General features: G+C 72.0%; 40 protein-coding genes and 4 pseudogenes (1 of these 44 only partly in view). 19 read left to right on the top strand and 25 right to left on the bottom strand.

The genetic code is table 11. The annotated features are described in order from the left end of the window. Nucleotides 1-399: integrase core domain-containing protein (locus tag B9S58_RS30560; protein ID WP_219818932.1), on the top strand; the 399-nt coding region annotated here is incomplete at its 5' end. A 774-nt stretch (nucleotides 400-1,173) separates the two neighbouring features. Here the strand turns inward: B9S58_RS30560 and B9S58_RS30555 are convergent. Continuing rightward, nucleotides 1,174-1,908, bottom strand: coding sequence for a 3-oxoacyl-ACP reductase family protein (locus B9S58_RS30555; protein ID WP_103535179.1), 735 nt, complete (start codon nucleotides 1,906-1,908; stop codon nucleotides 1,174-1,176). An 884-nt stretch (nucleotides 1,909-2,792) separates the two neighbouring features. Here B9S58_RS30555 and B9S58_RS38290 point away from each other — a divergent pair. Further along, a complete protein-coding gene (locus B9S58_RS38290; protein ID WP_103535178.1) occupies nucleotides 2,793-3,239 on the top strand; it encodes a carbamoyltransferase N-terminal domain-containing protein in 447 nt (148 codons plus the stop codon). A gap of 325 nt (nucleotides 3,240-3,564) precedes the next feature. Here the strand turns inward: B9S58_RS38290 and B9S58_RS30540 are convergent, their stop codons facing one another. Together B9S58_RS30540 and B9S58_RS30535 are read right to left on the bottom strand one after the other, a co-directional pair. Next, nucleotides 3,565-4,437, bottom strand: coding sequence for an undecaprenyl-diphosphate phosphatase (locus tag B9S58_RS30540; protein ID WP_103535176.1), 873 nt, complete (start codon nucleotides 4,435-4,437; stop codon nucleotides 3,565-3,567). 162 nt (nucleotides 4,438-4,599) lie between these two features. Then, nucleotides 4,600-5,322: a TVP38/TMEM64 family protein gene (locus B9S58_RS30535; protein ID WP_103535175.1), complete on the bottom strand. Its 723-nt coding sequence runs from the start codon at nucleotides 5,320-5,322 to the stop codon at nucleotides 4,600-4,602. Nucleotides 5,323-5,371: 49 nt separating this feature from the next. Here B9S58_RS30535 and B9S58_RS30530 point away from each other — a divergent pair. The 3 genes and pseudogenes from B9S58_RS30530 to B9S58_RS30520 all read left to right on the top strand — a co-directional run bounded on the left by B9S58_RS30530 (nucleotide 5,372) and on the right by B9S58_RS30520 (nucleotide 8,399). Beyond that, a pseudogene (locus B9S58_RS30530) lies at nucleotides 5,372-5,990 on the top strand (DNA alkylation repair protein). Nucleotides 5,991-6,297: 307 nt separating this feature from the next. After that, nucleotides 6,298-7,473, top strand: a complete 1,176-nt coding sequence (gene tuf, locus B9S58_RS30525) for an elongation factor Tu (RefSeq protein WP_103535174.1) — start codon at nucleotides 6,298-6,300, stop codon at nucleotides 7,471-7,473. Nucleotides 7,474-7,553: 80 nt separating this feature from the next. Then, nucleotides 7,554-8,399 (top strand): spermidine synthase, encoded by an 846-nt coding sequence (locus B9S58_RS30520; protein WP_103535173.1) that lies wholly within the window; start codon nucleotides 7,554-7,556, stop codon nucleotides 8,397-8,399. 56 nt (nucleotides 8,400-8,455) lie between these two features. On the opposite strand, the gene B9S58_RS30515 is transcribed toward B9S58_RS30520, so the two are convergent. Then, on the bottom strand, nucleotides 8,456-9,547 hold the full coding sequence (locus B9S58_RS30515; protein WP_103535172.1) for a hypothetical protein: 1,092 nt from the start codon (nucleotides 9,545-9,547) through the stop codon (nucleotides 8,456-8,458). A 121-nt stretch (nucleotides 9,548-9,668) separates the two neighbouring features. Here B9S58_RS30515 and B9S58_RS30510 point away from each other — a divergent pair, with 121 nt between their 5' ends. Next, nucleotides 9,669-10,106, top strand: coding sequence for a DUF4442 domain-containing protein (locus B9S58_RS30510; RefSeq protein WP_103535171.1), 438 nt, complete (start codon nucleotides 9,669-9,671; stop codon nucleotides 10,104-10,106). A gap of 73 nt (nucleotides 10,107-10,179) precedes the next feature. On the opposite strand, the gene B9S58_RS30505 is transcribed toward B9S58_RS30510, so the two are convergent. Beyond that, nucleotides 10,180-10,710: a gamma carbonic anhydrase family protein gene (locus B9S58_RS30505; protein ID WP_103535170.1), complete on the bottom strand. Its 531-nt coding sequence runs from the start codon at nucleotides 10,708-10,710 to the stop codon at nucleotides 10,180-10,182. Nucleotides 10,711-10,888: 178 nt separating this feature from the next. Between B9S58_RS30505 and B9S58_RS30500 the strand changes: the two genes are divergently transcribed. The 3 genes from B9S58_RS30500 (at nucleotide 10,889) to B9S58_RS30490 (ending at nucleotide 12,987) form a co-directional block, all read left to right on the top strand. Continuing rightward, nucleotides 10,889-11,638 (top strand): DapH/DapD/GlmU-related protein, encoded by a 750-nt coding sequence (locus B9S58_RS30500; RefSeq protein WP_103535186.1) that lies wholly within the window; start codon nucleotides 10,889-10,891, stop codon nucleotides 11,636-11,638. Nucleotides 11,639-11,815: 177 nt separating this feature from the next. Continuing rightward, on the top strand, nucleotides 11,816-12,388 hold the full coding sequence (locus B9S58_RS30495; protein ID WP_103535169.1) for a helix-turn-helix domain-containing protein: 573 nt from the start codon (nucleotides 11,816-11,818) through the stop codon (nucleotides 12,386-12,388). A gap of 44 nt (nucleotides 12,389-12,432) precedes the next feature. Next, on the top strand, nucleotides 12,433-12,987 hold the full coding sequence (locus B9S58_RS30490) for a YbaK/EbsC family protein (RefSeq protein WP_103535185.1): 555 nt from the start codon (nucleotides 12,433-12,435) through the stop codon (nucleotides 12,985-12,987). 18 nt (nucleotides 12,988-13,005) lie between these two features. Here the strand turns inward: B9S58_RS30490 and B9S58_RS39630 are convergent, their stop codons facing one another. The 4 genes from B9S58_RS39630 to B9S58_RS30475 all read right to left on the bottom strand — a co-directional run bounded on the left by B9S58_RS39630 (nucleotide 13,006) and on the right by B9S58_RS30475 (nucleotide 14,853). Beyond that, on the bottom strand, nucleotides 13,006-13,170 hold the full coding sequence (locus B9S58_RS39630) for a hypothetical protein (RefSeq protein ID WP_258045139.1): 165 nt from the start codon (nucleotides 13,168-13,170) through the stop codon (nucleotides 13,006-13,008). Continuing rightward, the gene (locus tag B9S58_RS39625; RefSeq protein ID WP_258045138.1) at nucleotides 13,167-13,421 is read right to left on the bottom strand and encodes a hypothetical protein; all 255 of its coding nucleotides are present in this window, start codon (nucleotides 13,419-13,421) and stop codon (nucleotides 13,167-13,169) included. Before B9S58_RS39625 ends, B9S58_RS39630 begins: the two co-directional genes overlap by 4 nt. 64 nt (nucleotides 13,422-13,485) lie before the next feature. After that, a complete protein-coding gene (locus tag B9S58_RS30480; protein WP_258045140.1) occupies nucleotides 13,486-14,292 on the bottom strand; it encodes an aminoglycoside N(3)-acetyltransferase in 807 nt (268 codons plus the stop codon). A gap of 99 nt (nucleotides 14,293-14,391) precedes the next feature. Then, nucleotides 14,392-14,853: a CoA-binding protein gene (locus B9S58_RS30475; RefSeq protein WP_103535167.1), complete on the bottom strand. Its 462-nt coding sequence runs from the start codon at nucleotides 14,851-14,853 to the stop codon at nucleotides 14,392-14,394. 75 nt (nucleotides 14,854-14,928) lie between these two features. Here B9S58_RS30475 and B9S58_RS30470 point away from each other — a divergent pair, with 75 nt between their 5' ends. The 3 genes from B9S58_RS30470 (at nucleotide 14,929) to B9S58_RS30460 (ending at nucleotide 19,985) form a co-directional block, all read left to right on the top strand. Continuing rightward, nucleotides 14,929-15,555, top strand: coding sequence for a YigZ family protein (locus B9S58_RS30470; RefSeq protein ID WP_103535166.1), 627 nt, complete (start codon nucleotides 14,929-14,931; stop codon nucleotides 15,553-15,555). A 177-nt stretch (nucleotides 15,556-15,732) separates the two neighbouring features. Beyond that, complete coding sequence (locus B9S58_RS30465) at nucleotides 15,733-16,902, top strand: exonuclease SbcCD subunit D (RefSeq protein WP_103535165.1); 1,170 nt, start codon at nucleotides 15,733-15,735, stop codon at nucleotides 16,900-16,902. Further along, the gene (locus tag B9S58_RS30460; protein WP_103535164.1) at nucleotides 16,899-19,985 is read left to right on the top strand and encodes an AAA family ATPase; all 3,087 of its coding nucleotides are present in this window, start codon (nucleotides 16,899-16,901) and stop codon (nucleotides 19,983-19,985) included. Before B9S58_RS30465 ends, B9S58_RS30460 begins: the two co-directional genes overlap by 4 nt. Nucleotides 19,986-20,007: 22 nt before the next feature. On the opposite strand, the gene B9S58_RS30455 is transcribed toward B9S58_RS30460, so the two are convergent. Next, on the bottom strand, nucleotides 20,008-20,454 hold the full coding sequence (locus B9S58_RS30455) for an Lrp/AsnC family transcriptional regulator (protein WP_103535184.1): 447 nt from the start codon (nucleotides 20,452-20,454) through the stop codon (nucleotides 20,008-20,010). Between the two features lie 88 nt (nucleotides 20,455-20,542). On the opposite strand from B9S58_RS30455, the gene B9S58_RS30450 reads away from it, so the two are divergent. Beyond that, nucleotides 20,543-21,037 (top strand): rhodanese-like domain-containing protein, encoded by a 495-nt coding sequence (locus B9S58_RS30450; RefSeq protein WP_103535163.1) that lies wholly within the window; start codon nucleotides 20,543-20,545, stop codon nucleotides 21,035-21,037. A gap of 18 nt (nucleotides 21,038-21,055) precedes the next feature. Here B9S58_RS30450 and B9S58_RS30445 read toward each other — a convergent pair whose 3' ends face one another. From B9S58_RS30445 to B9S58_RS30435, 3 genes are all read right to left on the bottom strand, one after another. Then, a complete protein-coding gene (locus B9S58_RS30445) occupies nucleotides 21,056-21,937 on the bottom strand; it encodes an ATP-grasp domain-containing protein (RefSeq protein ID WP_103535162.1) in 882 nt (293 codons plus the stop codon). A gap of 66 nt (nucleotides 21,938-22,003) precedes the next feature. After that, on the bottom strand, nucleotides 22,004-23,692 hold the full coding sequence (locus tag B9S58_RS30440; RefSeq protein WP_103535183.1) for a DUF885 domain-containing protein: 1,689 nt from the start codon (nucleotides 23,690-23,692) through the stop codon (nucleotides 22,004-22,006). A gap of 114 nt (nucleotides 23,693-23,806) precedes the next feature. Further along, entirely contained in the window at nucleotides 23,807-24,286 is a 480-nt protein-coding gene (locus tag B9S58_RS30435) for an Lrp/AsnC family transcriptional regulator (protein ID WP_103535161.1), read from the bottom strand. A gap of 59 nt (nucleotides 24,287-24,345) precedes the next feature. On the opposite strand from B9S58_RS30435, the gene B9S58_RS30430 reads away from it, so the two are divergent. After that, entirely contained in the window at nucleotides 24,346-25,572 is a 1,227-nt protein-coding gene (locus B9S58_RS30430) for a PLP-dependent aspartate aminotransferase family protein (RefSeq protein ID WP_103535160.1), read from the top strand. Here B9S58_RS30430 and B9S58_RS30425 read toward each other — a convergent pair. The 4 genes from B9S58_RS30425 to B9S58_RS30410 form a co-directional block, all read right to left on the bottom strand. Then, nucleotides 25,493-26,902, bottom strand: a complete 1,410-nt coding sequence (locus B9S58_RS30425; protein WP_103535159.1) for a GNAT family N-acetyltransferase — start codon at nucleotides 26,900-26,902, stop codon at nucleotides 25,493-25,495. The genes B9S58_RS30430 and B9S58_RS30425 overlap by 80 nt on opposite strands. Before the next feature lie 101 nt (nucleotides 26,903-27,003). Then, on the bottom strand, nucleotides 27,004-27,273 hold the full coding sequence (locus tag B9S58_RS37625) for a hypothetical protein (RefSeq protein WP_146063584.1): 270 nt from the start codon (nucleotides 27,271-27,273) through the stop codon (nucleotides 27,004-27,006). 87 nt (nucleotides 27,274-27,360) lie between these two features. Beyond that, nucleotides 27,361-28,953 carry an alkaline phosphatase gene (locus tag B9S58_RS30420; RefSeq protein ID WP_103535158.1) on the bottom strand — a complete coding sequence of 531 codons (1,593 nt, stop codon included), beginning with the start codon at nucleotides 28,951-28,953 and terminating at the stop codon, nucleotides 27,361-27,363. Nucleotides 28,954-29,232: 279 nt separating this feature from the next. Further along, nucleotides 29,233-30,063 carry an alpha/beta fold hydrolase gene (locus B9S58_RS30410; RefSeq protein WP_103535157.1) on the bottom strand — a complete coding sequence of 277 codons (831 nt, stop codon included), beginning with the start codon at nucleotides 30,061-30,063 and terminating at the stop codon, nucleotides 29,233-29,235. Nucleotides 30,064-30,186: 123 nt separating this feature from the next. On the opposite strand from B9S58_RS30410, the pseudogene B9S58_RS30405 reads away from it, so the two are divergent. Together B9S58_RS30405 and B9S58_RS30400 are read left to right on the top strand one after the other, a co-directional pair. Beyond that, nucleotides 30,187-30,782 (top strand): annotated as a pseudogene (locus B9S58_RS30405) (sigma factor). A 286-nt stretch (nucleotides 30,783-31,068) separates the two neighbouring features. Then, a complete protein-coding gene (locus B9S58_RS30400; protein WP_103535156.1) occupies nucleotides 31,069-31,839 on the top strand; it encodes a GntR family transcriptional regulator in 771 nt (256 codons plus the stop codon). A 126-nt stretch (nucleotides 31,840-31,965) separates the two neighbouring features. Here the strand turns inward: B9S58_RS30400 and B9S58_RS30395 are convergent, their stop codons facing one another. Further along, complete coding sequence (locus tag B9S58_RS30395) at nucleotides 31,966-33,123, bottom strand: ROK family transcriptional regulator (protein ID WP_103535155.1); 1,158 nt, start codon at nucleotides 33,121-33,123, stop codon at nucleotides 31,966-31,968. Between the two features lie 100 nt (nucleotides 33,124-33,223). Then, a pseudogene (locus B9S58_RS30390) lies at nucleotides 33,224-33,875 on the bottom strand (response regulator). A gap of 88 nt (nucleotides 33,876-33,963) precedes the next feature. Between B9S58_RS30390 and B9S58_RS30380 the strand changes: the two are divergent. Then, nucleotides 33,964-34,263: pseudogene (locus tag B9S58_RS30380) on the top strand (ABC transporter permease); the annotation flags it as partial. Between the two features lie 18 nt (nucleotides 34,264-34,281). Here the strand turns inward: B9S58_RS30380 and mug are convergent. The 6 genes from mug to B9S58_RS30350 all read right to left on the bottom strand — a co-directional run bounded on the left by mug (nucleotide 34,282) and on the right by B9S58_RS30350 (nucleotide 40,409). After that, nucleotides 34,282-34,863, bottom strand: a complete 582-nt coding sequence (mug, locus tag B9S58_RS30375) for a G/U mismatch-specific DNA glycosylase (protein WP_103535154.1) — start codon at nucleotides 34,861-34,863, stop codon at nucleotides 34,282-34,284. 19 nt (nucleotides 34,864-34,882) lie between these two features. Further along, nucleotides 34,883-36,325, bottom strand: a complete 1,443-nt coding sequence (purB, locus tag B9S58_RS30370; protein WP_181009512.1) for an adenylosuccinate lyase — start codon at nucleotides 36,323-36,325, stop codon at nucleotides 34,883-34,885. A 129-nt stretch (nucleotides 36,326-36,454) separates the two neighbouring features. Further along, nucleotides 36,455-37,324, bottom strand: coding sequence for an SGNH/GDSL hydrolase family protein (locus B9S58_RS30365; protein ID WP_103535152.1), 870 nt, complete (start codon nucleotides 37,322-37,324; stop codon nucleotides 36,455-36,457). Nucleotides 37,325-37,405: 81 nt separating this feature from the next. Next, on the bottom strand, nucleotides 37,406-38,425 hold the full coding sequence (locus B9S58_RS30360; RefSeq protein WP_103535151.1) for a hemolysin family protein: 1,020 nt from the start codon (nucleotides 38,423-38,425) through the stop codon (nucleotides 37,406-37,408). Further along, nucleotides 38,422-39,762, bottom strand: a complete 1,341-nt coding sequence (locus B9S58_RS30355) for a hemolysin family protein (RefSeq protein WP_103535150.1) — start codon at nucleotides 39,760-39,762, stop codon at nucleotides 38,422-38,424. The genes B9S58_RS30360 and B9S58_RS30355 overlap by 4 nt, the downstream gene beginning before the upstream one ends. Nucleotides 39,763-39,974: 212 nt before the next feature. Next, nucleotides 39,975-40,409, bottom strand: coding sequence for a GNAT family N-acetyltransferase (locus tag B9S58_RS30350; protein WP_103535149.1), 435 nt, complete (start codon nucleotides 40,407-40,409; stop codon nucleotides 39,975-39,977). A gap of 94 nt (nucleotides 40,410-40,503) precedes the next feature. Between B9S58_RS30350 and B9S58_RS30345 the strand changes: the two genes are divergently transcribed. Then, nucleotides 40,504-40,731 (top strand): hypothetical protein, encoded by a 228-nt coding sequence (locus B9S58_RS30345; protein ID WP_030582192.1) that lies wholly within the window; start codon nucleotides 40,504-40,506, stop codon nucleotides 40,729-40,731. Next, nucleotides 40,728-40,898, top strand: the 5' end (the start) of a protein-coding gene (locus tag B9S58_RS30340) for a hypothetical protein (RefSeq protein ID WP_018957883.1). 201 nt of this gene lie beyond the right edge of the window; the window shows 171 of its 372 coding nt (coding positions 1-171); it begins with the start codon at nucleotides 40,728-40,730; the stop codon falls past the right edge of the window. Before B9S58_RS30345 ends, B9S58_RS30340 begins: the two co-directional genes overlap by 4 nt.

The raw sequence follows: 40,898 nt of genomic DNA, 5'->3' as shown, positions 1-40,898 counted from the left end.
CTGGACGCACTGGAGATGGCACTGTGGCAGCGCGACCGCGATGAACACCCGTACATTCCAGGCGAGTTGATACATCACAGCGATGCGGGCAGCCAGTACACCAGCTTCAAGCTGGCCGAGCACCTGGACGCAGCCGGCATCGCGGCCTCGATCGGCTCCATCGGCGACGCATACGACAACGCCCTCATGGAATCGACGATCGGCCTGTTCAAGACCGAGCTGATCAAGCCACAGCGGCCCTGGAAGACCCTCTCCCAGGTCGAACTGGCCACGGCCGAGTGGGTCGACTGGTACTGCCACCGGCGCCTGCACGGTGAGATAGGCCACGTCCCACCCACCGAATACGAGACCAACTACTACCTGACAACCACGAAACCCCAGGTCACAACCCCAAACTGAGATCTCTACCGAACCCGGGGCGGTTCAGTGCGGTGCCCTGCGGACGGTGATCGACCGTCTTAGCCCACCAGCCCGGAAGGATGGGCCTCGGCCTGTCCTTGCTCGGTCTGATGGCGGGACAGGAGGTGACCGAGAGCCGGCCGCGCAACCTCTTCGGTGAGCGGGGTCGGCGCAAGGGCGAGTCCTCGAAGAAGAAGCGTGGAAGGCCGGTGCCCTCGGGTGGCGGGTGACGGTCACCGGTGTCGACTTCGTCTTCCGGCCGCAGCCGACGATCTCCCTGCTGCGGGCGTTGCGGGATGAGGAGACCCGCCGGGGTGATCGAGGCCGCGCACGAGCACGCGATCGAGCGGGTGCTGGAGTGGATCGGGGGTGACCCCGGCCCGTCGAACTCCATCGGATGACCGGCAGGGTCAGCGAGTTCCCGGTCGGCGGCCCGGCCGCGCGGTGCCAAGGACGCCCAGCTGCGGAGCCCGCCGAGCAAACCGGGAGTCGGGACGCTGTTCACTGGCTGGGGCGGCGAGCGGGCCCTCGCCGCAAGTTCACCTGATGGTCCGGATGTCCCAAGTCGGCCCACGGTCAGCGAGATGTGCGGGCTCGACCTGAACGACATCGAGTGGGGCCTGGGCGGCTTCGGCGAACTCACGGCAAGGCTGTCCTTGGATCAGGGCCATGTGAGTGGATGGTGCCACTGGTCGACGGCGCTGACCGGACGCCGCGGTGTTGGATCGGGGACGTCTGGGGCCAGCTCGACGACGATCATGCCCGGCCGGAGGGCTACGCGGCGTGCCCGCCGTCCACGGCGAACTCGGCGCCTGTGACGTACGCTGCCTCCGGTCCTGCAAGGAAGGCCACCATGGACGCCACCTCCTGAGGTGCGCCGAACCGCCCGAGGGCCGTCATCGCGGCCTGCGGCCCGGCGTACGGCCCGTCGGCGGGGTTCATGTCGGTGTCCACGGGACCCGGGTGGACAATGTTCGCGGTGATTCTCCGCCCGCCCAGCTCCCGGGCCAACGCCTTGTTCAGCCCGATCAGCGCCGACTTGCTCATTGCGTAGAGCGTCCCGCCCGGGGTCGACGCCCGCTGGGTCACGCAACTGCCGATGGTGATGATTCGCCCGCCGGGGCCCAGGTGCGGGGCCGCTGCCTGTGTCGCGAGGAACACTCCGCGCGCGTTGACCGCGAGTACGTGCTCCACATCGGCTGCGGTCAGTGCCTCCAGCGACCCCAGTACCCCCACACCGGCGTTGTTGACCAGTACGTCGAGCCGCCCGAGCTCCCGCACGGTCCGTTCCACCGCCTCGCCGGCGGCCGCCGGATCCGCGGAATCAGCCTGTATGGCCAGGGCTCGCCGTCCGAGCGCCTCGGCCTTTCCGGCCACATCGGCCGCTGCTTCCTCGCCGCGCACATACGTGAACGCGATATCGAAACCGTCCTCGGCGAGCCGCAGCGCGACCGCCGCCCCGATCCCCCGACTCCCCCCGGTTACCAGCGCCACTGCGTTACCGTCCATGCCGTTCCTCCCGCATCAATTGGTTGCGAGTTCAATGAAACCCTTCCGGGCCTCACCCTGCTGGCGGGAATCCGACCTCGCGTTCCCGCCCGCACGGGAGAACGCGGAGGGCCCGCCGGGAGGTCGCGGAAGGGCATACACGCCCTGGGTGAACGGTCTTCAGCAGCTGTTGCGCACGCCGCGATGACGGAGCCGGAACGCCCTCCACGGCTGAGGAGCGGAAACCCTCCTTCCGTCGATTCCTCGCGTAGCTGTCCTCCCGGTGCCGGACCGCGGGGGTGTCCCGCCACCGGGAGGACGGTCTCGGCGACGGGGAGTCGTACCCTCTGACGGTGGATCAAATCTGACCCACTCTGCGGTCCCCTGTACGAACCAACTCCGGCGTGAACGAAGGTCGCATCACCGACGTGAAGTTGCAGGAACGTGTTTTTGATCCGAAACGCTTTGCGTTCAGGGGCTCGCACGCGGATCTCCGGTCTGGCCAGCCTGCGGGCAGCACAGGGTCGCCCGCTCGAAGGCTGACGAGCGACCCAGTCGCTGGGTTGTATGCAGCAGGCGTACAGGTGCAGGTGCGCCCTCGTGCATCGCGGGCCTCCGCTTCTGCTGTGGAGACCCGGGCCTTGAGGAGGCTGCTGTGGCAAGGATCGTGGAGGGGAACACCGGCCGCCGGTCGGGGACGACGGGTACCAGCCGAATCGGCCCGTACCGCCGCCCCCTCCTCCCCCTGTGCTTCCACCCCTCCGCCTGCCTGGTCATCGACGGGAAGGTGGTTGCCTTTGCCGAGGAGAAGCGCTTCTCCCGCCGCAAGCACCACAAGGACTCCCGCTCCTGCGCGGCGGCCGCGGCCTACTGCCTGTCCGAGGCCGGCATCATCCTGGCCGACGTTGACGAGATCGCCATCGCCTTTCAACCCGGCCTGGCCTACGCCGAGCGACATCTGCACGGACGCCGAGCTGATCACCGAACTCCTCGACCCCGCCCTGTTCGGCCACCACCGGCCCCGGCAGGTCACCGTGGTCGAGCACCACCTCGCGCACGCCGCCTCCGCCTTCCACCCCAGCGGCTTCGACGAGGCCGCCGTCCTGGTGGTCGACGGCTCCGGCGACGGCGTCTCCGCCACCCTCGCCCACGGCACCGCCGACGGACTGACGGTCCTGCGCCCGTTCAGCCAGTCGCTGGGGTGGTTCTACGAGACCGTCGCCGAACACCTCGGACTCGGCAACTGGACCAGCTCCGGCAAGCTCATGGGCCTGGCCGGCTACGGCAACCCCGACGGCTACACCCTCGACTTCCTCACCGCCCGCGCTGGCGGCTCGTCGAGAAGGAGCTGAGCGACGTCATCGTGACGGCCGCAGTGGCACTTACCACCATCAGCCCGGACCCGGAGAAGGCGTCGCCAGCCGTGTCCAGGGCCTGCTGGCGCGCCTCAGCCTCGACTGACAGTGGCCGGCCGCCACGCAGAAAGGCCCGCACGGCTGCTGCTGTGCGGACCCTTCCGTGTCATCCCTTGCTTTGCGGACGCACACGCCCGAACAAGAGGGCGTATCCCGCCTCTCCGGTGGGAGATGAGTGGGAGACAGGTGGGAGGTGATCATGGCGTGGTGCTGCAATCAGGCGCTAGGAAATGCTCGATAGCGCCACCTTTACCGCCCTGGTTCAGCCGCCGGACTCACCCGCGTGCGGGCTCAGCACACCGGCTCCCACCAGCACGAACAGCAGGATGCCGAGCAGGATCCGGTAGATGACGAACGGCATGAAGCTCTTGGTGGTGATGAACTTCATGAACCACGCGATGACGGCGTATCCGACGAAGAACGCCACCAGGGTCGCGAAGATCGTGGGGCCCCAGGAGATATGGCCCTCGCCCACGTCCTTGAGTTCGTAGGCACCGGAGGCGAGCACCGCGGGGATCGCCAGCAGGAACGAGTAGCGGGCGGCCGATTCGCGGGTGTAGCCCATCAGCAGTCCACCGCTGATCGTCGCGCCCGAACGGGAGACCCCGGGGACCAGCGCCATCGCCTGGCAGAACCCGAAGATCAGACCGTCCCTGACCCCCAGCTCCTTGAGCGTCTTGCGCTCCTTCACCGCGCGGTGCTTGCCGCCCACCTGGTCGCGCGCGGCCAGCCGGTCCGCGATGCCCAGCACGATGCCCATGCCGATCAGCGTCGTCGCGATCAGCCGCAGATCACGGAACGGGCCCTCGATCTGGTCCTTGAGCGTGAGGCCCAGCACGCCGATGGGGATCGAACCGACGATGACCAGCCAGCCCATCTGCGCGTCGTGGTCACCGCGCATCGAACGGTCCGTCAGCGAGCGGAACCAGGCGGACAGGATCCGCGCGATGTCCTTGCGGAAGTAGATGAGCACCGCCGCCTCCGTGCCGATCTGGCTGATGGCGGTGAAGGCGGCCCCCGGGTCCTGCCAGCCGGCGAACGCGGCGGTCAGCCGCAGATGGGCGCTGGAGGAGATCGGCAGGAACTCGGTCAGTCCCTGAACGAGTCCCAGGACGAATGATTCGAACCAGCTCATGGGGCTTTGGCCATCCCGGAGGTGATCGTGCATCGGCCACGGACGACTGGGCCCGTCGGCTGTGTGCGGAGTGCGGTCAAGGACATCGAGGTCGCGGGCAGCGTATCGCCTGAAAGTGAACGCCAGGCCGACCCCACAGGTCATCCACGTGCCGCCGTACGCTCAGCCCCTCGGCGTGTCCCGGCCGAGCCGGTGGCGCTTGCGCCAGGCCACCAGCGCGCCGCCGAGACCGGACAGCACGATGAAGCCCATGGCGGCCAGGAACACGGGCGATGTCGGCGACGCGGCCTCGCTGCCGGCTATCACGTACGCCGCCGTGTTCGGGATCGACCCGAGCCCGGTGGCCAGGAGGAACGGCGGAACGCTCATCCGGGAGGTCGCCGCGCAGTAGTTGGCGGCGGCGAACGGGATCCCGGGGAAGAGCCGCAGCGCCAGGACGGACCGGAAGCCGTGCCGGCTCAGCACCCCGTCCGCGGCGGTGAGCAGCCTCCCGCGCAGCAGGGTCCGCAGCGCGTCCTGGCCCAGTACCCGGCCCAGCATGAACGACACGCCCGCGCCCAGCACCGTGCCCGCCAGCGCCGCCGCCAGACCCGTCTGCGTGCCGAACAGCGCGCCCGCGGCGATGTTGAGCAGCGGGCGCGGCACGAACGCCACCGTCAGCGCCCCGTACGCGAGCCCGAAGAGCATCGCGGCCGCGCCCCCGGTCAGCTGGGGCGGCCAGCCCGACGCCAGCAGCCGCTGTGGTTCGAACAGCAGCATCGTCGACGCGGCCCCGAGCAGGACCACCAGGAGCAGCGAGAACCGGGACCACGGCGACAGCAGCGCCCGGGAGAGACGCAGAGCCGGACCGGTGGCGGGCCGGGTGGTGGGGACGGGGTCGAACATTCGGGGAGAGTAACCGAAAACGCCATGTGATCGCCGTAACGTGCGTCGCGTGAACCCCGCCGCCGACGCCCCCGCCCCGCCGGACAGCACTCTCGCCGACACCGTCCTGGAGCGGCTCGTCGGCGCCTACGCCCTGGCCGCCGACCCCGTACGGGCACAGGCGGCCGCCGCGTACATTAAGCACGTCGCCCCCTTCCTCGGGGTCCCCACGCCGGAGCGCGAGTACCAGTACTTCGCCGTCGACTACCTGCGCCGGCACGTGGGCCGCTGCACCTCGGGCTTCCTGCCCGTCCTGCACCACCTCGTGACCACCGTCGCCTGGTGGGACACGGTCGACCTGCTCGCCGCGCATGTCGCGGGCCCCCCTGGTCGCCGCCGACCCGGCGCTCGCACGGGACATGGACCGGTGGATCGACGACCCGAGCCTCTGGGCGGCCAGGACCGCCCTGCTGCACCAGCTGCGCTACCGGGAAGCCACCGACACCGACCGGCTCTTCGGCTACTGCCTGCGCCGCGCGGACCACCCCGACTTCTTCATCCGCAAGGCGATCGGCTGGGCCCTGCGCGAGTACGCCAGGACCGATCCCGCCGCCGTACGCGGCTTCGTCGAGGGAGCCGGGACCCGCCTGTCGCCGCTCTCCGTTCGTGAGGCGCTCAAGAACCTCTGAGGTGTGGGGAAATCCATTCGACGAGGCCGCCTCGCCCGGCCATGATCAGGGGCATGTTCCGGTACGCCTTCCCCGCAGCACGGTCCGCAGTCGCGGACGCGCCGAAGGCTGCCGTGAACGGCGCGGCCCTCGCGGCCGCCTTCTCCGCGGAAGCCGCGGAAGCAGCGGCGTTCACCGCTGCCGCGGCGCCTATCGGCGGCACCCGAAGCTGACCCTCCCCCGACAGTCCGGCGGACCCCGTGAGGGGAGGGTCGGCGGGGCCCTGGGGTCTTCTCTTCTCAGCTTCGAGTCCTCAAAGGAACGAGCCATGTCCAAGACGGCTTACGTGCGCACCAAGCCGCACCTCAACATCGGCACCATGGGCCACGTCGACCACGGCAAGACCACCCTCACCGCCGCCATCACCAAGGTCCTCAGCGAGCGCGGCGGCAGCAGCACCTCCTACGTGTCCTTCGACCTGATCGACCGGGCTCCCGAGGAGGCCCGGCGCGGCATCACCATCAACATCGCGCACGTCGAGTACGAGACCGACACCCGCCACTACGCGCACGTCGACATGCCCGGACACGCCGACTACATCAAGAACATGGTCACCGGAGCGGCGCAGCTCGACGGGGCGATCCTCGTCGTCTCCGCTCTCGACGGGATCATGCCGCAGACCGCGGAGCACGTCCTGCTGGCCCGTCAAGTGGGTGTCGACCACATCGTCGTAGCCCTCAACAAGGCGGACGCGGGCGACCCCGAGCTGACCGACCTGGTCGAGCTGGAGGTCCGCGAGCTGCTCTCCGCGCACGGGTACGGCGGCGACGCCGTCCCCGTGGTCCGGGTCTCCGGGCTCAAGGCGCTGGAGGGCGACCCGCGCTGGACGGCGGCGATCGAAGGGCTGCTGGACGCCGTCGACACCTACGTACCGATGCCGGTGCGCTACACCGACGCGCCTTTCCTGCTGTCCGTCGAGAACGTCCTGACCATCACCGGCCGGGGCACCGTCGTCACCGGTGCCGTGGAGCGCGGCACCGTCCGCGTCGGTGACCGGGTCGCGGTGCTGGGCGCGGACGTCGAGACGGTCGTCACCGGCCTGGAGACCTTCGGCAAGCCGATGGAGTCCGCCGAGGCCGGGGACAACGTGGCGTTGCTGCTGCGCGGGGTGGAGCGCGACCGGGTGCGCCGCGGCCATGTCGTGGCCGCGCCCGGCAGCGTGGTGCCGAGCCGCCGGTTCACCGCGCGGGTGTACGTGCTGTCGACGAAGGAGGGCGGCCGGTCGACCCCGGTCGCCACCGGCTACCGGCCGCAGTTCTACATCCGTACGGCGGACGTCGTCGGCGATGTCGACCTCGGCGGGGCGGCGGTCGCGCGCCCCGGTGACACGGTCACGATGACCGTGGAGCTGGGCCGTGACGTGCCGCTGGAGTCCGGTCTCGGCTTCGCGATCCGCGAGGGCGGCCGCACGGTCGGCGCGGGCACGGTCACCGCGCTGCTCTGACGGCCCGCCCGCCACCCCTGAGTTCCGGGGTGGCGGGCAGCGCCGCGGAAGGAGCGGTCCGCACCGGTGACAATGGAGACGTGAACGAGCCGATACCCGTCATCCGTGAGGTCGACTGCGGCACCGCCCGGCTGCTGCCCGACGTGGACCGCGACCGGGCCTGGCTGCTCACGGTCGACGACGCGCCCCAGTCCTACGTCGACCTCGACGACCCGTCCCACCTGGAGTTCGAGTACGTGACGCGGCTCGCCCACATCGTGGACGGCGCGGCGGAGCCGGGCGCGCCCCTGGACGTCCTGCACCTGGGCGGCGGGGCGCTGACCCTGCCCCGCTATGTGGCGGCGACCCGCCCCGGCTCACGGCAGGACGTCGTGGAGGCGGACCGCGAGCTGCTGCGGCTGGTCCGGGAGCAGCTGCCGCTGCCCGCCGGGAGCGGGATCCTCGTGCACGCGGCCGACGCCCGGGAGCGGCTGGAAGCGGCGGCCCCCGCGTCCGTCGACCTCCTGATCGCGGACGTCTTCGGCGGCTCCCGGGTTCCGGCGCACCTCACCTCCGTGGAGTACGCGCGGGCCGCGGGCCGGGCGCTGCGCGGGGACGGGATCTACGCGGCGAACCTGGCCGACAGCGCACCGTTCGCCTTCCTCCGCTCCCAGTTGGCGAACTTCGCCGCGGTCTTCCCGGATCTCGCGCTGATCGGTGAACCGGCGGTGCTGCGCGGGCGGCGCTTCGGCAACCTCGTGCTCCTCGCCTCGCACGCACCGATCGACTTGGCCCCGCTCGTCCGCAGCTGCGCCGCCGACGCGTTCGCGGCCCGGGTCACGCACGGCGGCGCGCTGACCCGGTTCATCGGCGGGGCCCGCCCGGTGGCCGACCTGGACGCGGTCGCCTCGCCCGAACCGCCCGACGGGGCCTTCAGAGTCGGCTGAGGCTCCCGGTGGCCGGGCGGTGCGGGGCAGGGCGGGAACGCGATGCGGAGCGGGTGTCAGCCGGTGGGCTGATCGGCGAGGCGGACCGTGCTCAGGATCTTTTGGATGGTCGTGTCCGGAAGCTCGTCCTCGACGCCCGTGGCGGCGTAGAGGACCCAGGTCGAGAATTCGCCCTTGCCGTTCTTGAAGGAGAAGGCGATCGACTTTCCGTCGCTGTCGCACTTCTCCTTGTTGGCCAGCTCCAGGGCGGTGGCCTGCACGACGCTGCCGGAGAGACCCGACATGGTGGTGAAGGGCTTGGCCTTGCCGATCTTGACCTTGGACTTCGGGTCCAGCTGGGCGTACCCGGCCCACACCCAGTTGGCGGCCTCGTTCCTCGCGGCCTCGTCGGTGTTCTTGGCGCCCTGGGCGCCCTTCGTCCCGACACCGGCGAGCCCGGTGTCCTCCTCGCTGCCGTTCCCGTCGGAGTCGTCGACGCACCACTTGCTCTTGTAGTAGGCAGGTGAGGAGAAGCCGGAGGCGGGCGGACCGGTGGGGTCCTTGGCGTCCGCGAAGCCGGAGAACGTTCCCGAGCTCTTGACCTCCCAGTCACCGGGAACGTCGAACTGGGTGCCCCACTTGGGGTTGGTGACGACCTTCCAGCCCGGAACGACCGGCTTGGGGTCGCTGTCGGAGCCTCGCGGGTTCTCCGCCGGCGGCGCGGAGCCGGTGGCCGATTCGCTGGGCTCGGCGCTCGGCGACGCGGACTTCTTGCCGTCGGCGACGTTCTTGCCGCCCTCGTCGTCCTTGCCGAGCACGAGGAAACCGGTGACGCCCGCCGTGATCACGACCGCGGTCGCCGCGACGATCGCCACGATCGTCGTCTTCTTCTTGTCGTCGCCGGGCTTCGGCCCGCCGGGCGGACCCTGGACGGCGTACTGCGGCACCGTCGGCTGCTGGTAGGGATTGGGCTGCTGATAGCCCGGCTGCCCGCCGGGCGGCGGGCCCTGCGGGTATCCGTAGCCCGGCTCAGCGGGCTGCCCTGGCTGACCCTGTGGCGGATACCCCGGTTGCTGATAGGGATTCGGCTGCTGGTACCCCGGCTGCTGGTACGGGTTCTGGTCCTGCGGGTTCTGCTCGCCCCCGGGCGGCTGCGTTCCTGGCCACATGGCCAGTAACCATAGATGGGCCGTGCGCCCCCTTCTACGGCCGCCCTGTCCCAGAGCCGTCACAAGGGGATGGCCAAACGGTCCTACTGGTGAGTAACCTTCGGGTATGAGCGCTGAACAGATGACCGTCGGCGAGATGCTCGCCGCGACGGTTCCGATGGCCCGGACCCTCAACCTCGAATTCCTGGAGACCACCCCGGAGCGCGCCGTCGTCCGGCTGCCCGACCAGGCGGACTACCACAATCACGTCGGCGGACCCCACGCCGGAGCGATGTTCACGCTCGCCGAGTCCGCCAGCGGCGCGATCGTCATCGCCGCCTTCGGCGACCAGATGTCGCGCGCCGTGCCGCTCGCCGTGAAGGCCGAGATCGGCTACAAGAAGCTCGCCATGGGTGAGGTCACGGCGACCGCGACCCTCGGCCGCCCCATGGCCGACGTCGTCGCCGAGCTGGACGCCGGACAGCGGCCGGAGTTCCCCGTCGCCATCGAGATCCAGCGCGCCGACGGCGCGGTCACCGGCGAGATGACCGTCGTGTGGACCCTGCGCCCCAACGGCTGACCACCGCCGTACGCGCCAGGGCCGCCGCCCCCGGGACGGGAGGAGCGGCCCTGGCGTGCTCCGGGTACGCCCGTCAGTCCCGGTGCGCCTCGCGGTGGGCCTTCGCCAGATCCACGTAGCCGGCCGCGTTGAAGCGGATGCCCTCCAGCTCCTCGGCGGTCAGCGGCCGCTTCACCTTCGCGGGCACGCCGGCGACGAGTGAGCCCGGCGGCACCTGCATCCCCTGAGGTACGAGGGCCTGCGCCGCGACCAGCGAACCCGCCCCGATGTGCGCGCCGTTGAGCACCGTGGCGCCCATCCCGACCAGCACGTCGTCCCCAATCACACAGCCGTGCAGCACCGCGTTGTGTCCGACCGAGACCCGCGCCCCCACGGTGAGCGGGAACCCGGGATCGGTGTGCGCACTGCAGTTGTCCTGGATGTTGCTGTCGGGGCCGATCGTGATGGGACCGCAGTCGGCGCGCAGCACGGCCTGGTACCAGACGCTGGAGCCCGGGGCGAGCGTCACCTCGCCGATCACCACGGAGGTCGGGGCCACGAACGCGTCCACGTCGATGTCCGGCTCCTTGCCGCCCATGCCCGTGATCAACGCCTGCTCCGCCATCGCCTGCTCCTTCGCGCCGGTGTGGTGCTCCTGGGCCCTGTCCGTCGAACCGGTCTGATCCGTCGGACCGGGCCGACTCACACGGTAGGTGACGGCTCCCGGAGCACACCGCGCAGTGGGGCGAACATCACAGGTCACCGCACGGATCGCCCACCGTGCCGCCGACTACCGTGAGCGCGTGCCGAAGAACCGAAACGCGTTCTCCTCCCTCGCCCGCTGGCCGCGCCGCGCCGCCTCCGGAGCGGTCCACCGCGGCTGGGCCTGGGCGCAGAAGGCGGGCGCGGTCACCGCCGAGCACCCCGGGCGGCTGCGGTTCGGCGCGATCGGCACGGGCACCCGGCTCGCCTTCCCGCAGGGGACCGTGTTCGGGGAGCCGTGGATCGAGCTCGGCGCGCACTGCGTCATCGGCGAGCAGGTCACACTCACCGCCGGAATGATGCCGGACCTGGACCTGGGGCCCGACACCGTCCTCACCCTGGGCGACGGCGTGGTGCTGGGGCGCGGCAGCCATGTGATCGCGGACACGACGGTGACGATCGGCCCGGACACGTACTGCGGCCCGTACGTCTACATCACCTCCACGAACCACAGCTACGACGACCCGCACGAGCCCGTGGGCAAGCAGTGGCCCCGGATGGAACCGGTGGCGATCGGCCCCGGCTGCTGGATAGGCACCGGTGCGGTGATCCTGCCCGGGGCCCGGCTCGGCCGGAACGTGGTGGTCGCGGCGGGCGCGGTCGTCCGGGGCGAGGTCCCCGACCGCGCGGTGGTCGCGGGGGCCCCTGCCCGCGTCGTCCGCAGCTGGGACCCGGAGCAGGGCTGGCAGCCGCCCCTGCGCACGCCCGCACCCGTGCCGATCCCCGAGGGCGTCACGCCCGAGCAGCTGCTGGCCCTCGGAGACCTGGGCGAGGCGCGGGAGGCGCCGTAACGGGACACGCCGTGACGCGGGTCGTGGTGGCGGTGTCGGAGGCGGTACAGCACCCTGCACGGGGGAGTGCGCCGTACGGCAGTGCAATATTGTTGACCCCGGCGTGCGCCGTACCCGACTCGGCCACTCCTCCGTGCACAGCCACCCGCACTCCGCCATCCACCGCAGGGACGGTACGTGTCCGACCTCGACCAGCTCACCCAGTCGCTGGCCCGTAACCTCAAGCGCTGGCGGGGGGAGCGTGGCTTCACCCTCGACGCCCTCGCGGCCCGCGCCGGAGTCAGCCGGGGGATGATCATCCAGATCGAACAGGCGCGGACGAACCCGAGCGTCGGCACCACCGTCAAACTGGCCGACGCGCTCGGCGTCAGCATCACCACCCTCCTCGACCACGAGCAGGGCACCCAGGTCCGGCTGGTACCGGAGAGCAGGGCCGTCCGCATGTGGTCCACCGAGGCGGGCAGCTCCACCACCCTGCTCGTCGGCGCCGAGGCCCGCGGCCCGCTCGAACTGTGGACCTGTCGGCTGATGCCCGGGGAGGGCACCACCTCCGACCCGCACCCCGAGGGCACGGTCGAACTCCTCCACGTCACCGAGGGCGAACTGACCCTCCTCGTCGACGGTCGCACCCATCCCGTCCCCGCCACGACCTCCGCCACCTTCGAGGCGCACGTGCCGCACGGCTACCGCAACGAGGGCGGCGAACCGGCCGTGTTCACCATGGCCGTCGCCATCCCGCCCGTCCGCTGAGACGCCCGGACGTACCCGCACCGGCCGCTGTTGGCGTGACCGCCATGCGCGCACCCATCGGCACCTTCGAGGACGCCGCTCCCGCCCCGGAACGGCTCGGCCGGCTCCCCGCCCCCGTCGTCGCGGCCCTGACCACCGGCTGGGGCGAGTTCACCGCGGGGCAGGTCATCCATGTCGACAGCGACCCGGCCGTCGCCGACACCGCGGGCTTCGCCGAGTACTACGGCGCCGACCTGCTGGACACCTCGGCCAACTGCGTCGTCGTGGCGGGCAAGCGCGGCCAGGACGTCACCCTCGCCGCCTGCGTGGTGCTCTCCCGCACCCGGGTCGACGTCAACGGCGCGGTCCGCAAGCACCTCGGCGCCCGCAAGGCCTCCTTCGCGTCGATGGACACGGCGGTCGGGGAGAGCGGCATGGAGTACGGCGGCATCACTCCGATCGGCCTGCCCGCCGCCTGGCCCCTCCTCCTGGACCCCGCCGTGGTGGACGAGGAGTGGGTCCTGATCGGCAGCGGCAGCCGACGTGGCAAACTCATCGTCCCGGGCAAGGCGCTCGCCGCCCTCCCCGGCGCCGTTCTCGTCGAGGGTCTCGGCGTCTGACGTCTGCCGGCACGTCCGTCAGAACAGCGGAGGGTCGGCGCGTCGTGGTAGCCGGTCGGTGCCCTTCAGCACGTCGATGACGCGCTCATGGGTGTCGCCGACCCGGTCCGTGACTCGTAGCCGCACATGGACGTCACGGACCTCCGCCATCGCCGCCTCGGTGAACCAGCCGATCAGCATCATCCCCTGGGCGGGCCCAGGCGAGCCGGTCGCCGGGAGCCGACCGCCGCCGTGGTGGCGCTCTGGACATCCAGCCGCCGGAGCTTCCAGGGCCAGGACTCCGTGAGCGTGTCGGGAGCGTTCTCGCGCCACACGCTGTAGGCGAGCAGCACCAGCGACACATGGACGAGCCGGGTCAGCAGGCCGGAGAGGACACGATTCTCCGCACCACTCGCTGCGATGTGTTCACGCCGCCCCCCCGCCGCTGCTCGCACAGCATCACTCCAGGGACTATGAAGTGCGCACGACAGAGTGCGTGTTCGGGCGCCGCTCCCTCTCTCAGTCGCAGTCGCCCGGTCGCCGGTGGTCCGTGAGCCAGCCGGTGGCGAAGTCGACGGCCGCCCGCAGCCGGATGAGCCTGCACGGTGCGGATCCGAGCAGGGCCGTACGTACGTCACCTGGGGCGGCGGTCTCCTCGAACGCGACGCCCAGAGCCGCGAAGTCGCTGTCGTCCAGTGCGACATCCTCGTACTCCCACCACTGCCGCACGCCCCGCTCCGCCACCACACAGCGGTAGAGGCGGAGCGGCGGGCCGGATCTGCGGTACTCGCCCAGGTGGAAGGCGGTGCAGGTGTCGTAGCCGGTGCCGAGCAGGAGGATCCTGGCATCGGACTCGTACAGCCGGGCGAGCGGGGAGTCCTCGCCGAGGTGACAGTCCGGCCGGTGCCCGGCGAGCAGCTTTCCGGCCTGGGGGCCGATCGCGGCGAAGGAGGTCTGCGGGTGGCCGCTGCGCACGGCCCCCACCGCCGCCCGTACGGTCTCGGCCAGAGCACCCATCGACGGTGCGGGGGTGCGCGCCGGGTCGAACGGTTCCATCGACGCGCGGACAGCCTCGCGCGCCCCCGCGTCCAGGCCCCGCACACGGGCGCGGTAGTGCGGAGAGGTGTCCGAGTTCTCCGGCGTGAACGAGGGGACCATGACGGTCCCGTCCCGGCCCACCGCCCGGCGCAGGGCCGCCAGCACGGCATGGGGCCCACCGACGGCGGGCCCCATCGAACGCAGGGAGGCATGCACCAGCAGCACAGCGCCGGGCCGCACGCCCAGCGCGGACAGCACGGTGGCCACCCCCTCGCTGTCGGCCCGCACGGCCCTCGGCGCCGATGTCCCGGCCGTTCCCGCGTCGTCGAGAGGATCGTTCACGGCGGGGATCCTTCCCAACCGGGGTGGGGTTCCACACCCGCGGCCTCAGCCCACAGGCGGCAGCCTCGGGATCTCGATTGCGGGGCACCGGTCCATGACCATGTCCAGCCCCGCCGCGCGCGTCCGCTCGCAGGCGTCCGGGTCCACGACTCCGAGCTGGAACCACACCGCCTTCGCGCCCACCGCCACCGCCTCGTCCGCGACCCCGCCCGCCAGCTCGCTGTTGACGAACACGTCCACCACGTCGACCGGGAAGGGGATGTCCGCGAGCGAGGCGTACCCCTGCTCCCCGTGCACCGTCTCGGCCTTCGGGTGCACCGGCACCACCCGCTTGCCGAACCGCTGGAGGACCTCCGCCACACCGAAGGCCACCCGGGAACGGTTGGCGGACAGGCCCACCACCGCCCAGGTGTCGCCCGTGTCCCGCAGGATCCGCCCGACCGTCGCGGCGTCCGCGTACGCGTCGCCCGTGGGTGTGTCGCCCGTGTACGTGCCGTCCGTGTTCATGCCGGGACAACCGCCGGGACCCGCCCGCCCATTCCCGCCGGGACCCGTCCTCGTGGCGGCGCATAGGGTGGACGGATGCAGGAGCAGTACCGGACCGTCGCCCGCGCGGGTGTGCACGAGAGCGAGATCAACCGATCCCGCTTCCTGTGCTCCCTCGCCCCCGCCGCCACCGAACAGGAGGCGCAGGGCTTCGTCGCCCGCGTCCGCAAGGAGCACCCGACCGCCTCCCACAACTGTTTCGCGTACGTGATCGGCGCCGACGCCTCGGTGCAGAAGGCGAGCGACGACGGCGAACCCGGCGGCACCGCGGGTGCCCCGATGCTCCAGATGCTCATGCGGCGGGAGGTGCGGTACACCGTGGCGGTCGTCACCCGCTACTTCGGCGGGGTCAAGCTCGGGGCGGGCGGACTGATCCGGGCGTACGGGGGAGTGGTCGGCGAAGCCCTCGACGCGCTCGGCACCCTCACCCGGCAGCGCTTCCGGCTCGCCACGGTCCACGTCGACCACCAGCGGGCCGGGAAGCTGGAGAACGACCTGCGGGCCACCGGCCGGGACGTCCGCGAGGTGCGGTACGCCGAGGCCGTCACCATCGACATCGGCCTGCCGGACGCCGACGTCGAGGCGTTCACCGCCTGGCTGGCCGACGCGACCGCCGGGACCGCGACGCTGGAGCTGGGCGGCGAGGCGTACGGCGACCTGTGACCGGACACCGGGGTGGCGTGAGGGAGGTCCCACGGACCCCGAGATCATGATCGATGCGGGTTCGGCGGCCCGGCGGCGTTAGCGTGGTCGGTGCCGAGCGGGATCACGGGCCGCCGGTGCGCGGCCCACGGGGTGGAGGACGACGACGATGCAGGCCGAAACCGGCGGAGTGATGGCGTGAGGATCCTGCACACTTCGGACTGGCACCTGGGCCGGTCCTTCCACCGCGTCTCCCTCCTCGACGCCCAGGCCGCCTACCTCGACCATCTCGTGGCGACCGTCCGGGACCGCGAGGTGGACGTGCTCCTCGTCGCGGGCGACGTCTACGACCGGGCCGTCCCGCCGCTCACCGCGGTGGAGCTGTTCGACCGCGCGCTGCACCGGCTCGCCGACGCCGGCGTCCCCACCGTCATGATCTCCGGCAACCACGACTCGGCCCGTCGGCTCGGCGTCGGTGCCGGGCTCCTCGACCGTGCCGGGATCCATCTGCGTACCGACCCCGAGGGCTGCGCCACCCCCGTCGTGCTCGCCGACGCCCACGGCGACGTGGCGTTCTACGGGCTGCCCTACCTGGAGCCGGCCCTGGTCAAGGACACCCTCCGGGCCGCCGGGTCCGGACACGAGGCGGTGCTCACCGCAGCCATGGGCCGGGTCCGCGCCGACCTCGCCACCCGCGCCGGGGGCACCCGCTCCGTCGTCCTCGCGCACGCCTTCGTGGCGGGCGGGGAGCCCAGCGACAGCGAACGCGACATCACCGTCGGCGGGGTCGCCGCCGTCCCCGCCGGGGTGTTCGACGGCGTCGACTACGTGGCCCTCGGCCATCTCCACGGCTCCCAGCGGGTCACGGGCCGCGTCCGCTACTCCGGATCGCCGCTCGCCTACTCCTTCTCCGAGGCCGACCACCGCAAGACCATGTGGCTGATCGACCTCGACGGCAGCGGGGACATCGCATCCGAGGAACGTGTCGACTGCCCCGTCGAACGGCCCCTCGCCCGGCTGCGCGGCCGCCTCGAGACCCTCCTGGAGGACCCCGCCCTGGACCGCCACGAGCACGCCTGGGTCGAGGCCACCCTCACCGACCTGGTGCGCCCCGCCGAACCCATGGCCCGCCTCGCCCGGCGCTTCCCGCACACCCTCAGCCTCGTCTTCGACCCCGAGCGGCCCCCTGACGACCCGGGGGCGTCCTACGCCCAGCGCCTCAAGGGGCGCGACGACCACCAGATCGCCGAGGACTTCGTCGCCCACGTCCGTGGCGGCAGCGGCCCCAGCGACCTCGAACGCACTGTGCTGCGCGCCGCGTTCGACGACGTACGGGTGGACGACACCGTGCGCGAGGTGTCCCGGTGAGACTGCACCGCCTCGGCATCACCGCCTTCGGCCCGTTCGGCGCCACCCAGGAAGTCGACTTCGACGCCCTCTCCTCCGCCGGGCTCTTCCTGCTCCACGGACCCACCGGCGCGGGCAAGACCTCCGTCCTGGACGCCGTCTGCTTCGCTCTCTACGGAGCCGTCCCCGGTGCCCGGCAGAGCCCCGGGGCCTCCCTGCGCAGCGACCACGCCCCGGCGGACCTGCCCACCGAGGTCCAGCTGGAGCTGACCGTCGGCGGCCGGCGCCTCGAAGTCACCCGCAGCCCCGCCCAGCCCCGTCCGAAGAAGCGCGGTGACGGCTTCACGATGGAGAAGGCCCAGAGCCGGCTGCGCGGTTACGACCCCGAGCGCGGCTGGCAGGCCCTCAGCACGTCGCACCAGGAGATCGGCGAGGAGCTCACCCAGCTCATCGGGATGAGCCGGGACCAGTTCTGCCAGGTGGTTCTGTTGCCGCAGGGCGACTTCGCCCGCTTCCTGCGCTCGGACGCCGAAGCCCGTGGCAAGCTCCTCGGCCGGCTCTTCGACACCCGCCGCTTCGCCGCCGTCGAGGAACGCCTCGCCGAACTGCGCCGGGGCGCCGAGGCCAAGGTCACCGCCGCCGACGAACGGATCCTCGCCCTCGCCCAGCGCATTGCCCAGGCGGCCGGGCCCGCCGGGGCCGAGGCCACACCGGTCGCCGCCCGGCCCGGCGAACCGGGCCTCGCCGAAGCCGTTCTGGAGTGGGCCGCGACCGCCCGGTCCACGGCCCGCGAACGGCTCGACATCGCCCACTGCGTCGTCACCGAGTCGGAGGGCCGACAGCGCACGGCGCGCCACGCCCTGGACGCCGAACGTGAACGGGCCCGCCTCCAGCAGCGGTACGAGGAGACCCGGCGGCGTTCTGCCGCGCTGGCGGAGCGGCGCCCCGAACACGACCGCTGCCAGGACCAGTTGGAACGCGCCCGTAGGGCGGACCGGGTCGCCCCCGCACTGGATTTGCGCGAGGAGGCGGAGCGCGCCCACCGCCGGGCGGCCGACGCCCTCGACCGGGCCAGGGCGCAACTGCCGCCCGACCTCGCCGACGCGGGACCCGGCCAACTCGCCGAGCTGGAGCGCCGGTTCCGGCAGGAGCTGGGCGGCCTGGAGTCGGCCCGCCGGGCCGAGACGCGCAGCGCGGAGATCGACGGGGAACGGGACCGGCTGGAGCGCGAGTCCCGCGCCGACGACGCGACCGTCCGGGACGCGGACGCCTGGCTGGCGGGCTGGGACACCGTCCACGCCGGACTCCGGGAACGCATCGCGACGGCGCAGGAGGCCGCGACCCGCGCCGAACAGCTCGCCGGACTCCTCGCCCCGGCCCGCCGCAGGCTGGAGGCCGCCCGCCGCCGCGAGGCGCTGGCCACCGAGGCCGAAACCGCCCGGGAGACGCTCGCCGAGGCCCGCGAACGCGCCCTCGGCGCCCATGAGACCTGGCTCGGGCTGCGGGAGCGGCGGCTGCGCGACATCGCGGCGGAGCTGGCCGCCGGACTCGTCGACGGCGTGCCCTGCACCGTCTGCGGCTCCGCCGAGCACCCGGCCCCCGCCACCGAGGGCGACGGCCACGTCGACCGGGCCACCGAGGAGGCCGCCCTCACCGCCCACCGCCGCGCCGAGGAGATCCGCACCCGCGCGGAGCAGGCACTCGGACTCGTCCGCGAACGCCACGCCGCCGCCCACGCGGAGGCCCGCGACGCCAGTCCCCCGGCGGCCGTCGCTGATCCTTCGAGGGCCGGGGCCGTGGAGACCAACGGTCTCGTGGCCGACACCGAGGCGAAGCCGGACCCCGGCCCGTCCGTCGGTGAACTCCTCGACACCGTCGAGCGGTTGACCGCCGAGCACGCCGAGGCGCACCGCCTCGCCGCCGGGACGCACGCCGCCCGTGAGGCCCTCGACGCCGCCGAGCGCGAACACCTCGGCCGCCTCGAACTCCGGCAGGAGGCCGAGCGCCGGGCCGCCGCCCGCACCTCCCGCCGGGAGGCGCTCGACCGTGAGCAGACCGTGCTGCGGGACGAACTCGCCGCCGTCCGGGGCGAGTCCGGGTCCGTCGCCGCGTACGCCGAACGCCTCACCCGCCGGGTGGCGCTGCTCGCGGAGGGTGCCGAGGCCGTACGCGCCGAACAGGACGCGGCCCATCGGCGCAAGGAGGCCGACGACCGGCTCTCCGACGCGGCGTTCCGGGCCGGCTTCGACACCCCGGGGGCCGCCGCGGCCACCCTCCTCGCAGCCGCCGCCCAACGCGGTCTCCAGCACCGCGTCGACGCCTGGCAGGCCGAGGCCGCCGCGGTCGCCGACCGCCGTGCCGAACGCGACGCCCGCGAGGCCGCCGAACAGCCCGCTGCCCGGCCGGCCGCCGCCCAGGGCGAGTTCGACACGGCTGAACGGCTGCTGCGCGAGGCGTCCTCCGCACGCGCCGCCGCCGATGAGCGGTGCGGGGAGCTGGCCCGGCTCTCCCGGCAGGCCGCCGACGAAGTGCGACGGCTGGGCCCCGTGCGCCGGGAGTACGAGCGGATCGCCCGGCTCGCGGGTCTGGCGGCCGGCACCTCCGCCGACAACGAACGCAAGATGCGCCTGGAGGCCTACGTCCTGGCCGCCCGCCTCGAACAGGTCGCCTCCGCCGCCACCGCACGGCTGCGGCGGATGTCCTCCGGCCGCTACACGCTGGTCCATTCCGACGCCCGCACCGGCGGCCGCAGGGCCGGGCTCGGTCTGCATGTGGTCGACGCCTGGACCGGCAGCGAACGGGACACCGCGACGCTGTCCGGTGGGGAGACGTTCTTCGCCTCACTGGCCCTGGCGCTGGGCCTCGCCGACGTCGTGACCGAGGAGGCCGGCGGCGTACGCCTGGACACCCTCTTCATCGACGAGGGCTTCGGCAGCCTGGACGACCAGACCCTGGACGAGGTGCTCGACGTGCTGGACTCCCTGCGGGAGCGGGACCGCAGCGTGGGCATCGTCAGCCATGTCGCCGACCTGCGCCGCCGGATCCCGGTCAGCCTCGAAGTCGTCAAGGAACGTCAGGGATCATCGGTCCACCATCGCCCGTGACCGGCCCGGCCGCCCCGCCGGTTCAGCGGCCGATCGCGCGGCGGGGGAGCGGTGAGGAGTACACGATGCTGGTGGTGACGGAGCCCAGTGCGCCGATCCGGCCGGTGGTCTCCTCCAGATGCTTCATGGAACGGGCCGTGACCTTGAGGACGAAGCAGTCGTCGCCGGTGACGTGGTGGGCCTCGACGATCTCCGGCGTCGTCTCCAGAAGATCGTGGAAGGGCTTGTAGTTCCCGTTCGGGTAGCGCAGGCGCACCAGGGCGAGGAGGGGCAGCCCGAGCCGCTCGGCGTCCACCACCGCCGTGTACCCACTGATCACCCCCAGCTCCTCCAGCCGTCGCACCCGCTCCGTCACGGCGCTCGGCGACATGGCGACGGCGCGCGCGAGCTCGGCGAAGGTGGCGCGGCCGTCGCGCTGGAGGACGTCGAGGATGCGCCAGTCGGTGGCGTCCGGGGAATAGTCGGTCACCTCACCCATGCAACAGGGGAATTCCCGGCGAATCAAGGGGAGCGCGGGGGAACTCAGCTTCCCGGTTCCGTTCCGCAGCCGTAGATTCATGGTCATGACCTCGCATCTCACGGCCACGGCCGACCACCCCGTCCTGCGCGTCGCGCCCGCCTCTCCCGCTGCCGCGGCGGCCTACTTCGGCGCTTCGCTCGCCTTCCACGCGGACGTCTCCGACGTCGCCGCTGCGCTCGCCGCCGACGGCGACCCCGGGTTCGTCGTCCTGGACAGCCGCTCCACCGCCTCCTGGGACCAGGGACATGTCCCCGGGGCGGTGCACCTGCCCACCGCGCTGATACTCGAGCAGGCGGCGGCGCTGCTGGACCCTGCCGTCCCCGTGGTCACGTACTGCTGGGGGCCGGGCTGCAACGGCGCGACCCGTGCGGCCCTGGCCCTCGCTCAACTGGGCTACCGGGTCAAGGAGATGCTCGGCGGATTCGAGTACTGGGCACGCGAGGGATTCGCCTTCGAGACCTCGGAGGGCCCCGACCGGCGCGGAGCCGACCCGCTCACCGCACCGGTCGACGCCGCCGACTGCGGCTGCTGAGGCCGCGGGCCGGAGGGGTCAGCGTTCCCCGGCGGCGGCCAGCGCGGCGAACAGATCCCGGGCCTCCGCCCCGGCGGGCAGCCCGCTGACCTGGCCGTCGCCGACCTCCACCACCCGCCACACCCCGTCCTCGCGCAACGCCAGGTCGGTGGTGACCCAGCGCAGCCCGAGACGGCCCACCGCCGCCCGCAGGGAGGGGAGTTCGGGTACGGGCACCTGGCCGGGAGTGTCCGGGTGGGCGGTGACGAGCACCGCGTCCCCGTCCACCCACCATACCCGCGCCTCGCCACCCGCGACGAACGGCTCAAAGGCCCGCAGCACCAGGCCACCCGCGAGGAACGGGCCCTGCAGCTCCATGAACCGGCCTACCACGGGCGCCAGTTGCTTCCGGTCCGCGAGCTCCGGGACGTAACAGGCCTCGTGCCACTCGTGCTTGCGGGACTTCACGAAATCCTTCACTATGCCGGGCCCCGGCCCCAGGGGTGCCGCGAGCCCTGCGAGCTCGTCGGCGCTGGGCGGCGGAACCCCCGGAGCCAGGGCACACCAGACGGAGCGCGGGGTGAGCCCGCCGAACTCTTCGTACCAGCCGGGAAGTTCATGCGCCCGCCGGTAGCCGGTGGCACCGCTGAGCAGGGTGCAGCCCCGGGCGCCGAGCGCCGCCTCCAGCTCCGCGTACCGGCCGGAGGGGATCATCCAGCCGCGGTACCAGTACGGTCCGGAGTCCCGTGCGACCCGGGCCACCGCCCCGGCCGCGTCACCCGCGAGCAGCGCGTCATGGTCGAGCAGCGCGATCCGCCCGCCGGCCGCACGCGCTGCCGCCACCTCGCCGGCGAACTGCGGATCGGTCCGGGAGGTCCGCAACGGGTCGGCGCACAGGAGGAATCCGTTCCGCTCGCTCATGACAGGCCGCCTCACTTCCACACTTCCACGGACGGGCACTTCGGACCGTACGCACCGCTGTCCGGATCAGAGCCGGGACAGTTCGTCCACCAGATCGTCCAGACCCAGCGGCCCCTGGGAGAGTGCCGCCATGTGCCAGGTCTTCAGGTCGAACGCGTCGCCGTGCGCGGCGCGCGCGTTCTCCCGGCCCAGCAGCCAGGCGCGCTCCCCGAGCTTGTAGCCGATGGCCTGCCCCGGCGTCGACAGGTAGCGGGTCAGCTCGCTCTCCACGAAGTCGGCGGGACGGCCGCTGTGGTTGCCGAAGAACTCCTGAGCCAGATCGGGTGTCCAGCGCTCGCCCGGGTGGAACGGGGAGTCCGCCGGAATCTCCAGCTCCAGATGCATGCCGATGTCGACGATCACCCGGCAGGCGCGCATCATCTGCGCGTCCAGGTAGCCGAGGCGCCGTTCCGCGTCCGGCAGGAAGCCCAGTTCGTCCATCAGCCGCTCCGCGTACAGCGCCCAGCCCTCGGCGTTCGCGCTGACCATGCCGACCGACGCCTGGTAGCGGGAGAGGCTGTCGGCGACGTGCGTCCACTGGGCGATCTGCAGGTGGTGGCCGGGAACACCCTCGTGGTACCAGGTGGAGACCAGGTCGTACACCGGGAAGCGGGTCGCGCCCATCGTCGGCAGCCAGGTGCGCCCGGGGCGGGAGAAGTCCTCGGAGGGACCGGTGTAGTACGGCGCGGCGGCCCCGCCGGGCGGCGCGATGCGGGACTCCACCTTCCGTACCCGCTCGGCGAGGTCGAAGTGCGTGCCGTCCAGCGCCTCGACCGCCTCGTCCATCAGGCCCTGCAGCCACTCGCGGACCTCGTCGACGCCCTCGATGCGCTTGCCGTGTGCATCGAGGTGCGCGAGCGCCTCCCAGGGGCCCGCGCCGGGCAGGATCTTCTCGGCCTCGGTCTTCATCTCGGCGAACAGCCGGTGGTACTCCGACCAGCCGTACGCGTACGCCTCGTCGAGATCCAGGTCGGTGCCGTTGTACAGCCGCGACCAGCGGGCGTAGCGCTCCCGGCCGACCGGGTCGGGGGCGCCCTCGATCCCCGGCGCGTACACGTCGCGTACCCAGTCCCGCAGCGCGAGCACCGAGGCCGTCGCCAGGCCGGCGGCCTCGTCCAGCTCCGCCCGCAGGGACGCGGGGCCGGGTGCGGCGAACTCCGTGAAGAACGCCTCGCCCCCGCCCTCCCCGCCCCACTCGGTGAGCTGCCCGATGAACGTGGCGGTCGCGCGGGGACCGCCGTACAGCTTGCGCTCCAGACCGAGCGCAAGCGAGGCGCGGTACCCCTCGTGCGCGGCGGGCACGGCGCGCAGCCGTTCCACGACCGCCGCCCAGTCCTCGTCCGTGGCGGTCGGCGTGATGGTGAAGACCTCGGTGATGCTGTGGGCGGGCGACTGCATGTTGGAGACGGTCCGCAGGCCCTCCTCGGCCTCGTGCACGGCGAGTTCGGCAGTCAGGCGCTCCCGCAGGAGCCGTCCGCAGCGCCGCTCGGCGTCGCTGTCCGCACCGGGTCGCTCCTCCGCCGCGTCCAGCTCCCGCAGCGTCGCGCGGATGAGGTCGGCGGTCGCGGCCTGACCGGCCGGTGAGAAGTCGGGCAGCCGGCGCGAGCTTTCGGGCACACCCAGGTAGGTGCCCGTGATGGGGTCGAGTTCGATGATTGCGTCGACGTAGGCGTTGGCGACCTGACGGGGCAGCGCGCTGCTCGAGGTGTCTGACATGTGGACATCCTCGTACGGCGGCACGTGTCCCGTCACCATCATTGCCCTGCGGGCGTCCGAAAGTCGGTCGCACCCGGTACGTCAGCGGTACGTGTCCGGTACATGCCTGGTGCGTCAGCCTCCGGAGGGAGGCAGCAGCGGCCCGCAGTCCCACTGCTGGAAGATCAGCCGGGTGTCGACCCGGGCCACCTCCCGGCGCGAGGTGAACTCGTCCAGGACCAGCCGCTGCAGATCCGCCGCGTCGGCCACCGCGACCTGCACGAGATAGTCGTCGGGACCGGTGAGGTGGAACAGCGCACGCGATTCCGGCAGGGACCTGACGCGGTCGACGAACGGCCCGATGAGCTCCCGGCGGTGCGGCCGGACCTGCACCAGGAGCAGCGCCTGGAGTCCCCGGCCGAGCTTCGCCGGATCGAGGCGCAGCTGATCCCCGAGGATCACCCCGGAACGGCGCAGCCGGGCCACCCGGTCCAGACACGTCGAAGCGGCCACGCCGACCTCGGCCGCGAGCTCGCGGTACGTGGTCCGCGCATCGTTCTGCAGCAGCCGCAGAATCTGCAGGTCCACCGGATCCAGAGCGACAGAATCAGCCATATGGCGAACGTAGCACGGGGTTTTAGCGCTACGAACCGGTAGCTGTTCAGAGTGGCGGCATGGACAACGAAGTCTCGCTGACGCCCCCCGCCCCCACCCCGTCCAGGGCTCTCGCCACCGAAGCCGTGCACGCCGGACGCGACGACCTCGCCTCCCTCGGCGTGCACGCCCCGCCGATCGACCTGTCCACCACCTACCCCTCCTACGACTCGCGCGGCGAGGCGATGCGGATCGACGCCTTCGCCACCACCGGGGCCCGGCCCGACGGGCCGCCCGTCTACGCCCGGCTGGACAACCCGACCACGGGCCGTTTCGAGACGGCGCTCGCCCGGCTGGAGGGCGCCGAGAGCGCGGTCGCCTTCGCCAGCGGGATGGCGGCGCTCACTGCGGTGCTGCTCGCCCGCGCGAGCCAGGGGCTGCGCCATGTCGTCGCGGTCCGCCCGCTCTACGGCTGCAGTGACCATCTGCTCGGCGCCGGGCTGCTCGGCACCGAGGTGACCTGGACCGATCCCGCGGGCATCACCGACGCGATCCGCCCGGACACCGGGCTCGTGATGGTCGAGACGCCGGCCAACCCGACGCTGGCCGAGATCGACATCCGGGCCGTCGCCCACGCCTGCGGATCCGTGCCGCTACTGGTCGACAACACCTTCGCCACCCCCGTTCTGCAGCGCCCCGTCGAACACGGCGCGCGGATCGTCCTGCACAGCGCCACCAAGTACCTCGGCGGCCACGGGGACGTCATGGGCGGCGTCGTCGCCTGCGACGAGGAGTTCGCCGCCACACTGCGCCAGGTGCGGTTCGCCACCGGCGGAGTGCTGCACCCGCTGGCCGGCTACCTGCTGCTGCGCGGCTTGTCCACGCTTCCGGTACGCGTACGGGCGGCCTCGTCGAGCGCCGTCGAACTCGTCCGCAGGCTCACCGCCGACCCGCGGGTCGCCCAGGTGCACTACCCGCGGATCGGCGGCGCGATGATCTCCTTCGAGGTGTACGGGGACCCGCACCGGGTGATCGCCGGGGTGCGGCTCATCACGCCCGCCGTCAGCCTCGGCAGCGTGGACTCGCTGATCCAGCACCCGGCCTCCATCAGCCACCGTATTGTGGAGGAGGGAGACCGGCAGGCGTCCGGTGTCGGCGACCGGCTGCTGCGGATGTCGGTCGGCCTGGAGGACGTCGAGGACCTGTGGGCGGATCTGTGCCAGGCGCTCAGCGACGGGCCTGTTCCGCCGACACGGAAGGCCGAGCGGCCCCTTCAGTCGTCAGCCCGGTCGTCAGCCGGGCGGTGATGACGAGCGTGCCCTCCTCGATCTGGTAGTCGAGGGGCAGCCCCAGCGCGCGCATCGCCGCCACCATCCCGGTGTTGTGGGACTGCGTCACCGCGTACACGCTGTCGCAGCCCGCTTCCACGGCGAGGGCCACCAGGCGGCCGAGCAGCCCGGAGCCGATGCCCCGGCGCTGCCAGTCGTCCTCGACGAGGAGGGCGACCTCGGTCTCGTCGCCGTCCCAGAGGAGATGGCCCAGCGCCACCAGCTTGCCGGAGGCCGTCTGCACCGCCAGGGTGCGGCCGAAGCGGGGGCTCAGCAGATGGTCGAGGTAGCGGTCCGCGTCCCGGACGGGGCCGTGGTAGCGCAGGCGCAGGGTGCGCTGCGAGCAGCGGTCGTGCATGGCGCGGGCGGCGGCGAGATCACCGCGGTCCGCGCGGCGCACGGTGATCTCGTTGCCCTCGGGCAGGGTGAGGACGTCCTCGCTGCGCGGCACCCGCGGGCCGAGCCGGGCGTCGAGCTCGACCAGGGCACGGGCCCGCGCGAACTCCGTCGGCGTGAACGGCAGATAGGGCCGCTCGACGGAGAGCACACCGCCGGACGGGTCCCGCAGCCGCATCACCGTCTCCTCCAGCACGCCCTCGACCGGGGCGCTCTCCCCGGTCGCGCGGCCGGTGACGGTGACGGTGGGCAGCGAGCGGATGGTGCACCGGCCGAGCAACTGGCGCAGGGCGAGCGGTAGCTCGGCCGCGTCGAGCGCCGTCCGGGTGGCCAGCGACAGCACCCGGGTCGGAATGTCGACCAGGTCGTGGGCGTCCGCCCGCTCGATCCAGGTGGACGTGCCGCCGGCGGCCGCGATCTCCCGGGACAGCTCCTGCGCCTGGAGCGAGACCGGGGCCCGCAGCAGGAACTCGTCGACGGTCCCCCGCGCGAGCGGGTGGGTCCCCAGCGTGAGGATGTCCACCCGCAGCCCGGAAAGGGCCAGGCACAGTGCGGCCAGACTGCCCGGTGCGTCGCACACCGTCGTCCGCATCCGCCACAGCACGGTCTCCTCGGCCTCGGCGATCCCGCCCGCACCGCTGCTTCCGGCCGCGCCGCCGTTCCCGGCCTCGCCCGTCTCACCCGCCTCACCGGACGGGGGAGCGTGACTGTGCCGTCGCGCCCACCAGGTGTGGAACGCCGCGGTGGCCACCAGCGCCACCGCCGACGCGACGAGCAGATAGGGCCCGTCCGGCTGGTGTCCGATCAGGTTGGCGATGGCGTCGGCCACGGCTACGGCGGTGAACAGGGCGGCCAGTTCGATAAGGTCCCGCCGCCAGTGGTGCGGACGGCGGGCGCTCTTCGCGGAGGTCACATCAGTCATATCCGCACTGTGAACGAACGGTGTTGCCTGATCACGAACGCCTTGTGACTGATGGGTTACGTGTTGATCTGGTCGCCTATTGTCGTTTTCGGTCAGATTCCATGATCGGCCGCTCCTTGATCCTTCCGGCCGGGGCGAGGGGCCCCGAGTGCGGTTTCCTCCGCCTCGGCGGGGAAGGCGGCGAGCAGCCGGGCGGCCTGGCGGACCGTCTGGGATGCGCCCTCGCGCTCCGCTGCCGTCGCCGGCCCTGCTAGCGGCGGGAGCTCGCCCGTATCGCAGGGCGTCCACCGCCACCGCACGGTCCTCGGCGTGCCGCGTGCCGCGTGCCGGGCGCCGAGCCCGTAGGCCGGCGCGAGATGCATCGCCCCGCCCACCTCGCCCGCGCTCTCCCGGCCAGCGCCGGTGGCAACGGCCCTCGCGGCAGTCTTCGGCTGTCCAGGAACCGCCGTTCACTGCCCGGTGAGACCAGGCCTCAGCACCTTGGTGAACAGCACCGATCCACCCTCGGCCCGCAGACGTACCGTCAGCTCCGCACTGTCGCCGTCGATCTCCACCTCGCCGAAATACTGCGGTGATTCCATCGGTGAGACATTGGCCCGGTCGGGGGCCCGTACGAAGACCCGGTCGGGGCCGAAGGTGCCGTCAAGCGCGTTGGCCGGGAAGCCGCCCGCCGCCAGCGGGCCCGACACGAACTCCCAGAACGGGGCGAAGTCCTTGAACGCCGCCCGCTCCGGCGCGTAGTGCTGGGCCGAGGTGTAGTGCACATCCGCTGTCAGCCACACGGTGCCGGTGATTCCGCGGTGCTTGATGAACCGGAGCAGTTCGGCGATCTGGAGCTCCCGCCCGAGCGGCGCCCCGGGGTCACCCTGCGCCACCGCCTCGAAGTCCGTCGCGCCGTCGGGAACCACCAGGCCGAGCGGCATGTCGGCGGCGATCACCTTCCATTCCGCCCGGGAGGCTGCGAGCGAGCGTTTGAGCCACCGCAGCTGCTCCGCGCCCAGGATGCCCGTCGTGTCGTCGGGCTCCCGGCCCGGGGAGTTGGCGTTGCGGTACGAACGCATGTCGAGCACGAACACGTCCAGCAGCGGCCCGTGGTGGGCGACCCGGTACATACGCGAACGGCGCCCGGGACCGTACGAGGGCGCGAGCGGCACGTACTCGCGGAAGGCGCGGACGGAGCGTGCCGCGAGGATGTCCACGTTCTTCTCGGTGTAACGCGCGTCGTCGAGGATCTGGCCGGGATACCAGTTGTTGCGTACCTCGTGGTCGTCCCACTGCACGACGGATGGCACCTGTGCGTTGAAGCGCCGGACGTTCCGGTCGAGCAGGTTGTAGCGGAAGTTGCCCCGGTACTCGTCCAGCGTCTCGGCGACCTTCGCCTTCTCCTCGGTCATGACATTGCGCCAGACCCGGCCGTCCGGCAGCGTCACGCTCGGCTCCAGCGGGCCGTCCGCGTAGATGCTGTCGCCGCTGCACAGGAAGAAGTCCGGGTCCAGGCGGCGCATCTCCTCGTACACGCGGTAGCCGCCGATGCCCGGATTGATACCCCATCCCTGCCCCGCGATGTCGCCCGACCACAGGAACCGCACCCCGGACCGGCGCCGGGCCGGAGCGGTACGGAACGTCCCGGACACCGGCCTGCCGGTACGGCGCGGATCGCCCGGATCGGCGAGCGTCACCCGATAGTGCACCTGCTCGCCCGCCGTTAGGCCGTACAGCGGTGTGGTGCCGGTGAAGTCCGTTCCGGGGCCGAGCAACGGCCCGTGCCACCTGCGGACCCGCCGGAACGACCCGGTCGCCGAGGTCTCCACCAGCATCCGGGCCGGCCGGTCCGAGCGCACCCACAGGAGCGCCGACGAGCCGGTGACGCTGCCCACCTGCACACCCCAGGACGCTTCGGGCCGCCCCTGCAGGTGCAGCGAGGGCGCCGCCGAAGCGGTGGCGGGCGAGAGGGCGACCGCCGCCGGGGCGATCAGCGAGCCGCGCAGGACGGCGCGGCGGCCGGGCGAGGGAACACGCGGACGGTGCGGACGGTAGGGCATCGAAGCGCCTCCGGGGAGGTGTGCTGGCGGTGCGCCGTTCGCGAGAAGATCGTGGTCCGGCGCCGGTCTCCGCCCATGCCTAGTGCCCTGCGGCGGCCGGAGCCCCAACCCCGGGTGAACGGTGCCCGTCAGTCGGGCCCGGCCCGCCGGAACGCCACGCGTCCGCCGGCGCGGCGCCTCCCTGGGCGATGTCGCCGGGGGTGATATGGGCGTGGCCCAGGACGAGGGGCACGGTGCCGTCGACGGAGCCGGCCGCTCCGCAGCCGCGCAGCGGCCGGCTCAGCGGCTGGTGTCCAGGATGACGCGGGCCACGAGCGCCGGGGCGTCGTTCATCGGGACGTGCCCACAGCCGGGCAGCCGCACGAGCCGGGCGTCGGGGATCACTCGTTTGGCGCGGACCCCCTGCCTGCGCAGCAGGATCCGGTCGCGGGTGCCCCAGGCGATGGTGACGGGGATGCCTTTCACGTCCTCGCTGAAGAACGCGCCCCGGCCGACCTCCAGCGTCTGGTGAAAGCCGGTCGCTCCGCGCAGGGCGAGCGTCTCGGCGACGGCGGCCTCCGGTGAACGCCTCCCGGGCCGGGCGTAGATGGTGCTGGTGAGAGCCGTCCGTCCGGCCGTGCTGTGCGACAGGCGCTCGATCAGCGGCACCGGCAGGGCCAGTGCGCTCCGCCGCATCGTCCGCAGGGTGCCGAAGGCGTAGCGCCGTTCCGCCTCGGTCCAGAAGCCCGCTGGGGACAGTGCGGTCACCGATCGCGCCAGCCCGGTGCGGCCCAGCTCCAGTGCGAGCAGGCCGCCCAGCGAGTTTCCGGCCACATGAGGGCGGTCCAGGCCGAGTTCGGCACAGAAGGCTCCGAGCGCCGGGCCGACGGTCGCGAGATCGTACGGAACTCCGTCCGGCAGCGCGGGCGAGGTGCCGAAGCCGGGCAGGTCCACGGCTATCACCTCACGCTCGGCGGCCAGGATCCGGGTCACCGGGTCCCAGGCCCTCAGGTGGTGCCCGATGCCGTGCAGGAGCAGCAACGGTTCGCCCGAGCCGGTCCGTTCGTACGCGACCGAGACCGTACGGGGACCGTCGGCCGTTGCGACGGTGAAGGGGACCGTGGTGGTCATGCTGCCGCTCCCTGGATTTTGGTAGACATCTCGTCAACAACAATTACCGCCGAGTAGCTTGGAGTTCAAGAGGCCGGGCGATTCCCGCTGGACGGCAGGTGACCCGTGGGCTGGGATGGGCTGATGGCCGCCTGTACCGCGACCGAGCTCTTCGAAGAACACCGGCCCGTTCTCACCGGTGTCGCCTATCGCATGCTCGGCCGCATCGCCGGCGCCGAGGACGTGGTCCAGGAAACGTGGCTGAGGTGGTCGTCGGCGGCGCGCGAGGACATCCGGGAGCCACGGGCCTTCCTGGTGCGGATCACCACCCGGCTGGCCATCGACCGGCTCCGGCACCTGCAGTCGCGCCGGGAGTCGTTCGCGGGGCCTGGCTGCCGGAGCCGGTGGTCACGGACTTCGGCCCGGTCGTGCCCGACACCGCGGAACGCGCCGTTCTCGCCGATTCCGTCTCGCTCGCCGTGCTGGTCGTCCTCGAATCGCTCTCGCCGCTGGAGCGCGCGGTGTTCGTGCTCCGGGAGGCCTTCCTCTTCGCGGTGGCCCGGGACCTCGGCCCGGACGGGGAGGTCCGCATCGTGGAGCTCAACGGCGGCCCCGCCGCCGTCTACTTCGTCGAGGGCAGGCCCGACACCGTTTTTCAGATCGAAGTCAGCCAAGGTGTCATTCAATGCGCCTATATCATTCGCAATCCGGACAAACTCTCCGGGTTGCCCGTCGCATAGCCAAAAGCACCACCGGCCCACCCCGACCCGGTGGTCCCGCGAGTTCGCCGCGGGCCTGGTCAGAGCCCCGTCATCCGTCGCGATGGCGGGGCTCTGCGCTGCGCGCGCCTCACGGCGCCACGAACGCCGTGTGAACACTCTGCGCCAGAGTCCCGTTTCGCTCCGTTACGGAATAAGTATTGGTCTTGACCAAGGGGGTATGCCGTCCTAGGGTCTCCACTTAAGACAGGAACCTTTAATAAATAACGTCGCGGAAAAAGACGCTTGGGTGATTGCGGAGGACAGGGTGGGGACCACGCAGCTGGAATCGGTTCAGGAGCCGAAGTACTGGCACCTCAAGACCGTGCTCAGTGAGGCACTCGACTCGGACTTTGCGGTGGGGGAGATCCTGCCCAACGAGCGGGACCTCGCGGCGCGGTTCGGTGTCGCGCGAGCCACGCTCCGGCAGGCTCTGGAGCAGCTCGAACTCGAAGGCAGGCTGCAGCGCCGTCGTGGAGTCGGGACGACCGTCGCCCCGCCGCGCGTGGGCATCGCCGTCTCCACCGCCCAGCACGAATGGACGGGCGGTGTCAGCGGCGAGGCCTGGCAGCCGGTCGAGAGCACCATGGACAAGGCCCCGGCGGCGGTGGCCGCCATGCTCGGAACGAACCCCGCCGAACCGGTGCACGTGGTGCGCCGTATCCGTGACACCCAGGGGCAGGCGGTAGCGGCGGAACTCCTCTACATCCCCGCCACCTCGGTGCCCGACCTCTCCGCCATCGAGGCCCCGTCCGGTGCCGTCCGCGCCCGCAGTGTGCTGCGCGAGCTGCACCGGCTCGGACTGCAGGGTCAGGACCGCTCGGTGGAGCTCGGCTCCGCGCGGGCGGACGACGCCAAGGAACTGGACCGGCTCCCCGGCGCCCCCGTCCTCGTCGTCACCACCCGCTACTTCACCGTGGACGGCACGGCGGCCGTGTCCGTCGCCACCTACCGCGCGGACACCTGCCGACTCACCTTCGGGGACTCCGGCGCGCTGGAGATCAGCCACGACGATCAGCCGGAGCGCCAGGCCTCCTGACGCCCCCGGCCCGCTCGGCCCACGCCCGCCGTTTCTCCCGAGGACTCCGGCCCTCGGGAGAAACGGCGGGCACGTGTTGTACAGCATCCGCGACCCGGCCCTCTCCGGGCGGGCGGCGGCGGATCGTCAGCGGCGGGCGGTAACGGCCCCGTCGACGGCGAACAGTTGCTCCTCGACGTGGTCCAGGGCGAGCCGCAGCGCCCCTGTCGCGACGGCGGCCTCTCCGAGCAGCGACAAGGTCACCCGGGGCGGGCGCAGGCAGTAGCGGGCCAGCTCCTGGCGGAGAGGTTCCAGCACCCCGTCCAGTCCGGCGGCCCAGCCCCCGACCACAACCAGCTCCGGGTCGAGAGCCAGCACCAGCGCCGCCACATCGTGCACCAGCCGCTGGAGGAACCGCTCGACCGCTGCCTGGGCCCTCGCGTCGCCCTCCCGGGCCTTGGCGAACACCGCGGCCACCGCATGCTCGTCCAGCGGGTCCAGCGGCGTGTCCGTCGTCGACAGCAGATGCTCCGGCGTCACGTCCCTGCCCAGCAGGTGTAGAGCGCCGATCTCCCCGGCGGCCCCGCCGAACCCCCGGTGCAGACGCCCGCCGATCAAGGACCCCGCTCCGGGGCTCAGCCCCGCCAGCACGAAGACCACGTCATCGGAATCGGTGGCCGCGCCCTTCCAGTGCTCGGCCACCGCTGCGGCGTTGGCGTCGTTCTCGACCAGCACGGGGCAGCGGAACGAACGGCGGAGCCGCTCCCCGAGCGCGAGGCCGGTCCAGTCCGGCAAGGCCGTACCCAGCCGCACGGTGCCGTCGGCCTCCACGATCCCGGGACTGCCCACACCGACGGCACGCAGACTGCTCCGGGCCACCCCGGTGCGCCGCAGCACGTCCGCGATGACGGCCCGTACCTGGTCGAGCCGGTCGTCCGCGCCGGCGCTCTCCGACACCGCGCGGGAGCCCGCCCCGACGATCCGGCCGTCGAGCCCCGAGATGAGCGCCGACACCCGGTGCGGGCCGATCTCCACCCCGAGGAGGTGCCCCGCCTCGGCCCGGAAACGGAACCTGCGGGCAGGACGCCCCTGGCGCCGGGCCTCACTCTCGTCGGGCACGGCCTCGACCACGAGTCCTGCTTCGAACAGCCCCTCGACGACCCCTTCGACCGTCGGCCGGGACAGCCCCGTGATCCGTGTCAGGTCCGTCAGCGTCGGCGCGTCGGCCCCCCTCAGGGCGTGCAGCACTACCGCGGAATTGATCCGCCGCAACAGCGACGGGTCCCCACCGGTCAGCCGGCCCACGGTATGTCCTCCCAGCTCGTGCGCATGTCTGCCGGATCGTACTCGTTGGCCGGGAGCCCTGCGACCAGCGAGGGAAGCCGGTATAGAGCCGCAACCTGGGTCACCCCGGAGCGACGAATCCGGACTCGTAGGCGGCGATGACCGCCTGTGTACGGTCCCGCGCCCCCAACTTCGCCAGGACCGAGCTGACATGGGATTTCACCGTCTGGATCCCGACGACGAGGTCGGCCGCGATCTCCGCGTTCGACAGCCCCCGGGCCATCAACCGGAGCACTGCCGCCTCCCGGTCGGTGAGCGCCGCCCGGTCGAGGGCTGCCCGTGCCTTGTCCGTCCCGTACCCGGCGGCGAGCTGCCGGACCGCCGCCGGGAACAGCAGCGATTCCCCCTCGGCCACCAGACGCACGGCGTGCACGATCTCCGCGGGCCTGGCTCGCTTGAGCAGAAAGCCGTCGGCCCCCGCTCTCAACGCCTCATACACGTACTCGTCGTTCTCGAACGTCGTCACCACCAGGATCTTCGGGGGATCCGGCACCGTACGCAGCACCAGCCGGGCTCGCCTCGATGCCGTCCATCAGCGGCATCCGGACATCCATCGCCACCACATCGGGCCGCAATCGGTTCACCAGGGGGATGACCGCGGCGCCGTCCGCAGCCTCGCCCACCACCTCGATATCGGGCTGGGCCTCCAGCACGGCACGCAGACCGGCGCGCACCAGGGGCTCGTCATCGACCAGAAGAACGGTGAAGGGCATCCGACCAGCGTATGCCGTCCAGAGGAAGGCCCACGCACACCCGCCAACGACCCTCCCTCGACTCCATCCGCGCCTTCCCGCCCAGCAGCGGGGAGGGGGGATCCATCTCGCGCTGATGGCGCTGCTCGCGGCGGGTCTCACAGCGCTCCTGCGCAGCGCGGTCGCGGTGCTCAGCCTGCTCATACCGCTTCTTCTGATCGTCCCCTTCGTGTTCGCGGACGTCGCCACCGCAGTGGTGCGGTATCTGCCCGACCGCGCGGGACAGGCGGTGCTGCACCAGAATCCGGAGGACGGCCTGGGGCCGTGGACCGGCCTGGCGGTGGCAGCCGTGTGGGCGGCAGCAGCGCTCCTGGCGGGATGGTGGGCGGTCCGCAACCGGGACGCGTGAGGCCGGGGGAGGGGCAGTTCAGCCGGCCGGGGTGGGGTCGGCGGCAGGCCGGTCGGCCGGGTGCCGGGTGAGCACGGCGTTTCGGAGGCGGGCGTATTCCTCGGTCATGCTCTGGACCGTCCAGTGGGCGTTGAGGCCGCTGGGGTTGGGGAGAGCCCACACGCGGGCGCTGCCGACCGTGCGGTCCTGGGGGCCGATGCGGGCCCGGGGCTCCCCGAAGGCCGTGCGGTAGGCGGTGATGCCGACCACCGCGAGCCACTGTGGCGCGAGCCGCTGGACCTTCGCCGTCAGAGCAGCCCCACCCTCCCGGAACTCCTCAGCGTCGAGTTCGTCGGCCCGTGCGGTGGCCCGCGCCACCACGTTCGTGATGCCGAGCCCGTGGCCGAGAAGGTCGGCCTGTTCCGACGGGTGCAGCTGCCGGGGCGTGAAACCCGAGCGGTGCAGCACCGGCCAGAACCGGTTACCGGGGTGGGCGAAATGGTGGCCCGTCGCCGCGGTCATCAGGCTCGGGTTGATGCCGCAGAAGAGCACACGCAGACCGCCCGCGGTCACATCGGGGACGATGCGGCCACGGGCGGCGCTCAGCTCTTCGGGCGTCATGCGGTGAGGGCGGTGCCGGTCAGAGGATCGAGCCGGGGGCGTAGTTCGCGGCCTCGGGGTACTGCTTGGTGATCTCCTCGATCCGGGCGACCAGCGCCGAGACCTGGTCGCCGGCGGCACCCGTGAACGAGAGCTTGTCGGCCATCAACTCGTCCAACTGCGCGCGGTCCAGCGGGATCCGCTCGTCCGCGGCGAGCTTGTCGAGCAGCTCGTTGCGCTCGGCACCCCGCTCCCGCATCGCGAGGGCGGAGGCGACCGCGTTCTCCTTGATCGCCTCGTGGGCCACCTCGCGGCCCACCCCGGCCCGTACGGCGCCCATCAGGACCTTGGTGGTGGCCAGGAACGGAAGATAGCGGTCCAGCTCGCGTCCCACGACCGCGGGGAACGCGCCGAACTCGTCCAGCACCGTCAGGAAGGTCTCCAGGAGGCCGTCGAACGCGAAGAACGCGTCCGGAAGCGCCACCCGGCGGACGACGGAGCAGGACACGTCGCCTTCGTTCCACTGGTCGCCCGCCAGCTCACCCGTCATCGAGGCGTAGCCACGCAGGATCACCATCAGACCGTTCACCCGCTCGCAGGAGCGCGTGTTCATCTTGTGCGGCATCGCCGACGAGCCGACCTGGCCGGGCTTGAAGCCCTCGGTCACCAGCTCGTGGCCGGCCATCAGCCGGATGGTCTTCGCCACCGAGGAGGGCGCCGCGGCGAGCTGGACCAGAGCGGTGACCACGTCGTAGTCGAGCGATCGGGGGTAGACCTGACCGACAGAGGTGAACGCCTCGGCGAAGCCGAGGTGTCCGGCGATGCGCTGCTCCAGGTCGGCGAGCTTGCCCGCGTCGCCGCCGAGCAGGTCCAGCATGTCCTGCGCCGTGCCGACCGGGCCCTTGATCCCCCGCAGCGGATAGCGGGAGAGGAGGTCCTCCAGGCGGCCGTGGGCGACCAGCAGCTCGTCGGCCGCAGTCGCGAAGCGCTTGCCCAGCGTCGTCGCCTGCGCGGCGACATTGTGCGAGCGTCCGGCGATGACGAGCTCGCGGTATTCGGCCGCGAGCTTGCCGAGCCGGGCCAGTACGGCCACGGTGCGGTTGCGCATCAGCTCCAGCGAAAGGCGGATCTGGAGCTGCTCGACGTTTTCCGTCAGGTCCCGGGAGGTCATGCCCTTGTGGACCTGCTCATGACCGGCGAGGGCGTTGAACTCCTCGATCCGGGCCTTCACGTCATGCCGGGTGATCTTCTCGCGCTCGGCGATCGAGACCAGGTCGACCTGGTCCAGCACACGCTCGTAGTCGGCCAGCGCGGCGTCGGGCACCTCGATCCCGAGGTCCTTCTGAGCGCGCAGCACCGCCAGCCACAGCTGACGCTCCAGCTTCACCTTCTGCTCGGGGGACCAGAGGACGGCCAGCTCCGCAGAGGCGTAGCGGCCGGCCAGGACATTGGGGATGCGAGACTTCGCAGACACAGCAGTCACGTAAAGGGATTCTACTGGCGGTTTGTGCAGGCCGGCGACGTGCCCTGGTTTGTGGCTTGCTACGAAGGAACGGACGAAGGCTCAGCCCTCGGCGGCATCTGGTCAGGTCGCTCAGTCAGCTCAGTCAGCTCAGTCGGCTTCGGGTGTGCTCACCGTGGCGTCGGGAGAGACGGCGCGGCTCCATGCCGTCACCGGGCCGGGGGCTTCGGCGTCCGCGGGAGTGATCCAGAAGGCCCTGCCCGTCGCGGTGTCGAACTGTGCGCCCGAGCGGCCGTCGCCGGAGGAGCGGCCGGTGAGCCGTCGCCCGATCCAAGGGGCCAGGTGACGGCGGGCGAAGCGGATGTCCTCGGACCGCCGGGCCGCCCAGCGCGGCGGCGCGGTCGCGGGGAACGGCGTCCGCCAGTCGAGCTCGGCCGGAAGCCCCAGCGTCTGCCAGACGGCCTCGGCGACGCGCCGGTGTCCATCGGCGGTGAGGTGCAAGCGGTCGACGTCCCACATCCGGGGGTCCGCGAGCGAGGGGGCCCCGTAGAGATCGACCACCGAGGCCCCGTGCCGGCCGGCCAGGTCGTCGATCAGGGAGAACAGCTCCTCCATGCGGGGGCGGAACCGCTCCATCACCGGTCCGTCGCGCCCGGGGCTGCGCATCAGGACGAGACGCCCGCAGGACGGGGCCAGGCGTTCCACGGCTTCTTCCAGTCGCCCCTTGACCAGGCCCATGTCGCACTTCGGGCGCAGCGTGTCGTTGAGTCCGCCGACGAGCGTGACCACATCGGCTCGGAGCTCGGCCGCCGCCCCCACCTGGTCGTCGACGATCTGGCCGATGAGCTTCCCGCGTACGGCGAGGTTGGCGTACCGGAAACCGGGGGACCGGGACGCCAGCCGGGAGGCGAGGACGTCGGCCCAGCCGCGGTACGTGCCGTTGGGGAGCAGGTCCGACATGCCCTCGGTGAACGAGTCACCGACCGCGACGAGACTGGTGTAGGAGGCATTCAGTTCCATGACCCGGTGATTCTACCGTGAGGGCCTGCTGTCCGGCTGGCCGGCCGAGCGAGCCAGGCAGCTGATCGGCAGGTCGGCAGGTCAGCGGGACTGCGGCCGCCCGACGAGTTCGCGGAGCACGTCCTCCATCGTGACCATGCCCGCCAACCGGTCGTCCTCGTCGAGGACGGCCGCCAGGTGGGTCCGGCTGCGCCGCAGAGCGGTGAGTACGTCGTCCAGCGGAGTCGCCGCCCGGACGCGGGCGATCGGCCGCATCGCCGTCACCGGGAAGGGAACGTCGCGGGGCGTCGCGTCCAGGGCGTCCTTCACATGGAGGTAGCCGAGGATGCGCTGCTCGCTGTCCATCACCGGGAAGCGGGAGAACCCGGACTCGGACGAGAGCCGTTCCAGCTCCTCCGGGGTGGTGCCGACCCTGGCGTACAGCACCCGGTCGACCGGCATCACCACATCCCGCACCGGCCGACGGCCCAGCTCCAGGGCGTGGTGGAGCCGTTGTGCGGAGCGGTCGTCGACGAGTCCGGCGGCCCCGGCGTCCTGCACCAGCCGGGCCAGTTCGTCGTCCGAGAACGTCGCGGCGACCTCGTCCTTCGTCTCCACCCGCAACAGTTTGAGCAGGGCGTTGGCGAACGCGTTGATCGCGAAGATCACCGGCCGCAGGGCACGGGCCATCGCGACCAGCGGTGGACCCAGGATCAGGGCGCTCCGTGCCGGTTCGGCCAGCGCGATGTTCTTCGGGACCATCTCGCCCAGCAGCATGTGCAGATAGGTCGCCACACTCAGCGCGATGACGAACGACAGCGGGTGGACCAGCCCGTGTTCCACCCCCACCGCGTCGAACACCGGCTCCAGCAGGTGCGCGATGGCCGGTTCGGCGACGATGCCCAGCACCAGCGTGCAGAGCGTGATGCCGAGCTGGGCGGCGGCGAGCAGCGCGGAGACGTGCTCCAGGCCCCAGATGACGCTCCGCGCCCGCCGGTTGCCGGATTCCGCCTCCGGCTCGATCTGGCTGCGGCGTACGGAGATCAGGGCGAATTCGGCGCCGACGAAGAAGGCGTTGGCCACCAGGGTCAGCAGGCCGATGAAGAGCTGGAGAACGATCACCGTTCGTCCTCCGTCCGGTCGTCCTCGGATCCGGGCAGCGGGGCGTGCAGCAGGGCCCGCGCGGCACGGCGGCCCGAGGCGTCCACCACATCGATCCGCCATCCCGCCAGCTCGACGCTGTCGTCCACCGTCGGGATCCGTCCGATCTCGGCGGCGATCAGCCCCGCGAGGGTCTCGTAGGGTCCGTCCGGTACCCGCAGACCGATCCTGCGGAGCTGGTCGGTGCGCGCCGCCCCGTCGGCCGACCACAGGATCCGCCCGTCGGCGTCCTCACCGGCGGCGGCGAGGTCGGGCGTCTCGTGCGGATCGTGCTCGTCCCGGACCTCGCCGACGACTTCCTCCACGATGTCCTCCAGCGTCGCGACCCCGGCCGTCCCGCCGTACTCGTCGATGACCACGGCCATGGCGAGCCTTCCGGACAGCCGGTCCAGCAGCCGGTCCACGGTGAGTGTCTCCGGTACGAGAAGGGGCTCGCGCAGCAGTTCCGAGACACGGGTGCGGGGCCGCCGGTCGGCGGGGATCGCCAGTACGTCCTTGATGTGGGCCACGCCGACCACGGTGTCCAGGCTGCCCCGGTAGACGGGGAAGCGGGACAGACCGGTCGCCCGTGTGGCGTTGGCGACGTTCTCGGCCGTCGCGTGCAGGTCCAGCGCGGTCACCTGGACCCGTGGTGTCATCACGTTCTCCGCGGTCAGCTCCGAGAGGTTGAGGGTGCGGACGAAGAGCTCGGCCGTGTCCGCCTCCAGGGCCCCCGCCTTCGCGGAGTGCCGGGCCAGTGCCACCAGCTCCTGCGGGCTGCGCGCGGATGCCAGTTCTTCGGTCGGTTCCAGACCGAAGCGGCGCAGGATCCGGTTGGCCGTGTTGTTGAGGTGGCTGATGAAGGGCCGGAACAACGCGGTGAACCCTCGTTGCGGTGTGGCCACCGCCTTGGCCACGGCCAGCGGGGAGGAGATCGCCCAGTTCTTCGGGACCAGTTCGCCGACCACCATCAGGACCACCGTGGACAGCGCTGTACCGATGACGAGCGCCAGGGTGGACGCGGCGGCGGGAGGCAGCCCCGCCGCCTCGACGGGGCTCCGGATCAGCTTGGCGATGGACGGTTCGGAGAGCATGCCGATCACCAGGTTGGTGACGGTGATGCCGAGCTGGGCGCCCGAGAGCTGGAAGGTGAGGCTTCGAACGGCCTTCAGTGCGCTCGCGGCGCCCCGGTCGCCCCGCTCGACGGCTCGTTCGAGCTCGCCGCGCTCCACCGTGGTCAGGGAGAACTCCGCCGCGACGAACGCGCCGCAGGTGACACAGAGCAGCAGGGCGACGAGCAGCAGAAGCACTTCGGTCATCGGTTCACCTCCGTCCCATGGTCGGGCAGGGCCGGGGGGATCGCGCGGTATCGGCGCAATCGGCTACCGGGAGGCTCGCCCATGGGACGGATGCCCACATCTTTCGGCAGGGGGCGGCGAAGGGGGCAGGTCATCGTAGAGCGGCTGCCCGACGACACTCCGTCCTACCGCGTCGACGCCTGCCGTGCCGGGGCGGCGCTCCACCGTTCGCGTCAGTCCGTCAGGTGCTTCACCCAGCGGCTCCACTGCGGCTCGGGCGCGTAGCCCGCCGCGCGCCCGGCGTGCTGGGCCGACGTATTGCGGTCGAGCACCATGGCGTCGGCGCGCCGCCCGCCCAGCGCGATGAACCGTTCTTCCGCCGCCGCGAGGAGGGTGCCGCCCACGCCCCGGCGCCGCTGGTCCGGGTGGACCGCGAGCCGGCAGAGATGGCAGCGCCAGCCGTCGAAACCCACGATGACCGTGCCCACCAGCGACCCCTCACGCTCCGCGAGGAGCAACGCGTCGGGGTCCCGTTCCACCAGACGTGCGACCCCGTCCCCGTCGTCGCTGGTGCTGGTGCCCTCGGCGGCCACCTTCGAGAAGGCGAGGACCTCGTCCAGGTCGGCCGGGGTCGCGGACCGTATCGAAAGATCGTTCATGACGGCCACCCCACCATCCGTCGCGCCGGGCGTCGAGCGCGTTTCGCAGTGCGGCCACACGCTCCTCTTGCCGGTGCTAGCACGGTCGCGCTAGCGTGGTCCCGTGCCCAAGACTCAGCTGAACGTTCGAGTGGAAGAGGCCACCGCCGAGGCCGCGCGGCAGCGCGCGCTGCAGAGGGGGATGAGTGTGAACCGCTACATAGAGGAACTCGTCCAGCAGGACGCGGGCGAGGTGGGACACACCTTCGTGGAGGCCGCGGCCGATTTCATGAAGCAGTACGAGTCGGTGTTCGCCGAGGAGTTCGGCCCGGAGCGCGAAGGCACCCGTTGAACCTTCGGATCGATCTCTCCTGGCTGCTGATGGTCGCCGAGCACAAGACGCCCGGAGACCCGCAGGTCGTCGACTGGGGTGCGCTCGTCGCCGCCGTCGCACGGCACGACGCGGAGATCTTCGGCAGCGCCGTCTACAGCGACCCGCACGCACGCGCGGCCGCCCTG

Origin of the sequence: Streptomyces sp. SM11, from assembly GCF_002910905.1 — a bacterium.
Lineage (GTDB): Bacteria > Actinomycetota > Actinomycetes > Streptomycetales > Streptomycetaceae > Streptomyces.
This window is presented reverse-complemented; position numbering and strand designations above follow the sequence as displayed.

Excerpts from the sequence above, each read along its gene's own strand:
- B9S58_RS30555 (WP_103535179.1), bottom strand. The coding sequence starts at position 1,908 with ATGGACGGTAACGCAGTGGCGCTGGTAACCGGGGGGAGTCGGGGGATC.
- B9S58_RS30540 (WP_103535176.1), bottom strand. The coding sequence starts at position 4,437 with ATGAGCTGGTTCGAATCATTCGTCCTGGGACTCGTTCAGGGACTGACC.
- B9S58_RS30535 (WP_103535175.1), bottom strand. The coding sequence starts at position 5,322 with ATGTTCGACCCCGTCCCCACCACCCGGCCCGCCACCGGTCCGGCTCTG.
- tuf (WP_103535174.1), top strand. The coding sequence starts at position 6,298 with ATGTCCAAGACGGCTTACGTGCGCACCAAGCCGCACCTCAACATCGGC.
- B9S58_RS30515 (WP_103535172.1), bottom strand. The coding sequence starts at position 9,547 with ATGTGGCCAGGAACGCAGCCGCCCGGGGGCGAGCAGAACCCGCAGGAC.
- B9S58_RS30510 (WP_103535171.1), top strand. The coding sequence starts at position 9,669 with ATGACCGTCGGCGAGATGCTCGCCGCGACGGTTCCGATGGCCCGGACC.
- B9S58_RS30505 (WP_103535170.1), bottom strand. The coding sequence starts at position 10,710 with ATGGCGGAGCAGGCGTTGATCACGGGCATGGGCGGCAAGGAGCCGGAC.
- B9S58_RS30490 (WP_103535185.1), top strand. The coding sequence starts at position 12,433 with ATGCGCGCACCCATCGGCACCTTCGAGGACGCCGCTCCCGCCCCGGAA.
- B9S58_RS39630 (WP_258045139.1), bottom strand. The coding sequence starts at position 13,170 with ATGATGCTGATCGGCTGGTTCACCGAGGCGGCGATGGCGGAGGTCCGT.
- B9S58_RS30475 (WP_103535167.1), bottom strand. The coding sequence starts at position 14,853 with ATGAACACGGACGGCACGTACACGGGCGACACACCCACGGGCGACGCG.
- B9S58_RS30470 (WP_103535166.1), top strand. The coding sequence starts at position 14,929 with ATGCAGGAGCAGTACCGGACCGTCGCCCGCGCGGGTGTGCACGAGAGC.
- B9S58_RS30450 (WP_103535163.1), top strand. The coding sequence starts at position 20,543 with ATGGTCATGACCTCGCATCTCACGGCCACGGCCGACCACCCCGTCCTG.
- B9S58_RS30445 (WP_103535162.1), bottom strand. The coding sequence starts at position 21,937 with ATGAGCGAGCGGAACGGATTCCTCCTGTGCGCCGACCCGTTGCGGACC.
- B9S58_RS30440 (WP_103535183.1), bottom strand. The coding sequence starts at position 23,692 with ATGTCAGACACCTCGAGCAGCGCGCTGCCCCGTCAGGTCGCCAACGCC.
- B9S58_RS30435 (WP_103535161.1), bottom strand. The coding sequence starts at position 24,286 with ATGGCTGATTCTGTCGCTCTGGATCCGGTGGACCTGCAGATTCTGCGG.
- B9S58_RS30430 (WP_103535160.1), top strand. The coding sequence starts at position 24,346 with ATGGACAACGAAGTCTCGCTGACGCCCCCCGCCCCCACCCCGTCCAGG.
- B9S58_RS37625 (WP_146063584.1), bottom strand. The coding sequence starts at position 27,273 with ATGCATCTCGCGCCGGCCTACGGGCTCGGCGCCCGGCACGCGGCACGC.
- B9S58_RS30420 (WP_103535158.1), bottom strand. The coding sequence starts at position 28,953 with ATGCCCTACCGTCCGCACCGTCCGCGTGTTCCCTCGCCCGGCCGCCGC.
- B9S58_RS30410 (WP_103535157.1), bottom strand. The coding sequence starts at position 30,063 with ATGACCACCACGGTCCCCTTCACCGTCGCAACGGCCGACGGTCCCCGT.
- mug (WP_103535154.1), bottom strand. The coding sequence starts at position 34,863 with ATGACGCCCGAAGAGCTGAGCGCCGCCCGTGGCCGCATCGTCCCCGAT.
- B9S58_RS30365 (WP_103535152.1), bottom strand. The coding sequence starts at position 37,324 with ATGGAACTGAATGCCTCCTACACCAGTCTCGTCGCGGTCGGTGACTCG.
- B9S58_RS30355 (WP_103535150.1), bottom strand. The coding sequence starts at position 39,762 with ATGACCGAAGTGCTTCTGCTGCTCGTCGCCCTGCTGCTCTGTGTCACC.